The following is a 57,671-nucleotide window of genomic DNA, read 5'->3' as shown; positions in this document are numbered from 1 at the left end:
CGTCATTTACCGTACCAATTTCACTGATTGCGTCTTTATTTGGGTCATTAACTACTTCAACTAAATTTTCATCTTGCTGAATTCTCCAACCTGTTTCTTGAAAATTAGCAGGTGTAAACACACGCTCTTTTAATAATTCAGGAAAACTTTTGCTATATAGCTGATAAATAAGACGTGTTATCATTCTTACATTAACATCTCTATACGCCCATGCTTGTCCAGGTTCAAATTCACGAAAAATCGTCCCGTCATTCGTTTCTCCTAAACCGTGCGAATGAGTTACTAAATGTCTTATCGTTGTTTTACCAAGTAATTCAGGATCAAAATCTTTAAAATACTTTATCGCTTCATCATCAATAGAGTTTATTTTCCCCTCGTAAAGTGCAAATGCTACCATTAAACCTAAATAACTTTTTCTAGCAGAAGCAACATTGAACTGTGAAGATGCGTTCACTTTTTTATTAGTCGATGTATTTGAGTGATATCCACTATAATGTTCTAGTACAATTTTGTTATCTTTTATAATACAAAGTGCAGTTGCAGAACTATGATTTTTTTCTTTTATCTTCTCCACCCAAGAAATCAACTTATCATATGTATACAAATAAATCCCCCTCAATACGCATAAAAATTATAGCTTGAAAGAAAAGTGCAAAATAATTTTCACACCTTTCTTTCAAGTAAAATAGTTTTCTTTCTATACTTAAATGATCCACCAGTTCCAGCAGTTAAAACAACCGAAACATCCAGCGCAACCTACACAACGTCCACCGCAACCTCCGCATCTTCCGCCACATCCACCACAGCGTCCACCACAACCTCCGCATCCGCCGCAACGACGTGCTTCGTCTTGAATGTAATAGTATGGATATTGATTTTGTTGTAGTTGATCCCAATATACAACATTACCAGATTGATAATCATTAAGGTTTAATGATTGTAAGTCTTGTTGAAACTGATTCATTACGAAACCCTCCATTTATAAAAATAAATTCCGTCCAAATGTTAAAGTTTATATATTTTTGCAAACAAAGTAGAAATAAGACTATAGACTAAATGCGTACATCAACAAAATATGAAATTACACTAGGTGATGTACCTTGTTTTTTCGCCTATTTTCTTAATCTGCTTTCGGTGGACGTATTTACTATTAATAGGGGTGCTTAAAAATTACTAATCCAACAGTTTAGTAGTTCATCGCTTAATTTTCTTTCTAGTAACTCTTTAACAGAAGGCGCTGGCATGATTTTATACGTATGTAAAGCTACTTGAGTATAATCTATCCAATGAAACGCTAAATGAGATTCTTTAGATTTTGGTATGAAATCAATTTGTAGCTCTTGCGAATCTACTTCAAAAATGTGATTGATTTCATGATGAAGAACTTCACGGTCTTGCCATTGGTTTTCTATCACGCCTAAAAATTGTTTTATGTTACAATTTACTCCTAGTTCTTCTCTTAGTTCTCTTATTAATGCATTCTCAGCCGATTCGCCAACTTCAACATGACCACCTGGTAAAAAATAATGATGGCCGATATATTCAGCCAATAATAATTTATTATCCTTTAACATTACAGCTCGTACAATGTGATGAAATTTATTTTCCAATTGTTATTCCTCCCAGTCATTAATTTTATATTTGATTAAAATAGTCATTTAATATAGGGATAATATAAATCATAGGTGTTTCATACGGGTGAATTTCGTTAATCACTTCAAGGGCATCCTTTACATGGTCTCGTTTACACTTTATTTCAATTTTACATTCTTGACCTTCGCATATTTGGCCTATTTCTCCATTAAAAGGTGATGCATCGTCTAATGGTCTCCAGTATCCTTTCACGGAACTATAGGAAAGACAATGGTCATATTTTCCCGTTTTACAAGCACCAATTCTATTTAGTTCATCCCGTAATATCTCAATGTATTCTTCAGGAATAAACACTTCGATTTTCACTTCTGAAAATTGCATATTTCCTTTCACACCTTTACTTCATAATATTTAAACGAATAAACGATAGACTTGCTCACCATCATAATCATGTCCCAATGCTTGAAAACCGTAATGTTCATATAGTTTCTTTGCAGAGAGATTCTCTTTATGTACGGTTAACCTTATTTCTTTACACGCCTTACATGTATTTTTTATTAAGTAAATACTTTCTTGTAACGCCGCTTTTCCATAACCATTCCCTTGCTGCTTTTGATCAATAATAAATCCATTGATCCAATACATATCAGTTGTTTCTCTTATAACAGCATGCATAATAAAACCAACCATTAAATTGCCATCGTATATTGCAAATGGTATGTACTCGACATTGTCACCATCTGGTTTTATATACACTTTAGCTAGTGAAACTGCTACAGCGGGAACAAATTTCGTTTGATTTTCTTTAACTTGTAGCTTTAAAGCATCTTCCCAATTCTCTCTTGTAACAACCTTTAACTGGACATTCAATATTGTAAGCTCCTTTATAAAGAGAATGTATTTATATATTCAACGTAGTGAAATAAATCCCTGTTTCGATAGCGATTTATAGCATAGTTTTAATAAAGTCTTGAATAAATTTTTCTTCATCTATTTCTAAAGCTATACAGGCTCCTTCTGATGTAGAACTAGGTCGAAAATCAGCAAATGTTTGTCCTTTCGTACCTCCGTATGTATCTACATTCACTGTACGATTTGCAAATTCAAAAAAACCTGGATTTACTAATCCACTTATAGCAACCACATCATGAAGCAATGGCCCTTCGATAGATGGATTAAGTTTTTGATATGCAGAAAAATAGTAATCATACATTGGTTTCATTATCGTATGAAATGGATTCTTTGAATTAGCTTGAATATAGTCAAACACATTTGGTGTTAACACAGCTTTGTTTGTTACATTTAAAGGAAATATAAATAAATTATTTGCTTGCTGAAAAACAATTTTACTTGCAATAGGATCTCCATAAACATTTGCCTCTGCTAATGGCGTAACGTTTCCTACTTCTAAAAAGACACCACCCATGAAATATATTCCTTTTACATTTAGCATTAAATCATTCCATAAATTAAAAGCAATCGCTAACGAGGTAGATCTTCCTACATCGACAATTGTTAAATCCTTTCCGTGCTTTACAAGAATCGAAGCAATACTACCAAAATTATATATTGGGATAGACAATACACTTTCTGGCACATGAATAGGCCCTAATCCTTCTGGTCCATGAATTTCAGGATAATATGTTGTAATTTCTTCTGTAAGTGGTTTTGTTGCACCGCTAATAACAGGAATGTCTTCTCTATTTGCTAACTGTAAAATATACGCTGCATTATGCGCAGCATGTATATGTTCAACATTTCCATATCCAGTTACAATACCGACAATTTCAATTTCAGGATGCAGTAAACCATACATAATGGCAAACGAGTCATCAATACCTGGGTCTCCGAAAAATAGTACTTTTTCCAAAGGATGTCTCCTTTCATATAGAAAATAGCAGATGATAATTATGTATATGTAAAAAAGTAATTAAACTATACAAATTTATAAGGATATTACTAGTAAGAATTGTATAAATAAAAAGGATTAACATTATGCTAATCCTTCCTCTAATAAGAAATTTAATTAATAGTTCAATTACATCTCTCGCAAATTCTAACCAAACTACCTTGCTGTATTGCTGTACTCTGCACTTTGCATTTCTTTTTTTAATGATACATGTGCAATTAAAACCCCGAGTATAGTAATTCCTCCTCCGATTATCGAAACAAAAGTCGGCACTTCACCTAACCATATCCAAGCAATAAAACATGCAGTTACTGGAGTTAAATATAGAGAACTTGTTGCTTCAGCAGCACCAGAATGAGTTATGATATAAGCCAATGTGATATAAGGGAGTATTGTTGGAAATAAACCTAAATATATAACACTCATATTCACTTCAAGAGGAGCTGCTAGTATTTCTGTATACATTCCCGGTAAGAAAATAAGCATACATACAGTACTAGATAAAATTGTATATATGGTAAATGGTAAGAAGCCGTATTTTTTTAAGTAAGAAGTTTGAAAAACGAAAAATAGGCTTTCTGAAATCGCTGCTAATAATATAAATAATCCTCCACTATTCAATTGAATAGCATCTCCTTGACTAAATGATATAAAAGCAATTCCTATAAAACTAATTACACCACCAATCCAACCATTTACTTTCATTTTTTCGTTCAAAAAAACAGAAGCAAAAATAGCCGTTACTATAGGTGTGACTGAAACAATTAAACTTGCAGATCCAGCATTTACTGTTTTTTCACCGTAGTTTAATGCAATGTGATAAATAGTAAACCCTAAAGCACCAAATATAAAAATTGCTGGGAGATCCTTTAAATCTGGTAGCCGCAACTTATATATAAAGGAAAACAAAAGAAGTATAAATGAAGCAATTAATAAACGTAGTAGAGTAAGGTGCTCTGGTGTATAAGATTCGAGTCCCATACGAATTGCCGGAAAAGCGGTTCCCCATATTAAAATCGTAAAAGCGTGAGCACATATGATGCGTAAATCCCATTTTTTATTCTGCATGTTATCTTTCCCTCCCTAATAAACCAACCACTTTCAAATTACCAATTATTTCTTTTCATCATATTTAATAGTTGTTACAATGTCTTCAACCAGTTATTTATCGTAAAAACCAACCACTTGGCATTTTTAAAGTGAACGAGGGAGTTTTTTTATGACAACTAATAAAAAACTGCCTAAATATCGGCAGATAGTAGACTATATGAAAGAAAAAATCGAAAACGGAGAATGGCCTATTGGAAGTAAGGTCCCTAGTCAACGGCAGTTAGCCAAATTATTTCAAGTAAATCGTAGCACTGTAATAACTGCACTAGATGAACTTATGGCAGATGGATTGATTCAAGGGAAAATTGGAGCAGGAACAATTGTAACAAATAATACATGGTCATTATTAGCGACGAATCCCCCGCCTGATTGGAGTGAATATGTAAGGTCTGGTATTCATAAACCTAGTAAGTTAATGGTACGAGACATAAATGAAGCAGAAGCAAATAAAACGCTTATCCATTTAAGTAAAGGTGAACTCGCGCCGCAACTTTTCCCACTAGAAACTATGCAGTTCATTATGAAAAGTGTAAGTGACGAATTAGATTATTTTGGATACGAAGAACAAAAAGGGTTTTTACCGTTACGTGAAGCAATTAGTAACTACGTAAAATCATTTGGAATACATGCATCAGCCGGTTCTATATTAATCGTTTCTGGTGCGTTACAAGCATTGCAATTAATATCAATTGGTCTATTGCATAGAGAATCAACCGTTTTACTTGAGCAGCCTTCTTACTTATATTCACTTCATGTGTTTCAATCAGCAAATATTAATCTAGCTGGTATATGTATGGATCATCACGGTATCTTACCTAACGAGTTATTAAAACGAATCAAATATAGTCAAAAGAAAAATATTTTATATTCTATCCCTTGTTTTCAAAATCCAACAGGGATATTAATGTCTCAAGAGCGAAGAAAAGAAATATTAAAAATATGTGAAAAGGAACAGTTACCTATTATTGAAGATGATATTTATCGCGAATTATGGATTGATGAACCACCTCCAGCTCCTTTAAAGTCGATAGATAAACATGGACATGTATTATATGTTGGTAGTCTGTCTAAAACACTTACTCCTGGTCTTAGAATTGGATGGATTATTGGACCGGAACCTGTAATTGATAGATTGTCAGATATAAAAATGCAAACAGACTATGGATCGAGTTCATTATCTCAAAGAGTTGCTGCTGAATGGATAAAAAAAGGGTTTTATGAAGAACATGTAGCAAACGTAAGAATTAAATTAAAAGAACGAAGACAAATCATGATACGCGCTTTAAATAAGTACTGTGCAGATGTTGCATCGTGGGATATTCCTACTGGCGGATTTTTTATATGGCTTAAGATTGTACCTAGCATTTCGATGAAAAAATTATTTTCAGAGGCACTGTCAAAAGGAATTCTACTAAACCCAGGGCGTATCTATGAAGAAGAATCAGATCAGCACATTCGATTATCATATGGATATGCTTCTCCAGAGCAAATGACTAACGGGATTAAATTGTTAGGTGAATTAATCCGTAAGTTAATGACATAACAAAAACTCCTCTTTTATTTATAGAGGAGTTTTTGTGTATCGTATTTACCACAATCTCATTTCCTGTCCCAATAAAATAAGTTCGTCATAAGGATCTCCGTTAATATTTAATACTTGAGCAAAAGCAGGTTCTGTTTTTAAACCGTTCTCTTTTAAGCGAAGAATTTCTTCCCTTATATGGGGATGCTGCATTAATAGCATGTGCTCTACGATTATATGTCTATATGCATTTTGGTTACGTACTGGCTTAGGCTGAGCAAATAATTCAAATTCAAAACCTTCAAATTCAAAATTTACCTTTATTGATTCTGTATTTTTAATTTTTTTCTTTTTTATTTTGAATCCTTTATAAGAACCGTATAAAGATCTCATTTCCTGTTCAAAAACATCAAAGTTATGTACTTCCATTACTATATCTAAGTCGGATTGAATTGTATCAATTCTTATAGGGATTGTCCCGCAAAGAACGGGACTATACAAAGTTAAATCCTCCATTATGTTTAATTTATTCAAAACATCATACACTTTTTGTTGCTTCTCATTCCCAGATTGTAAATATGTAATAGATGTAAACATGGAAGTCTCTCCTTCATTTCACGTAATACGTGACTCACTAAATTCAAGAAAAATTTGTCCGTTTAAATTTGTTCTAGAAGTACCTTTATTTCAGTATATTAAGGCGAATAAACAATATGTTTCAACTTTTCTCCTATACTGCAATACTATAAAAATAAAAAAGGAGGAATTATTATGAGCATTTTCAACGTTCTTTTAACCATCCACATTTTATTTGGAACAATATGTTTAATCACCGGTATTGTAGCGATGGTTGCTCAAAAGAAGAAAGGAAAACATACGGAATGGGGTGAAATATATCATGCATCCTATGTTGTGATCACCGTTACTGCAATTATATTATCCATTATGAACTGGGATAAAATCGCATATTTATTTTATGTAGCAATTTTCTCTTATTCATTTGCGATTTATGGATACCTAGCACGAAAACAACGTTGGAAAAATTGGCTGCATCACCATATTAGAGGTATGTTAGGTTCTTATATTGGTGCCGTTACCGCGCTATTAGTAAACGTCGGTATTCATATTCCCTTAATTAATTTACTACCACCTATATGGTTTTGGTTTTTACCTACATTAATCGGTATTCCTCTCGTAGCCAGTGTATCAAAAAAATATAAAAAGCGTAGTTAAAATTCATTACAATTTCGTTACTTTCTGATGGTAATTACAAAAAATCATACTGAATGTAATATTTTATTAACAAATTCATATTGCTTTAAGTTCGTCACTTAGAGTTAAATAAAAAGAATCCAATAAAAATATTGGATTCTTTTTCGGAGTTCATTTCAATATCGGCTCTATGCATTCAATGATGTTACCATTTGGACCACAAACCATCTTTGTATAATTGTGGGTACTTGTTTTATTGGTTCAGTGATAATTACACCATTATAGTTTAAGATTGTAATAACGAATGTAATCGATCCGGGTAATTCGTAAACATCCCATCAACTCCCCATAAAAGTAACTTTTTCATGTCTGTTTCATTATCTACAGTAAATGGATGAACTTCTAATCCGTGTTTCTTTATTCTCTTTACATAAGCTGAATCAATATATTTATAGTTCATCCCAAGACCGATGCAGTATGTTTTATACTTTTTTATCTCTAATTCGGTTAATAGAACTGCCTTTTTGTAAGGGAGTAATTGTACAAGAGGTATATGAACATCTAAACTATGAATTTTTTGCAGACTTTCTTCACTAAATGATTGAATAATAACTTTATCACTTATTTCGTAGTGCTTTATAATTTCTAATAGCTTTTCTTCCATACCGGGATATTCATCTGGCGATTTTGTTTCAATGTAATAATTAGCATTACGCCCGAACGTTTCAATAATTTCTTCTAGTGTTGGGACTTTAGCATTTTCGAATTCTTTCTTTGCTAAATTTGGATGCTTTTCATTGAAAAAGGAACCTGCATTTAGTTTCTTTATTTCTTCTAATGTTTGTTCCTTAATTAATCCCGTACCGTTTGTAGTACGGTTTACTGTTTCATCATGCATAGCTACTAAATATCCGTCTTTTGTCATTTGAAGATCAATTTCTATATAATCTGCTTTTAATTGTTGTCCTAATTTATACGCTGCTATTGTATGTTCCGGCGCATACGCAGAAGCGCCTCTATGTGCAATGTTTTTTATATGATTTAATTGATTAATAGCTCTCGTGTACTTAAGTTCATTTGCTTTATGAAAAACAAAAGTACTTATTACTATAAAGTTGCAAATGATTGTAACGATATATATTTTTTTCATAATAATGTATTAACTCCTACATGAAAGCAATTTGGCTTGGATAATTTATTCAAATAAATGTCGATTTTCAAATACTATCATTTGTCCAACAGATTGAAAGCCAGCCTTTTTATAAATATTAATTCCATCAGGTGAAGCTTGTAATACACATTGAGCAACGTTTAATTCCTTTGCTTCTTGCAGCAAGTAATTAAACATAGTGGAGCCAAATCCTTGCCCTCTCATTTCTTCTTTAGTTGCTATATCATAAATACCAATACTATCTTTTGTACATACTAATGAACCAACAGATACGACTTCATCTTTAAAAATCCCTAAATATAGTTTCATATTTTCACTATTCCATAAATCGAAAGAAGCAATTTCATTGTAAAATGTTTGCACATGTATACCTTCCTCTGATGTACCAAATAGATTAGCTAACGTTTCCCCAAACTTTATAATTTGTCCTAACGAAAATGCTCTTTGTATCGTAAAACCTTCTGGCATTTTCATTGTTGGTTGAATTGTCTTTAAGTCTGCTACCATCGCGATATTTTGTTCTGCTTCTTTTAAGCCATTTTTAATTAATTCGCTTTTTATATTCTGTTCATGCCTATCATTCCAAAACCAAACACTCATTGGAAATTTCTTTTGATTATAGTTGTTTACCACCCTATATAATTTCTCAATACCTTCCGTTACATCATTGTTTAATAAAGTAATGATATTAAATGTATCCGCAGGTAAACCACAGTCGACAACAATATAGTCCTTCGTTTCTTTTACATTCATTCCATGTACATGACGCGCAATATATGACGTTTTATATGTGAAGTTATCTATTAATAACTGTTTATAATTCATTCTTTTTTCTCCTTTCATAAAAATTCGTATTCAAATCGTCCAGTATTAAATATAACATATATGAAATGTACCTATTTCTATAAAAATAGCTCTATACATCACTCTGTTCACCCAAAAAGAATTAAAAATGATATAACGTTGTCGGAATGAAAAAAGTGGTATATAATAAATATTAACATTACTAGTAATTATTTTAGGTATTCCTAGAATAAAGGAGCGATACATATGAAAATTACTATTTATTTCGGAAGCCATGAAGATCAAGATGTTCGTACTATGGACTGTCATTTAGATGTAGAAGATACAGAAGAGATTGTTTCTGTATCATAATATAAATTGTAGGGATGAACCCTCTTCCCTACAGCGTTTAAGGCACCTTTTACAGGTGTCTTTTTTGTTGTTTTTTTCGTCAAAAACCCTTTACTTTATAGCGTTTTAATAGTAAAATATAAATATACGAACAAACGTTCTTTTTATTTTAATTGTACATGAAGGGATGATTTTTACAATGGCTCAAGCAAAGCGCAGGGGAAGAAAAAAGCAAACACCTATCATTTCAAATACAGGCTTTATCGGCTCTGTCTTTATTGATACATTGGAGTTACAAAAGAAATCCTATTATTTCGCTCGTAAAAAACTTCAAATTGTTCATCACGTACTTGATGGCCTCTCTGGGGCAACAAGTTCTCTATTTAAAGAACATAACATTTCAGCATACATGTCATGTGTGTATTTACATAAACAAAAGAAAATCGGCTTTGTTCTTTCAACGAAACCATTTGAACAAAGTGATGGTGTTGCTTATTTTGTAAATTATTTAATCGAAAAGAATTTTTACGGTAATGATGAAGAAGTAGAATATCAAGAAGTATTTAATACAGGTTTTATCGGTGTAGTATTCGCTGATTTATGTAGTATAGATCGCTTTAATTTCGAGTTTGAAATGGGTATGTTAACGAAATTAATGAAAGATATGATTATTCCGGTTAAAGAACTCTTTTTACGCCACAATGTACCGGCCTACATCTCTACTTCTCATTTAGAAGAACAAAACAAATTAGGTTTCGTTTTATCTGTAAAACCGTATGATGAACGTGCAGAAGCAGATTTATATTTTGAGGCGTATTTAAAAGAACGCGGGTTATTTATCGGTGATGAAGAAGATGATATTGATAAGATTGTTATTAGAAAAACAGCTGAATTACGATAGATAAGCGCAGGATCATCCTCCTGCGCTTTTTATAATTTATGAAGTTGATTTACCAAATAAACGGTATTAGTTTTTTTGTTTTCTGTTTATACACTGTAAATTGTTCCCCATACTTCTTTTGTAAGTAATCATCAGATTTTGGAATATAGTCAAAAACAAATATTAAGAATAGGCCTAGCGGGATAAATAAACTATACATATTACAAGAGATTAATGCTAAACCAAGCACCCAAATGCAATCCCCAAGATAATTAATATGAATCGCATATTTAAATAAACCACCTGTATATAGCTTACCTTGATTTACAGGATTGTCTTTAAAAGGTTTTCTAAGTAACTCTGAAACTGTGTTTAATATACTTCCACCTAAAAACAATATCCAGCCTATAATAAGAAATGTTAAGTTAGGATCCTGATTACTAGTAATCAGTAAGATTGGAAAACCTAAATAATATATTCCAAAAGCAATACTATTCATAATGGCTTCTTGCCATGCAATCCCTCTAGGCAACCATATAAACATCATAGCTGTTAATCGTAAAGCGGTAATAATTAAAGCTATAAAAAGTCCTATTGAAATACCTGCCTTAAAATAAGCAATGAAAAGTAAGTAATATGCAATGATTAAATAGATAATCTCAGCAACTAAAATCAAGTTTTTTTCCTTTATTGTTGGCTGGTTTATACCATACATTGTGATACGCACCTTCCTTTAATCATTTTATAGGAAAATATACTTCTATAATATTATTCTCCTCCTCTAGTGTGCTATAAGGATTCGTTTTATAAACTTCAAACGGAGCGCCATTCAATTTATAGTTCTTTTCTTTAATCCAAACATGTAATTTTGTATGAACAGAAGGTAATTCTTCGTAAGAACCACTAAGCGTAGCCATTGCGCACAGGCCGGGATGAAAAAGTTTTGTTTTATTTGTGGCCTTTGTAAGAGGAATCGCAATTTCTACATCATAATTTTCAGGTGTATATTCTGAACTATGGAATATAGCAAGTGGTTTTGCAATAGGCGATAAATTTTCAAATGAAATTTTACTGAACAACCTATTAAAGTGCATTAGGAAATCAGCGATATTTATTCGCTTTCGCTGAGATACTATATGAAAGGTTAAGTGATTTACAAGATTAATCTCAATATAATTTAAGTAATCCATGATACTTTCCTCTTCATCTAACTGTTGAATATCAAACTTTAATTTTTTTAATAAAGAAGAATAAAATGTAATCTGTTGTGTTAGACTTTCTTGTTTGGCTTTCATTTTAGAGTAAAATAACTCTGTATTCTTCCAATTTGCTAAAATATCCTTAATTTCTTCCAGCGAAAATAAATAGGTTTTTAATCGTGTAATCAATAAAGCTGTTTCTAATTGGGAAATATTATAGTAGCGATAGCCATTCTTAGCGTCTATGAAATCAGGTTTTAAAAGCCCAATTTCATCATAGTAGCGCAGCGTCTTCATTGTAAGATGCGATATTTTTGAGAACTCCCCAATTGAAAGCATACCACTCACCTCCTGTTATTAATTATTTTAAATATACTGCTTCCTGTAAGGGGAAGGTCAATCCATAAAGCTAAATTTTCTTTTTTTATTTAGTCCCCTAAAACGAATATGTACTTTCTTCAACATTGTCCATAGGAAATCAATCCATTTTTTCGTTTTATAGTATTTGCTTTTCTTACCTTGGAAGATATATCAATATATATTCTATAAATAACCTAAGATTCTACGAAGCACTATAATCTTTCGAATGAACTTCTAACGTAAAACGATTTGATGAAATTTTAATTACTATTAAATATAAGATTCCACCTGCAATTGGGATGATGTAGGCTGGGATATAATTTAATAATAGACCTGATATTGCGAGTGCTATTGGCTGCATCATTTTCCCTAAGCTTAATCCAATACTAAGCACTCTTCCCCTATATTCATCAGGAATCTCTTTTTGCATGAAATAAATTAAAGGAATATCAATTAGCGCTATAATAATCCCTAAAAAGATCATAACAACACAATACGTAATAACGAATACAAAATCATTCACTTTAAAGCTTTTGAATAAAACTGGAATCCCTGAAAAAATCATAATAACTGACAACATAGAACTTAGCTTTTTCAAAAGATAAGAGTAAGAAAAACGATCAGTTATTTTTTTTACTACAATTGCACCAATTATCATCCCTACTGGAAAGGTCCCTTGAATGATACCAAATTGCTTAGAGCTAAGATTGAGTACTGTGTTAATAATGTATGGTAACGGAACGGTTACAGCAAAGCCTAAGAAGAAATTAAACGAAATTAATATATGAAACGTATTCTTTAAGCTTTCCTTTTCAAGTAAGTAAGAAAAGCCCTCTTTTATATCTTTAATAAAATTAACTCTTCTTTTTGAATTTTCCTCATTTATATTACACTCGAACAGTTTAAAGTGAATAAATAGTAATGCTATCCCTGAAAGAATAAATGAAATACCGTTTATAATGATAAAAGTTTTAATATCAAATACTGAAAAAACGATACCACCTAACATGGGTCCAAGAATTAGAGATACAGAATCAATAATTTTACTTATAGAATTAATACTCATAAGCCTCTCTTTAGAGACGATATTCGGTTTCGCAGCTTCTAATCCTATTCCAAAAAAGGTTGAAAAGACCGTCATTAGAAAGGTCGTAGTATAAATGATGAATAAGTTTAATCCATAATGGCTGCTTACTATATAAACAGCTATTAATAAGCAGCCACTTAGTAGATCCATACAAACAACTAGTTTCTTTTTATTAACTTTATCAGCAATTACACCAGCAAATGGATTCATAACAATCATTGGAATTGTTCCTAATATGAGCGTAATCGCGAAATTTAACGCTGATCCAGTTATTTGTAAAACATATAAACTTAATGCGAAACTATACATAGAGGTACCGAATATTGATACTGTTTTTGCGATTGAATATAAACAAATATTTCTTAGTTCAGGGTTTCTTTTTTTATTTTCTATATGTAATCGTAAACTTCTCATAACAATTCCCCCCACTATTCTTTGTAATACATTAAGTGTAAGTTCTTGGGTTAACCCAACATCAATACGTTGTGTTTAAAAATTAATACAAAGAAATAAAAAAAGATGGGGTCAACCCCATGCACATCAAAATCAGCTCATGTACCGTCAATGATTTGAAGATAAATAGCTTAGAATTGCTTAAGCAAATTGCTGTAATTGATTAGATACAAAAATATACATATAAAAAACGCCATCCTTTTCCATAATTAATTCTACAGAAAGGATGACGTTTTTTTACTTTATATAGCCGTTTAATAATTACGTCTGTTATTTATATAATCTACATAAGTGAAAGTAAATCAATTTGGTTTGTTTAATATAAGCACTCATTTATTGAAAATATATTTTCAATAAAACATCTTACCATCAGAATTCAAATTTAACAGGTCTTAAAAAAAGTTCTTCTAATGTATCTTTTGCATCTTTACTTTCAAACAAAATTTCATATAAAGCATTACTAATTGGTAGTTCAACATCATATTGTTTAGATAGTTCTTTCAATGCTTTTACGGTTGAAACTCCTTCTGCCAATTTATCAAACTTTTGACCTAAGACAAACGCTTCCCCGAATTTTCGATTGTGACTATGTAATGAAAACAATGTCGCTTCATAATCTCCTAAATGACTCAATCCATATATCGTTAAATCATTTCCTCCCATAGCTGTAACTAAGCGTGAAAGTTCCCTGGTCCCTCTAGCCATTAGTGAACCTTTCAAACTGCTGTAATTCAATCCATCCAGCATTCCTGCGGCGATTCCCATAACATTTTTTGTCGCAGCTCCTATTTCATTGCCAATCAAATCTTGTCCGTAGTAAAACCTTATTAAATCACTATTAAACTCCTGTACAATTTTCTTAGTGATACTAATATTTTCAGATCCAATCACCATACAATTCGGAATGTCATTTACAAAATCCTGTACATGGCCAGGTCCTATCCAAACTGCTATATCGGTATTTTTCCCAACAATTTCACTAAATACTTGAGAGAGCCTTTTTCCACTTGTTGCTTCAAGCCCTTTCATACATAAAATAAAGGTTTTCCCTTGTATTTCATCAATTAATTTTAGTCGATTAGCAAATGAACGTAATTCCTGTGCACTAATTGATATAATAATGATCTCCGCAAATGCAATGGTTTTATGTAGTGAATTACTTAGTTCGATATCTTCTGAGAGCTTAAGATAATCATTCTTTCTTGTTTCATCTAATTCAATGTAATTACTTGAATTTTCTCTCCCCCACAACATTACATTATGACCAACTTTGTTAGTATACCAAGCTATAAATGTACCCCAACGTCCACAACCAAGAACTGAAATATTCAATAATCTCACCTTTGTTTTTATAAATTTTTTATTATGATATGAATGGTTTTACTTCTATTGTTCAATATTGGATAAATATTAACAAATATCCTTCATCTCTAATTAACATTTGATGACATTATCAGTAGTTAGCAATAGTTGAATCATTTAGATCGCACTTCCATCGAAAGGTAAAGTTATTAGAGTTTCAGAAAGCCCATTTTATCTCTTTCATATGGTTACACGTGTACAAATGCGAATTTTTTATTGAAATGTAAAAAGTAATATGGTTTCTTCTATTACATTGATTAATTACATATGAAAATCATGTATAACTCCAATTTCGCCTTTACTTATGCAATAGCAGGTCCTGTATTATAAATTTTCAACAGTAAAGTGGAAAGAAAAAAATTGTATATTATTTCACTTTACATTTTTCTAATTGGTAATATACTTACGTATTTTAGTCCGAACTTTACTTTTATGATGATAGCAAGAATTTTAACTGCTATGAGTACAGCTTTAGTTGTAGTACTTTCCCTTACAATTGCAGCAAAGCTTGTTAATCCCTCTTATCGAACAAAAGCATTAGGGTTAATTTATATGGGTATTAGCTCTTCACTTGTTTTAGGAGTACCACTAGGCATATTAATTTCAAACACATTTGGCTGGAGAGTTATTTTTCTTTGTATAGCTATATTATCATTGGGATCTATTATCTTAATTTCAGTATTTTTAGATAAAATACCTGGAGAGGAAAACCGAATTCCTTTATCTATCCAATTAAAGGCCGTTTGTAGTCCAAAACTAGGAGCTACTCATCTAGCTACCATGTTTATGTTAGCAGGACATTATACTTTATATGTTTATTTTACTCCTTTCTTAGAAGAAAAATTTCACCTAACCCCTTATTGGATTAGCGTATTTTATTTAGTATTTGGCATAGCTGCAGTAAGTGGCGGAGCATTCGGCGGTGTATTATCAGATAAAGTGAAACTTTAATCATTGGGGGTTTTCTTCATCCCCAATGATTATTAGCCCTCACCAATCGGACTTTTATGGGCAGTTGATCCCCCACCTAACTTCTTTACTTTCGCTGCATTTTGAAGTGGGGGTCTTACTGCCCATTAAAGCGGGATAAAATAGGCGCTCCAAAAAGTATTGTGATAGTTATTACTTTATTTGCTCTAATCTTATTTATATTACCGTTCACGACCGTTTCTATTGGTCTATTTATTCCTGTTATGATAGTTTGGGCTGCATTAAGTTGGGGACTTGCACCACCTCAACAAAGTTATTTAATCCAAACTGCCCCAGATACGTCAGATATACAACAAAGTTTTAATAATTCAGCTCTACAAATAGGAATCTCACTCTGTTCCGCAGTTGGAGGTATAGCTTTAAAACAAGTACATAATGTCGCTAATATGGCTTGGGTTGGTGGATCTCTATTTCTATTGTCTTTAGGTTTGGCTATCTTTTCTCTTACTAGACATACACCGATAAGAGAGTGTCCTGTGAGTGCTAAACATGTAGATTAATATTCGCTTTGTCTTTTAATCGCAAAGATTATAAATATAAATCATCAAAAAAAGTCCAGTTATAAAACGGGACTTTTTTTGACGAAGTTGCCCTTATCTTTTTCCGAAAAATGAATATGTATAAATTTCTTCTCCTTGAACAAAGAAATCCTCGTACTTACCTCCTCGTTTCAAATAGTTTGAAGTACTTTCATCAATCGAATGAAACTGTAGATTTTGGATTTCTTTCGTTACTTTTGAAAGTGTAAAATTTGCTCGAAATTTATTTGTAATTTGGCTATTTGAGCTGAAGTTTTTAAACAAAATAAATAAGCTTATTAAATAGCAATCCATTTTAAAAAGCGAATTTAATTCGTGAAGCAAAAAATTCTCATGCTCAAAACTATAATTGCTCGTACCAGAATGATCAATTACAATATCAACAGACCGATTCTGAATAGGGATGTTCAAAAAATCAGCACAGATAAAGAGTATGTTTCTTTTCGGATTTCTTCTTGCTAATACATCTTTTAAAAATATAAGTTTATTTAAATCTCGATCCACTGCAATGTATAGGCAATCTTCGGGTAGATCTTCATAAATATTTCTCAAAAAGAATCCAAGTCCTGATCCTATATCCAGTATTAATTTGTTATTTAAATCTAAATGTATTAGTTTCTTTTTCGCCCATTCCCCTTCTTTAAGCATATTTTCCAAATATGCATTATCAGTTTCATAAATATAATCCGAAATAGTATCTTCAAGTGACGTTCGCTCATTTGTTTTAAATGATTTACCAGCAGTTATAATTCCTGAAGTAATAATATATTCTTCACCACAATTACAAATTAACTTCCCCTCAGTAATTTGATTGTTAGTAACAATTCCATCTTGAAGAATTAGCTTTTTGCTACACCTAGAACATGTAAGCAAATGAAGTACGCTTAAATCTATCCCTATAATTGAATTAGAGGTTTCAGTTGTTAATAATAAATCATGTAAAACTTCCTTTAATTTATCCCGTTTCTTCTCCAAAAGTTCTATTTCCTGTTCCAACTTGTCATATTTCAGTTTAAATAAAGATTGGTAAAAAATATCTTTTTCGTAATTCATAGATTTCGCTAAATTTTTATAAAAAAATAGTTCTTTAATTTCATTCAAGCTAAACCCTAGCTCTTTGTAATGTAATATAAGTTTTAAATCTGTTTGACAATACTCATCAAAAAAATAATGCCCTCCCTTTTTTTCAGGAATAATGAGACCTAGGTCCATATAATGTCTAATTGTATCAATACTTATGTTATTTAATTCTCCAAATTTACCTATTTTCATAGTATCACTACCATTTATATATATTTTTATATAGATTTCTATTTTTATATTTAAAAACCCTTTAAACTTTCGAAACAACATTATTTACGTTATGTATGGGATATTTGAATGCCACATATTTTATAGGTGTATAATCCTTTTATTTAATTAAATTTCCATCGCATAGAATATACAGGAATTTATAACTTAATATAGAAAATTAAAAGGAGAAGTTTATATTCTAAATAAGGGGATATACATACGGAATGAGGGATTAGAAAATGAAAATTGCAATAGTCTGTTTCGACAACTTTACTGATATTGATGTTTTTCTACCATGGGATTTATTAAACCGTGTACGTTTAGTTGGCGGTATTTCTGATTGGAACGTTCAACTATTAGGAACGGAAAAAACTCATATATCCATGTCTGGCTTACGTATTCCTATGACAGGAAACATATCTGATATTCCTACTGCTGACGCAGTAATATTTGCAAGTGGCAAGGGTGTACAAGATTTATATAAAAACCATGAATATATTAATAGCATTCACGTAGACCCTCAAAGACAATTAATAGGATCTATGTGTTCTGGTTCATTACTACTAGGAGCTAAAAAATTGCTAACAGGTAAAAAAGCCACTACATATCCATCCGTAGTAAAACAACTTAAAGAATTTGATGTAGATGTTATTGAACAAAGTTTCGTAAACGAAGGAAATATCTCGACTGCTGCAGGCTGTTTTGCTGCTCAAGATCTCTCAGCTTGGATTATAAGAACCCTAATCAATGACGAAATGGTCAATACTGTGCTAGAAACTGTTCAGCCAGTAGGCAAAGGTTTATATTTTTAATTTCGTTGCTCCTTAAAACAATAATATGAGACTTTTTACTTGATGGCGACGTAATATGCCTCCATTTTCAATTTAATTAAATAAAAAACCCGCGAATCATTCACGGGTTTTCCTCTTAATAACTAATTGCTATTGTACCTTCACCTGCATGAACCGCAAATGAAATTGGTAATGGATATAGTTTGAAATCCATTTCAGGGAATGCTTGTCTAATATCTGAAATCCATTCTTCAGCTCCATCTTTATCGTTAGCATGGAACATGTGTAGTACTTTTGGTAATTCTTTTTCAAGCTCATTTTTAATATATTCTCGACATTTTTGGATTTTGCGAACTTTCTTTTCAAGTAAAAGCTCTCCACCTTTTACTTCTAATATTAAGTTGACACTTAATAAACTTCCAAGTAAAAATTGAACTCCTTTTACACGTCCACTTGCGTAAAGGCCTTTTAAACTTTTCGGGAATACGTGGAAAGGTCTTCTTTTTTCATCTACTAATGTTTTGTGTATATCTTTTAACGTCATACCATCATTGTATAACGATTTCGCTTTTCTAATTAGTTCATCCATTGGATAACTTGTTGTTTCACTATCCAATACCGTTAATGGGAAACCTGCCATTTCTGCAGCTAACTTCATGTTTTGATAAGTTCCACTTACTTTTCCGCTAATAGCAACTGCAAATCCCTCTTCATATTCTTCTTTGCATTTTGAAAATAACTCTACCATTTCCCCTATGTTAGGCTGTGATGTAGTGACAGTTTTACCTTCGTTTAACGCATTATAGACGCGCTCACGCACACCTTCTTCACAATCTTTGTACGACACACCATCAATAATAACTTCAATTGGGATAACAAAGTTATCTCCTTCTGTTGTAAAACTCGCAGTTGTACTATCAGTAATCCAAGCAACACGCTTCATGTTGTTCCTCCCTTAATTCAATTCCTCTTTTCTGACTTTTCTATATATTTATGTTACGAAAAGAGAATATCCCTGTAATAGTAACAGGACTTTATTGTTTTGGCTATAGTAGATGCATATTAAATGTGAATATTTTTTGTCATTTTCACGAAAAAAAGAAGAAAACCGAAGTATTTGCCCCATTTTCTTCTTATCGTACATTATTTAAAAGTTTCATTATCTAAAATTACAACATAATCATTCGTCAATCGGCCAGCTTCTTTCGTATAACTAACAAGTCTTTGTATGTTATCACAACTAAGTTTTGCTCCCCATACGAGTAATGGTACACCGATAAAATCGATGTGGAACCTTCTAGAAAATAGTCCACCGAAAGTCATAGGTAAAGGTACTGTTGGTGATGTATTAGAAAAAATAATTTTTTCATGGCTATGATAATGTTTTTGCAGAATCTCTCCTAAATGCTTCATCGCAGGTACGACGACTTTGGATGCCCCACACCCAATTGTATATACAGGATTCTCATATTCGTCTACTCCATGAAAAATGATTTTCCCCATATCCTCTGTTTTCAATTTATTAAAGTAATCTACATTTAATATTTCTTCTTTCGTTAACTTACGATCCGTTGGTAATTTATTTAAATGATACGCTGCAGCGAGTGCAGTTGAATGCGTTCCGCCGAAATCTGTGTAAATGAATATCATATTATCATCCCTTGTTGTAAAAATTCAATGTTATTTAGTATTACCGTTCACAGCATTGTTAAACAAGGGATACATGTATTTACACTTTTTGTATTAACTCGTTATATTTTTTCCAAATATAATATCGTCTACTTATTACTGTACCTAATGTGACGCATAAAAAGGCATTCGTTACAACCATTAATGTGTAATGCGTACTGCCAGAAAACATACTTTGCTTAATTACAATTTTCGCACCTAAAATAATAAGAAGAATTATTGTGCTTAACCAATTTCCTTTTCGTAATACATGACCCGTTTCACTATCTATTCGAAATGTTAAAGCTTTTCCTCTAATAACTCCAAGAACCAATCCAATTCCGAGCATGGCAACAAATAGTAGAAATTGTAATATAGTCAATTGTCCCATATGAATAATGGACTGGATTGTTACAAAGCATAACAAAGCCGGAACGAGCCAAATGCGATTAACTTTCACTTTACGTTCCTTACTTTGCATTAATACGATAATAAGAATAACAAGTAAAATATCCATTTAGTATCCCCCTTTATACTTGTTTACTTATAAAATTATATTCACCTCTTTTTACTCCATACTTAAAATGCGATAGTCACTTTAAATTGTAAAATATGGAATGGGATTCCTCATCAGTCTGAAGTATTATTTTTCAAAAATAAAAAGACGTACTTTTTACTCGTACGTCTATAGTATCTTCATTTTATAAAATAAAGGTTTTCTAGTTAGTTAAAATACTTTTCAAAACAAAAACAATCGTGAACTCGTTTAAATTGTTTTCTGATCTCTTCTTTATTTTCACCCGTATAATGAGCAAATGTTTGAACTGGATATAATTTATCTATATTACTTCTCATTACACCTTTTATCTCGTCTGTATGATCGGAGTATATGTGTAAATATGAATCTACGTTTACAAATCCGTTCTTTTCATACCACCCATGTACCCATAGGTTGTCTCTAGTCCATGCTTCTAATCGATTGAGGTTAAGTTCTTTCGCTAACTTCTCTGCCTCATTTAATAGTTGATTAGCAATCTTCATTCTACGGAAATCCGGATGAACTGCAATATGCCAAATCATGCCGCCAAGACCAGTCCCTCTTGAACAAACTGTACGTTCTTCTAATTCATATTCAATATCTATTAAACCCACAATTTGATTTTCATATAGAGCTACTAATTCAATAGCAGGATTTTCATATTTTTCTTTTTCTCTAAATACATTATCGTAATATGCTGTATCTAAAAAAGACAACACACGACAACGTACCCAGCCTGTTTCATCAGATTTTTTATACGCTCTAATCTTAATATCCATGTAATCTAAAAACTCCCTCTATATTTTTATTAATTTTTTAATTCCTATATCGTTAATTTGGATATATACCACTTGAACACTCTAATCCATAGTGTAATTCTTTTACACTTTTCGAAATTACATGCTCTGTATTGATCATAATGCAACTAAGAATCTTCCACCTAATTATTATTCAATATATAGATGGAAGAATCCTCTAGTTACATAAACTAATTAAAGAGTGACACTTAAAATTATTTAGAATCTATTGTTTCAGTATGATATACCTTGGATCTTGAAGGTAATAAAGTAAACACACATAATAGGATAGTAATAAGTAGCATTACTAATGACCCTACGATAACGACAAGTTGTATAGAAATAACTTGTGTTGCAACTCCGAACAAAATCGTAATCAAAATGGTGATACCTGCAATCACAAGCCCATATATACTGCCAATCCGTCCCATCATATGGACAGGGACATTATTTTGATAAAAGGTGTTAAATCCTGTATTTGCATACGCCATAGAGAAAGATAAAATAAAGAATCCGATAGTAGCTTGTAAGAACTCATTTGAAAAAGCATAAATTAAATAACCGATTGCGATGAATAATGATCCTATTCCAATTAAAAATGAAGGTGTTAATTTTTTTGATAAAATTGTATTTGATATGGCTCCTAAAATAAACCCAGCTCCAGCAATACTAACTAAAAAGCCATATTCACTATCTGTTAACAATAAAACCTCTTTCGCAAATGATAATTCAAGTGAATCATTTGCGGCAACTAAAATCATCATTCCTTGAAATAAGAAATACACAAAAACGATATACAAAGATTTTTTACTAAAATTTAAAACGATGTTCCAATCTTTTTTTAGTACAGCTAGAGATAACGTCTCATTTGATGTATGAATATCAGATTTTTTATCAAGATTAGGTAACAGCAATGTAATTACTCCTGATAAGAGAAATGCTATAGCATTTATATAGATAGCAAACTCTGGTGTACTTGCTATTAACAATACTCCCGCTATCGCTGGACCAATTAAAAATGCACCAGATCCTATTAAACTACGTAATGAGTTAAAACGTTGTCTTTGCTCTACTGGTACTAATTTCGTCATATACGTCATAGCAGTTGGCTCATAAATCGCACTCGCCATACTTATAAAGAATACAACTACATAAACAATCCAAAGTGATGGAAGTAAAGGTAAAATAGCGATAAATACCGCACGATATATATCAAGGTGAATCATTAACTTCCGTTTATTTAAACGATCAATCATACTTCCTGACCAAGCGTTTGTAAATAAGGCGGCTAATGGTTTAATTACATACAAAGTAGCAACAGCTAAGGCTGAGCCCCCCATATTATAGACGAGTACATTCAGTGCTATTAAGTAAATCCATGCCCCTAAATTCGCAATTCCAACGCCTGACAGTAGTAATAAAGGATACTTCCAATCTTTAAATAAGTTTTTCATTTTAGGCCCCCGCTTTCCAAATTGTTTTAAAACAACAAAAAAATCCCACCCCCAAGACTTTAGTCTTAGGGACGAGATTTATCATCGCGGTGCCACCCTAGTTTGTTAATATGTCGCCACATTAACCTTATCAGGTACTGCATTATAATTCATGCTTATACCATAGCTCTATAACGGGAGCTCCCGTCACACCATCCCCTCATAATAAGTTCCGATGCGCTGCTCAGAGGCTTGGTTCAATAAAGAATTTTTACTCCTTTTCAGCTAAATGGAGCTCTCTGTGAAAAATTCATTTTATTTACTCTTCTCTTCACTGCATTTGATTTTTCCATATTATCACAATTAATTTTAACTGTAAATAAAAAATAATCAGATATTTAACGACCTGTTTCTGATGATTTTCTTATTTATTATTTTTTCTAAAAATTACGGTGCGTGAAATTACTTATAACTCTAAAAAGAACCTATTGGATCTAGGCTCTTCAAAGTGTTGAAATTAATTTGTATTCGCCTCTGCTAACGGTTGTAACGGTGGTTCTAAGTCTAGTTGTAATGCATCTCCTTCTTGTATAGCTTGTCCTTTTTCAATGCTTTGATTTGTTACATAGCCTGTACCTGTAGTTTTTAAATCTAATTTTAATAATTTAGAGAAATACATAACATCACGCATTGACCAACCTTGTAAATTTGGCATTTTTGCGTTGCTTCCTAATAAAAATATACGATCACCTTCACTCATTACTTCACCAGACTGCGGATATTGTTTTATTATTTTTCCTTCACCTAAAATTATCGGTTGGAACTTCTCTTTTTTTACATTATTCTCTACTGTATCCATTGATTGATTGACATGATTTTGTACTTTTAATTGGGATTTTTTCGTTGCATCAGCCATTTGTTTTTCTGTGTATGGTTTCACCTTTAAATATTCAAGGCTATTTTTCACAACTGGTTTAAATATTTCAGCAAGCGGCTGAGCTCCATACTCGTCTCCCTTTAACTTTGGCTGCTTAATAGCTAAGTATACAATTAACTCTGGGTCATCAATCGGAGCCATTCCTAAGAATGAAAAAATATAATTTTCTTTTCCTTCCATATATCGTCCATTTTCAGGATTAGGAATTTGTGCTGTTCCTGTCTTACCTCCTATTGGATAACCATCCACTTTATACATTGTACCGGTACCTTTTGAAGATGTAATAACACGCTCCATTAAGTCTCTTACCTTGTCCGCTGTCTCTTTTTTTATCGGATTCCCAGTTTCTTTCGGTTGATTTTCCATAATAACTTGTTTGTTTGTTGGATTTACAACTTTGTCAACGATATATGGTTGCATCATTTTCCCGTCATTAGCTATAGCGGTAGCTGCTTGGATTAATTGAATCGGAGTTACTGTAGAACCTTGTCCGAAAGAAGTTGTAACTTGTTGGATTTGTGTATTTAATAATAAAGTATTTTTACTTTCACCAGGTAAATCTATTCCGGTTTTTTGGTTGAATCCAAATTTATTCATATATTGCTTAAATTTATCTGGTTTTAATAACTGATCTTCTAAAATAGAAAAAGCTACGTTTGATGATCTTTCAAAGCCTTCATCAAATGTAATAGATCCCCATCCAAATCCACCATTATGATCTTTAATATCAGATGAACCAACGGAATATTTTCCTGATTGGAAATATTCTTTCCCGTTATATACCCCTTCATTAATTGCTGCAGCTAGCGTAAATATTTTCATTGTTGAACCTGGTTCGTATGCATTTGCGATTGGATCATTTAAAAAATATTCGATATCGCCTTTATTAGGATTAAAACTAGGTTTACTAGACATTGCTAAAACTTTTCCTGTTTTTGGATCCGCTATGATTCCTACTAGCATAGAAGGATCATAGTGCTCTTGTGCCTTATTCATCGCTTCTTCTAAAAAACTATTAATTTGTTTATCGAGTGTAAGGTATACGTTATTCCCATTTTTAGCGGGTTCTATTTTCCCTATATCATTTGTAAGCGGGATTCCTCTTGGTGCTCCCACATATTCTATTTTCCCATTTGTCGAGCGCAAATATTTATCCAGACTCTTTTCAAGTCCAAATTTCCCTTCTGTATTTCCTTTATTGTCTGGTCTAGCAAAACCAAGTATATAGGATGCGAAATCTTCATTTGGATATACTCTTGCTTTCTCTGTCAAAAAGGATACACCTGGGATTTTTAATTGTCTAATTTGTTCCTTCACTTCTCTAGATAAATTCCGGCCAACTTTTCCGATTTCAACTTGTGTACGACCCTCATGAAAATTTTTTAATACGTCCTCTTTATCAATTTCAAGTGCATTAGCTAATTGTCTTGCAGTTTCCTCTTTATTTTTCACCTTATCTGTACCTTTCAAATTTACAACAACACGATACGTTGTGGAATCTTGGACTAGCACCTTTCCAGCTTGATCATATATTGTGCCACGATTCGCTTCCAAAACACCATTTTTATTATGTTGCTCGTTTGCTAAATCTTTTACATTCACATTATGCAAGACTCCTACTGCCTGTATATAGAAAAAACGCGAAAGCATAATAAGAAACAAAACAATAAAAGCAACCATAAAATACCGCGCGCCTTTATTCGTTTGAAGTTTATGCATATTTATCCCCTTTCTTTCACAATTAATTACTGCTATGGTGTGCTATAAATTATGTCGTTTTTGCTTTCAATACTATATGTTTCGAACTTTTCCTTTTAATTTCTTTAAATCGTTCTGAAAGTAGTTATTGTTTCTTATTTTATTTTTTTAATTACAGTACGGTGCGTGAAATTTATGAGTATTCTGTCACTAGATGGTTAACTTTATAATAAGCTACAAATTTAATATGTACTAACTCAGTTGTACTTTCGCAACTCTTTTAATACATATGTCCTTTTCTTGTGAACAATAAAAAAGTTCCCCTCTGGATTTCCAAAGGAGAACTTTTAAACGAACTTACAAATAGTTATTTATAAGAATTAAGCTATATGATTATATTTCGCTAAAAAAGGAATTCGTTTCGCTACTAATGCGTACATTTTAAATACAAATTTCGCTATCGGTTCAAACATACGTGTACTTTGCACTACTAAACCGCTCGTAATAAATGTTAAGAAAGCAGCACCAAGTATATCTAGAGGATAATGAACTCCTACGTACATACGTGAAACACCAACTAATACTGCCCATATAAGAGCGACATATTTAAGTTTTTCTCCTCTAAGCAAAAATACAAATGCAATAGAAAATACAAGTACAGAATGATCACTTACAAATGATGAGTCTGCTGCATGTGGCACTAATTGATGTACATCATGTGATACAAACGGACGTGGATGGTAATATACCGCATGTATCACAACATTTACTAGTAATGCGATAATGACTGAAAGTGTCGTATATAACACTGTGTATTGTTTTTTAATGGCATTGACTTTCTTTCCATTATTAAACCATAAGATAAACATAAACAAAATTGCTACATATACAGCACTATTTGTAATTGCAATCATTAGCGTATCTAATAGTTTGGACGATCCAGCAAAATTATTAAACCATTGAAATACTGTGTAATTCATAATACTCTCTCCTTACATAAAAGCGTTCTTGATTTACACAGTATACAACATCAATATGAAAATGGGCTTAAACTTTTCTCATCAAATTCTCATTTTACTAGTACTCATTTGACAATAGTAAGACTAATTATATCCGCTAATTATGTATAAAGCTGAAAAACCTTTCAAACAATACGAATCATACGCTTTTTATGTGTAGAATACATAACATAGTTATTTAAATATACTAGTTGCGAAATCATATTTTTATTACATACGAAGTGCGATATTACCAAATTGTTCTCCTTGTTCCATACGATTTAACGCCTGAATGGCTTCTTCTAACGAATATACTTTATCAATAATTGGTTTAATTTTATGTTTCTCTATAAACATAACCATTTCATGAAATTCCTCACGGCTACCCATAGATGTTCCCATTATATCGATTTGATTATAAAATAATGCTCGTAATGGTAATTCAATTTTATCTCCTGAGCTTGCACCGAAATTAACAATTCTCCCATTTGGTTTTAATACATCAAAGTATTTTAAAAATGTTGCAGGACCTATACTATCAATTATTAAATCTACTTTCTTTCCGCTTAAACTCTCTTCCCAATTTCCAGAACTATTAAAAGAAAAGTCTGCGCCGTATGTTTCGGCAAACTTTCTTTTACTCTCTACCCTTGAAGTAACACTTACTTTTGCACCAATTGCTTTTGCAAATAACATAGCAAATGTCGCAACACCGCCACCTATCCCCGGAATTAAAACATGTTCTCCACACTTTAATTTACCCTTTGTAAAAAGCGCTCTATATGCAGTTAGTGCCGATAAAGATAGAACCCCAGACTCTTCCCAAGAAAGATATGACGGTTTTGCCACTACATTTTCAGCTGGCACAATAACATATTCTGCAAACGTTCCATCTTTCGGTCCACCTAACACCTCTGGTAACTCAGGTATTTCAGCAATATTATCCCATCCAATACTAGGATTAATAATAACCCCGGTTTGCAATAAAGCACCTGAAACCCCTTCTCCAATTTCCGTAACAATACCTGCACCATCTGATCCTAGAACTAATGGTAATTGCATTTCTTTTCTATTATTCATTATAAATAAATCACGATGATTTAAGCCGGCTGATTTTAATTTCACTTTCACTTCTCCAGCATTGGGTGTTATCTCTGGTAATACTTTATACTCTACCCCTTCAAAACCAGATTTATATTGTTGTACGATAGCTTTCATTATTATTCCCCCTTCATAATTCTAATGTACTAGAAAGTTCGAAATAAACAAAATAATTTGACCATAAAAAAGAAGGAATGCACAAAACATCCCTTCTTTCCGAATTATTTAAGTAAAACGGTAGGCAGTATAATCGTAACGATTGTTCCTTCGTCTTCTTTACTCTCTATTTGTATCGTTCCGTTGTATTTCTCTATAAGTCGTTTTGCAATAGACAAACCTAGACCATTTCCACCCTGTTTTCGACTTCTTGCTTTGTCCACACGATAAAAGCGGTTAAGAACAAAAGGTAAATCAGCTTCGGATATTCCCGCTCCACGATCTATAATACGGATTTTAACTTTCCCTGATTGTACACTAGATTCAATACAAATATATTTATTAACTTCTTTTGTATATTTCACTGCGTTATCCATTACGATAATAATAATTTGTTCTAAGTAAGATGAAGGTATTGAGACATATGCCGCATTTTCACCCAGTTTCATATCAAATTGGAATTCAGTTTGAAGTACGCCAAAGTTTTGTGTAACTTGTTTTAATATGCTATTTACATGGACTGGATCAGCTGCAATTGGATGCATCTGTTCTGATTCAGCTCTTGATAGTTCTAGCAATTCTAAAACTAACTTATTTAAACGATCAACTTCCTTTAAACTTGATTGAAGCGATTTATCTAAAACTGCTGGATCATTTTTCCCCCACCGATTTAACATGGACAAGTGTCCTTGAATAATTGTTAGTGGTGTTCTCAATTCATGGGATGCGTCTTCTACAAACTGTTTCTGTTGTGTAAAAGAAGTTTCTACCTCATCCATCATTTCGTTAAAAAGAAACGATAATTTTGCAAGTTCATCATTATTTTCACGTACTGGAACTCGTTCATTTAGTCCATTTTTCTTAATACGTTTCATCGTATCCGTTATATTTTGAACACTTGATAATAGTTTTTTCGTAATTAGTAAACCACCTAAAAAACTAAAGATTAGTCCACATATTCCGGCAATAACCATTACCACTAAAATAATCTTTAATAAATGATCGAAAGCCTCTAAGTTTTTCGTAAGTTCAATAGTACCAGTGAACTCTTTTGTTTGAATTGGTATACGCTGAACTAATATACGATCTTCTACATGTCTTTTTATAAATAATTCCTCTTGTGTAACTTGTTTTGGTTTTATCCACGCTTCATTAAACTCTCGCGAAACAGTAACAATTGTTTTCCCGTCCATACCGATAATACGAATCATTTGATGTTTATCAATCATATTGTTTAAGAAATCTTTACTGTTTTCAAACGTTTTACTCGAAAGGGTATCATTTTTATCTTGGAAATAGGCCGCTATTTCTGTCACTTGTCTATTTATTTGTTTCTGTTCATAGTCTATAGTCCACTTATTTATTACAATAAACTGCAGAGCACTATATAAAATGAATAAAATAAATACTAGAGTAGTCGACCAAAGTGTTAGTTTCCACTTTATAGGTAGATTTCGAATTCGATGCACAATATTTTTAATCATTTCATTATATATCCAGCACCGCGGACCGTTTGGATATATTCCTCCTTATCCACACTATGTAACTTGTTACGTAAATAACGAACGTATACATCAACGATATTTGTCTCAACCATCGCGTCATATCCCCATACTTGATCCAATAAAACATCACGGGTAAGTACTCTATTAATATTTTTCATAAACATCAGTAATAGTTCAAATTCTTTATTTGTTAGTTCGATTTCTTCATTTCCTTTCGTAATCGTTCGCGATTCAATCTGGAGCTGTAAATCTTTGAATGTAAGAGATGAAACATGTTTATTTTCTATATGTTCTTCTCGTCTAAATATAACTCTCATTCGCGCTAACAGCTCTTCAATTGCAAATGGTTTCGGAAGATAATCATCGGCTCCGCTATCTAATCCTGTCACGCGGTCCATAATACTATCGCGTGCAGTCAACATAATAATAGGTGTATTTTTAGTTGCCCTTAATCTACGACACACTTCTAGTCCATTTAACCTAGGCAGCATTAAATCAAGTAAAATAAGATCATAATTTTTTTCAAGTGCGGCTTCTAATCCCTTCCTTCCATCAAACTGAATGTCTACCTTATATCCTTCATACTTTAATTCTAATTCTAAAAAATCAGCTAAACTTTCCTCATCCTCAATAATTAATATGTGTTGCAACAGTAATTCCTCCTATACAGTTAAGTGAATGAGTAATCCTATCCCAAATATAATTGCAATGATTTGATGTGCTTTTCTATACAATATCAAGTTTGTTTTTTTATTGTGTTTCTGTAAGAAAAATCCAACGATTCCTAGTATGATTAAAATGAAAAGAGAGAATATACCACTATAAAATATAAGCAAATGCGGACTTCCTTTTAATAAAAAATAAATGCCGTGAGTAATTGATACAGCTAATACAGTATATCCAATTAATACGTGAAACTTTTTAATAAAAAGATATACATCCTTTATCAATTTAAACCCAATTATATTTTTCTTTTTAAAAAATAACCATATATAACGTAAAATCCATAACGATGCAGCTAAAATTGCGCCGTATTCACCGAAAGAACCTAATTTCTTATTTAACCATTTCATATTTAATGTGTTGCCGTATATTACATTAATAAATAACAATGCTATACTACAAAAAATAATAATAATGCCAATAATTTTAACATACAAATGAAAATATTTATTTCTTAGTAGCTTCTCCAATTCATTTAAGCTCCTTCCTTATAACCTTCTATAACAAGCAGAATATCAAATAAAAAAGAAAGGAACATGAGAAAAAGATTAAAATAAAATGAGAAATTAAAGATCACTTGAATTTTCTAGTGATTTTTTTTAGCTAATTTTATTATATTTTGAATAAACGGCGCTTTTGCATTTGTATATGAAGCACGATCAAACGGATATGTAGCTGCAAGTTTCTCTTTTAATTCTCTATATTCAATTTGTGCCCATTTATGTTCTATAAGAAAATCACGAAATAAAATGTTATTCTTCCACTCCTCACTATTATAAATATAAACATGTAAATGATGAGTACCAGCTCTCCATTTTCCCTTTCTAAAAAAACGCCAATTAGGTGTTTCTTTTGGGACATATTCATATCCAATTTGTAATAGCGCTTCAATCCACTTTTCGGTAATTTGCAAATCCGTTACGCCAATCATCATATCTATAATAGGTTTCGCTCCTAATCCCTCTACAGATGTACTTCCAATATGTTCAATAGCAATACAATCTCCTCCGAATAAAGAAATATATTTCTCTTTTTCTATTACATACTCTTCCTGCCAGTCATTTTGATATGGTTTAATTACGATTTGTTGTTCCACTTTTTCAACCTTCTTATAATTATTTATTATTATATTTATAAAATTTCATGTGATTAACATAGGATTTTCACAAAATATGTCGAATACTGAAATATACAACTTAATTATAATAAATGCGAGGTATATTATGAAAGCTAATCCAGTTGAAATTCAGTTGAATCTAATAACATTCCAATTAAAAGAACATCATAATTTTGATTGGCTTACGAAATTAGGAACCGTATTTGCGGTTTTTGACCAACAAGATTCAGGGAATCTATCTTTCGGGGTAGAAAAAGATGGGCATAAGAAATTTATTAAATATGCAGGAGCAAATACAATTGCATATAACGGCAAGATCAGTGATGCTATTGATAAATTAAAAAATTCAGTTTCCCTATATGAGGCATTACAGCATGAATCACTTATAAAACTAATTGAGCATTTTCCTGTTCAATCTGGATATGTATTAATTTTCGATTGGTTTGATGGTGAATGTCTTCATTCGCATTGGAGTTTTCCGTCCCCTGAGAAATATAAAAATCCAAACTCTCCATTCTATAAATTTAAGCATTTATCAGTTATGGAACGAATTCAATCCTTAAATTCTATTTTTTCTTTCCATACATATGTCGAAGAGAAAAACTATGTAGCAATAGATTTTTATGACGGTAGTATTTTATATAATTTCCATACAAATGAAACGCTGATTTGTGATATAGATTTATACAATAAGAAACCCTACGTAAATACAATGGGACGACTATGGGGATCCTCGCGTTTTATGTCCCCTGAGGAATTTCAGCTAAACGCTATCATTGATGAGAGAACAAATGTATTTAATATGGGGGCAATGGCTTTTGCTCTTTTAGGTGGTGAAAAAGATCGTTCTTTTATAAAATGGGAAGCAAGTAAGGAGTTATATGAGATAGCTTTCCGTGCTGTAAGTGAAAACCGTACGGAACGATATGCATCAGTTGAAGAATTTTATGAAGAATGGTTAAACGTAGCAAATGCTAAAAAGATATAAACTTATATTATTAAAAGCAAAAAGTTTCTACTATAATCATGTATAATACATATGAAATAGAAATTCAAAATAATGAGGCATATATTATGAACTTTGTTTATATTAATCAAAATGTATTAAATAATCTTCTTTATATTTTAAGTAGTATATTTATTTTCTATTTTATATATGATAGCGGGCGCTATTTGAAGAAATATAAAAAACTACTTATTATCCTTTGTACGAGTATCCCTCTTATTTTATGTATGCGTTATCCGATCTATATGGATGAAAATTGTATTCATGATTTAAGACAAATACCAGTTATAGTTGGTACACTTTATGGTGGATTCCCTGTCGGTATCATTTTGTTTGCTATTTTATTAATTACAAGAATTTCATTTTATGGATTTAGTATGTTAACCATACTCGTGTATGGCACAATGTTTATCATTACAGCATTCGCATCCGCAAAATTTAATACATATAATAGAAAACTTAAAGTAGCTTATGCAATGTTTTTAACATTTTTTCTAGCAATATTTACAACTGTAATTGTATTAACTTTATCGGATTTTGAAGTGAATAATTTATACATTATTTATTTCATAATATTACCGACTATTTTGATGTTATTTGCAATTTATTTTAATGAAGTTTTAAAAGACGCAATATGTATGCGAGTGAAGCTAATAAAAATGGAAAAAATGGAGATTGTTAGCCAACTGGCTGCTAGTATATCGCACGAAGTAAGAAATCCCTTAACTGTCGTAAAAGGATTTACACAGCTTTTAAAAACACCGAATTTAACTCCTGAATCGAGAGACGAGTATATTAAACATATACTTGAAGAGTTAAATCGTGCCCAAGAAATTATCGATGATTACTTAACGTTTGCCAAGCCTGCTCCAGAAAAATTAGATCATATTTCAGTAGAACAAGAGTTAAATCGAGTTATTAATATGATTTTGCCATTATGTAATATGAATACAATACATATTACAAAAGATTTCTCTAAGGCAACGATTGTTGGTAATAAGCAGCACTTTCAACAATGTTTTTTAAACTTAATAAAAAATGGTATTGAAGCAATGCCTAATGGTGGTACTTTAAATATCTCTTCATCTATTAGTAATAATAAAGTTATCATACGAATTGAGGACAGCGGCATTGGTATGTCACAAGAGCAAATAAATCGATTTGGCGAACCATATTTTAGTACAAAAACGAAAGGTACAGGTTTAGGTACCATGGTTGCTGTTAAAATCATTGAAACGATGCAAGGTAGTTTGAAAATCCGAAGCGTTATTAATAAGGGTACATCTTTGACAATTACATTCCCAAAATGGAATACGAACTCATCTGAAAACAAATAAAAAAGGAGCATAATGGCTCCTTTTTTATTTGTTTCGATACATAAGTATCTTCTATGTTTTTTTAGTTTACATTTATGGAGACTAATAGAAATTAGTACCCTCCGCCCCAGCAGCTGCATCCTACGATAATTAATAAAATAAATAACACAACTAATAAAGCGAAACCTCCACCAAAACCACAAGAACCACCGTAACTCATAATTTCTCCTCCTTTTGGTTTGAAAACTAATAGGTAGTTGATCATTTTAACTGGTTCGTATTATACATTATGTAAATATCCCTTTTTTGAGCATGTCTACAAAAAAATAAATAAAAGCACTCATTTGAGAGTGCTTTAAAATGGATACCAAAAGTTTTGAAATACATGTAACTTTAAATATACTGCTACAATTAAAATAAAAACACCTACAAATAAAGCAATGAAATCCCCACTTTTTGCTTTATTTGTATAAAACCACGTACGTTTATCCGTTTTTCCAAATCCTCTTAAATCCATTGCATTTGAAACTGTATCGATTCTCTCTAGTGAATGAATAATTAAAGGCCAAAAAATTAAGACACGATTTTTCATACGAGTCCATAAACTTGCTTCTCCTTTTTCAAAGGCTACTCCTCTCGCCTCTTGTGCATGTTTAATAACTTTATATTCGGACTGAATATCAGGTATATAACGTAACGCAATTTTTATTGCATAGGTTATCTTATAATGAATTCGAAATTTACTTAAGCTACTCACAAATTCACTTGGATCAGTCGTATAAATAAAAATAAGTGTAAATGGTAATAACGTAAAATATTTTAATGAAAGTGTAGCCGCATAAAATAATGTTTCATAAGTAATTGTCGCATATCCGATTTGTAAAAACGAAGTATATGATTCAGTTAATTCAGACCCATGGGTTGGTGTAATAAATAAAATCATGACAGAATTTAATAAACTAAATGTAAATATAACACTAAAAACAATTAAAATTTTACGACATGGAATTTTTGCAATTTGAAGTCCGATACAACCAATCATAAATACAATAAACAATATACGAAAATCAAAAAACAAAAAAGTAAGCGTCATACAAAAAATAAATAACAACAATTTCACTGCTCCATCCATACGATGAAAGTATGTACTATACAAGTTCCTCCCTCCTAGTAACCTCAAAATAAAGTTCTATAAACCTTTCAGGATAGGCAATCCCGCTAAAATTAACTAGTTTGAATAAAGAACTTTCCCTTAGGTTCGCTCTTTGTAGCGTTTTTGAATGACCTAATACGATAGACGCAGTATTATTTGCAATAATTTCCCCTTCATGTAAAATGATTGCTCTGTCTGCATATTCTAATGCGAGATTCATATCGTGTGTGATAAAAATAAAAGATATTCCCTTTACAGCTAGTTTTTTAATAAACGACATAAATTGTTTGTAATGATAATAATCTTGTCCCGCTGTCGGTTCATCTAAAATGATTAATTTCGGATTTGTTGTTAGTACAGATGCAATTGTTACTCTCTTTTTTTGTCCATAACTTAATGCCTGAATTGGCCAATTACGAAATGGATACAAACCACAAATTTTTAACGTTTCTTCCGCTCTAAGCTTAATTTCTTCCTTTGAAACCTTTTTTAATTTTAATGTGAATGAAACCTCTTCTATCACAGTCGGTTGCGTAATCATGTGATTTGGATTTTGCATCACATAAGATATGACTTCACCACGTTTACGAATAGACCAAGAATTAATATTTACTCCATCAAATAAAATCCTATCATTTTTTGTTTTGTTTATGCCTATAAGACTATGAGCTAATGTTGATTTTCCAGCGCCATTATGACCTAAAAGTGCTACAATTTCTCCTTCTTTTATTGAGAAATTTATATTTTCTAATACTTTTTGTTTATTAGGATAGGAGAACGATAAATTTTCTACTTTTAATAACTCTTTATTGGTAGGAGTGCTTTTACAAAAAGCTTGCTTCTCCATCCACTCATTTATTGCGCTACTTACACTTTCTCTTTGAAGATTCTCGAGTGGATATATTACGGCATTATTACTATCAAAAGGTAATCTCTTTAATCCTTCTATGTACATAGGTTCTCTTAAGCCGATAGATGGTAATATATTTGACGTTAATATCTCTTCTGGAGTGCCTATCGCAATAATTTCCCCGTCATCCATTAAAATGATTTTATCTAAATCCAGATTTAACATTTCCTCTATACGGTGTTCAATAATTACAATAGTTTTATTATATTGTTTATGTATATCTTTAATAAGTTCTATTGTATGTAAGCTACTTACAGGATCTAAATTCGCTAAAGGTTCATCAAATAATAATATATCGGCATTCGTTGTTAACAACCCCGCTAGAGAAACAGTTTGTTTTTGTCCCCCTGATAATTCATGTGGACTTTGTTTATGAAAAGAATGCATCTTTACCTTTTTTAATGAATCTGAAACAATTTTTTTCATAGTGTTTTGATTTACACATTCATTTTCTAAATAAAAAGCTACATCTTCTTCTACTGTAAGACCAATAAATTGAGCATCTTGATCCTGCAAAATTGTTCCTACCTGTTTACTCTGTTCAAAAATACTCCCTTTCCTCGGGTCTTTTCCAGCAATTAAAATATTCCCAGTACAAATCCCTTCATAAGAAAACGGGATTAGCCCATTAATACAATGAGCTAACGTTGACTTCCCTGAACCACTACGTCCAGCAATTAATACTTTTTCCCCAGGATATATATGAAACGTAATGTCTTTTACAGTAGGCTGCGCCGCATGCTCATATTGAAAGCTGAATTGTTCAAAAGAAATAATTGGTTGCATGTTAACATCCCTACTTTTCAATTTTTAAATGTGTATGTTTCTTATTAGACTTAGCTAGACCTATTGTAATTGGTAACCCAAGTACTAAAAATACAATAACATCCGCAATTGTTGCTCCTAATACTTGTATAACAATTTTGTCAAACGGTTCTCCCATCACAATAATATCGAATGCACCAGCAAATATAATAGCAATGACAATACCAAGTAACCCCACAATAGCTAAATAAGAAATATTCCCCTTATTATACGTCCCGTTTTTCACACTAAAGCCAACTCTTTTTTGAATGAGTCCCATTGCAAAGCCGATAATGCCTGAACTAATAACCCATCCCCACCAAATACCCCAACCAGCGATTGTATCCGTTACGGTATGACCGATAAGTCCTATTAACAGCCCTGCCACTGGGCCAAATAACGCTCCAAAAACAGTTAAAATAGCTAATGCAGGTTTAATAAATGTATTTGGTGCAATAGAAAATCCCCAAAGTCCTAATATCCCGTATAATGCTGCTCCAATTCCGATTGCCACTACTAACTTCGTTGATAATTTGTTCATTACAATTCCCCTCTCATATTAGTCAACTTTTATTACTCTATATTTATTTTGAAAATGAATTATGCATCGACACTTCCTTTCTATACAACAAAAAATGACCCCTTATATAAGAGGTCATTTTCTTTCACGTTCAAGAATCCTCTTATCTTCCAAAAAACACATCGTGTCCTCTGCGGAATTAGCACCTTCCTATAAATGTGCATAGGGGTTGCTGAGGTTTCATAGGGCCGTTCCCTCCACCTCTCTGGATAAGTATTAATTTGTAATTCGTATTATGGCACTAAGAAGAATAAATTTCAATACTTTTCTAATTATTTTTATTTTTTGTTAAATGATGCATTTAAATCATTGTATTCTTATCGGAATTATGAAATAATGAACTCAAAATTGTTTCGGGAGGAATGTATGATGAAAGTAATTGGTTTAATTGGTGGACTAAGTTGGGAATCTACATCGTTATACTATAAACATATTAATACACTTACACTCTCTCAATACGATCAAAATGCAAAGCTTGTTTTATATAGCATGGATTTTGGCGAGGTAACTTCTTTATTACAAAATCATCAATATGAAGAAGTGAAAAATGAATTAGTTACCGTTGCAAAAAAGGTTGAAAATTCCGGGGCTGAATGTTTATTAATGTGTTCCAATACAGTCCATTTATTTGCTGAAGAAGTAGAACAGGCAATATCAATACCACTCCTTCACATCGGTGATGTAAGTGCTAAAGAAATGGTAGCGCATAATATAAAACGTATTGGACTATTAGGAACGAGACAAACGATGGAACAAGACTTCTATAAATCTCGTCTAGCGAATTATAACATTGAGACAATTATCCCAATTAAAGAAGATAGAGATTTTATACATCATGTTATTTTAAATGAATTAAGTAAAGGAATTATTTCAGAATCATCAAAAGAAAAGCTATTACAAATTGCAAAATCATTAATTCAAAATGGTGCAGAGGGTATATTACTTGGATGTACTGAAATTCCTTTGCTTATTTCTCAAAACGACCTTACTGTACCTGTTTTTGATACTGCTTTAATACATGCAAATACTGCTGTGCAGTTTGCGGGATAAGAATATAAAAGCATAAAGGTAGCATCTCTATGCTTTTATATTGTCCAAACTATTTATTTAAAAGAGCTTTAATAACTTCGATTGCTTCTTTTGAACCACCGCATTCTAAAAAACTATCATTCAGTTTTCGTATACCATGTTTATACTTTTCATTTGAAAGAACGTCTATTACCGCTTCATTTAGAGTTTGCACATTAACATGCTCTTTCAATAATCTATGTGCTGCTTCCAGCTCAGTTAATCTTTGTGCTATCATTGGTTGGTCTTTATCATGTGGAATTATGACAAATGGGACATTAAAATAAATAGCATCGTGCACACTATTCATGCCGCCATGTGTAATAAAAACATCTGCTTCACTTAATATTTCTGATTGTGGTACGTATGAAGCAATTACAAAATTGTCTGGCGCTTTCTTAATTTTAGAACGATCATTTCTATCACCAATTGCCATTACAACTATTCCATCAAAATCTGAAAAAGTATCAATGCAAGTATTAAAGAATGGTTCGAGTCCTTCAAGCAGTGTTCCCATTGAGATATAAATAACTTTCTTATTTTTAAGTAATTCAAGTGGAAACTCTACATTTGTTTTACGCTTTGAAATACTCGGTCCAATAAAAATGTTATTTTCTCCGAACGCATCGCTATTAGGTTGAAAATATCGACTTGTGTACACGAGAGAAATATCACCCTTATTATGCATAAATTGAAGATTATTTTTGGGCTTTACTCCAAATTCGTGTTCTATTTGATATAATAACTTTTCAGAAAGTTCATCAGGTTGAAATTGTATTTCTGCATTTGGATGAAAAGGTAAAGTCTCCAAAAATTCTGGAGGAATTAAAAATATAGGAGAAGAAACTACGCCTGGAATTTGTAAATACTCCTTTACTAACTCTCCGGCACCAAATATATCATAAATGACGAAATCAAAATTTATTCTTTCACATAATTGTTTTGTAATTTTTAATATATATAAAGAAGTTTGAACATGTACATAAAAGAAAGAATTCAGCCCAGATGAAGTTTCATTATCAATAGAAATCTCCTTTAATAAATCTGGATGGGTATATACAGTCGCTCCCAAATCTTCAATTCTGCCTTTAAAGTGTTCTGTTGTAATATAATGTACATGATCCCCCCGTTCAGTAAAGGCTTTGACTAAACCCAATGTAGGATTCACATGTCCTTCTGCTGGAAAATTAACCACTAAAATATTTAGCACTTATTTCTCACTCCTTACATTTCAATACTCTTATTAATCATACTGTAAATATTACCGTCAATCTCCACCTAATAGTCCTAATATGCTTGCTACTTAAGGTTGATAAATAATTGTCAGTCAATAACAAAAAAAGCATCTACATAAGTAGATGCCTAACCGTGATAAGGAGTGTTCTGTGAGGATAGAATAAGCTTTTCAGCTTGTCCTATGCTATCAATATATGATTTATTTTATAAAAGGTGAATAATTGATAGAATTATTTCACCCATTTTATTCAATTAAATAGATAATATACTATTTCTACTTTACCTATTATACCTCGTTTCTAATTTATTCCTATGAAAAAACGCCTCTAGTTCACATGATTGCTAGAGACGCTTCGTACATTTTAATTCTCTTTAGGATCATCTATTTTTGGCGATTCTCCACTTAAACGCTTGTTTTTCAATTCGAAATAAGCATCTAAAACTTCTTTTCCAATATCAGAGTTAATGCCAGATTTATCATTAATAACCCATGGTACAACTACAGAGAACGCTACTTCCGGATTATCATATGGCGCATATCCTGCTAACGTTAAATTATAACATTCCCTTCTCTCGCCTTTTTCATTTCTTCCGATATCACTTTCACCACCGTAAACTGTCTGTGCTGTCCCTGTTTTACCTGCTGGTTTATACGATGCTTTTTGGAACGCCCTTACTCCAGTTCCATCACCTTCTTGGAATACCCTTCTAAATCCTTCTTTTACTTGATTTATATATTCCTCTTTCATATCTATTTTATTTAAAACGATTGGCTCTACTGAATGTACCACTTTACCAATTTCATCTTTTTGCGACGTTTGCTCTCTAACCTCTTGAACAATTTGCGGCTTCATTCGATATCCACCGTTTGCGATTGTTGAAATATACTGTACAAGTTGAAGCGGTGTATACGTGTCATATTGACCAATTGAGTAGTCTAATAAGAAACCTGGTTGGTTATCTTTTTTACCAATTTGTCCAGCTGTTTCATTTGGTAAATCGATACCCGTTGGAACACCTAATCCAAATTGCCTAAAATAATACCTCATTTTATCAAAGTACTCCTGTTTAATATTTAATGAGCTATTTTTCACATAATCCACACCTGCAATTTTTAATGCTGTATGAAACATATAAACGTTTGAAGAAACTTGTAACGCTCTTAAATCATCAATATTTCCGAACTCTTTCCAAGATTTTTTTTCCTTAGTTCCTTTAAACTTCATTGGTGCATCATAAAAATAAGTACCTGGTGTTATAGCTTTTGTTTCAAATCCAGTTAAAACTGTCGCACCTTTCACTGTAGATCCAAGCTCGTATGAACTAGTCATTGTGCCTAATGCATAGTCTTCAACTTCTGTTTTCCCATCTTTTTCTACAAGTCTTTTCCCAGCCATTGATAATACTTGTCCGTTTTTCGGATTCATCATTACAACGAAAGCACGGTCCAACATCGATTCTGAACCTTTATATGCTTTTAATATTTTTTCAATACTTTCTTCTACTTTTTTCTGCAGCTCCATATCTATTGTTAAAGTTAAGTTCTTACCGCTTTTCCCCTCAGAAACTGTTTCCGTTCTAATTGTATTACCTTGTTTATCAGCAACGCTTCTTACTTCTCTTTTTGCCCCATGAAGTACATCTTCGTATTGCTGCTCGATATAACTTTTTCCAACCCTATCATTTCGGCTATAATCACGTACCAAGTAGTAATCTAATCGTTCACTCGGTAATCCTTCATCGGAATTAGAAACATTTCCAAGAACGGATCGGAATAATCCATCATTTACATACACTCTCTCCCAATCAACCGATACGTCTACTCCTGGAAGATTCGCTAAACCTTCACTAATTATAGTAAATTCTTTTTCACTAACATCTTTTTTAATAATTTGAGGAGCCATTTGATAGCCTGCAGTCATCTTACTTTTAATAGCTAACACTTTTATATCTTTATCTGTTAATTCCTGAAGATTTTTATTTGTAACTCGTTTTCTTTTTAACTCTTCTATTTTTTTATCTAGCTTCTTACCGCTAATATCCTTCTCTCTAAATGTATCTATTTCTTTTTTAGATACTAGATTTTCAGCCAGTTTCGGATTTAATTGCATCCAAAAATCTTTCTTATCTGTCTCAGTTAACTTAGTAATATCTTCTTGCGGCATTTCAATTATATCTGCAAGTTGTCTTGCAGTTTTTAATATATCTTCTGATTTTACACCTTTCATCTTTGTGTACGTGACCGTTCGTAAAGATTTATTATCAACAACCGGATTTCCTTCACGATCAAATATTTTCCCGCGCGGGACGGAAAGACTCACAGTTGCATTTTCTCTCTTTTCTACTTCATTTTTATACGTCTCTCCATCGAGAATTTGCACTTTCCCTAACTGTATAATCATTACAGAAAATAATAAAAATACACAAAGAAATAAAATGTTTAACCGCGTCGGTATTGCTCTACCACTTTTTTTCTCTTGCTTATTCACTTTGTCATAATCTCCTCCTTACAGTATTCCTCATAATAATAGAATCTATATATTAAAAGTAATGCACATTTTCTATACAGTACTTTATACAAATTTTAATATACCGATAAAAACTTAATAGAAATTAAAACAAAGGTAAAGAAAAGGTAAAGTTTACTAAATTAAATATAAAAATACCCAATGAAAAAGTTTAGCTTTTTTTCATTGGGTATTTAATCATTTATTTAAGAATGAATGCTAGAACGTATCGATATACATCTATCATCACAATTTGATAGAGGTTCTTTACTCTGAACTTTCGGCAAGTAAATCGTTACTGTTGTCCCGACACCAACCTCACTCATAATACTTATATTTCCTTGATGGCTTTCAATAATTTTATAACTTAACATTAATCCAATACCGGTACCTTTTTCTTTCGTACTATAAAAAGGCTCACCTAATCTCTTAATTCTTTCTTCAGGTATTCCTATTCCTTCATCAATTACATGAATAATGACACCATCATCGTTTATTTCTTTTATGTGGATTGTAATTTTCCCACCATTTGGCATAGCTTCGATAGAATTTTGCAAAATATTAATAAACACTTGTTTCAATTGATTTTCTGAGCATTCAATACTTATATCGTTGGATTCTGCATATAATTCGACTTGAATATTTGTCATAATTGCTTTTGTATTCATTAACGATACGACATTTTTATAAACTTGATAAATATTTTTTTGTTCTGTATTCATTTCATCTGTTTTAGCAATTGACAAAAATTCTTGGAGGATCGCCTCTATTCTTTCAATTTCCGAAAGCATTAGATCAAAATATTTTTCTTGATCCTCTTTATTAATTTGGAATAACTGTATAAACCCTTTTATGACTGTTAATGGATTCCGCACTTCATGAGCTACACCCGCTGCTAATTGACCGATTGCTGCAAGTGTATCTGATTTATTTAGTAATTCTTCTGTCTTTTTTCGCTCTGTAATATCACGTACAATGATCATTATTTTATCATGTAATAATGGTAAGCATCTAGCTTCAAAGAAATCGACACTCCCATTAATTGTAAGTGGATATTCAACAATTACATTCGTTCCTTTTTCCTTCACTTGATGAATTGCTTCCTGAAACTGTTGTGCTACTGGAGAAGGTAATACTTCGAAAAACTTTTTTCCCATAAAAGCTTCTGCCGGTACGTAAAATTTCGAAGGGGATCCTGCTTTATAATCTATAATTGTGCCATCATCTTCTGTTAAAAAACATAAATCTGGTAAAGCCTTAAAAATTAATTCCAATTCAGACGTTTGTTGTTTTAACTGCTCTTCTATCGCTTTTAAATGTGTAATATCTACACCGACAGCCCAGTAGCTATACCCTGTCACAGGAAACTGTTCCGATATATTGGACCACATGATTGTTTTAATTTCACCATTTTTACATGTTAAGTGCATTTCCCAATCCCTGAAATTTTTTCCACAAGTTAAAAATTTCGTTTGTATTTGGTGACGATAATTATGATCTGGGTACAATAATTGAAGGGCATTTGGATTTCCTATTATTTCTTCAGCGGTATAACCTGTTACAATTTCACACTCCCGATTCCACAAAACAAACTCTCCATTATAATCAAGCGCATCAACCATAACAGGCATGTTTTGTAAAATCGTATGTAGTTCCTCCTCTTTTCGAGTAAACAACATTGTATTTTTGCTTTGAAATACTTTTGTTGCTCCATCAATAATTAGATTTGAAAGCATTTCAAAGTATTTTTGACAATTGTAAATTTCGCTTTTGTTGGACCATACTACAAAAGATCCTAAATGTTGATTGTATAAAAAAATGGGGATTTCAATTTTGGGAAGTTTACATATTTTCGTCTCATTTATTCCAAAAGAAAATATACATTCTTTTTCAGCATCAAGAAGTTGATGTGATATGTTGGTTAATTTATAAAACTGTTCTGCCATGGTTTCTATTGTACTCACATCAATAAGTTCCATTAGCCGCGCATTCATTCCTTTTTCACCTCAATATGTAAAATTAATACAAATTCAAAATTTATACTTCTCCATTATACGAAGAATGTGCCTTTAGGTATATAGCTGTAGAATAATTATTCGAACAAATTTTATTTTTCAATTAAAAACAGAAAAGAATTCGCATGAAAAATGAACTTTTAATCCATTTGTATTTACTCATCTCATACATGGTTTTCATATGAGAGTAATACATATCACCTTTAGTTGTATAAAAATACAAAAAAAAATAAAGTTCATAAAATTTTCACAATTAACATGAAAAATATAAACATTTATTCCAATATATTCTATATAATAAAAAGTAATAAGGCTTCTATGAATCTCATAGAATACCTTACCCCTAATAAAAAGAAAAAAAGAATCTATTTGGATTCTTTTTTTCTTTTTATATTACATTACATATTTATTTAAGGCATGTGCAACACCGTGTTCTTCATTTGATAAGGTTTCGTATTGACACATCGCTTTTATTTCTTCTACTGCATTCCCCATTGCAATTGATATATTCGCTTTTTCCATCATGGAAACATCGTTTAGCCCATCACCAATCGCTACAGTATTTTCGACTGGAATATTCAGGTGTTCTGCTAAAGTATATAAGCCATTTCCTTTTTGGGCATCACGATGATTAATCTCTAAATTATGCCAATATGAAGATGTAATTGCTAAATCAGTATTATGCAGAAACGCTGCTTTTAACTTTTGTAATTTTTCTATGTCATAAGAAAATGGTAAAAGTTTATGCACATGTATATCAGTTTCTACAATTGGTTTACAACTTTCTGCACTATGAAATGCTGTATGTTCAAGATATAATGCTGCAATCGTTTCTAACTCTTTCACATCAAAACTTTCTTTTGAATTCTTCACATATTCGATCTCATTACGCACACTCTCTACGCCATAATCTGGTACATATACACCTTTATTAGTATAAAGCTGATAATATAAGCCATTCTCTTCAAGATAGTCTACAATCTCAAGTGCCTGCATATTTTCAATTGGATATCTCTTCATCATTTTTTTATCTTTATATATAAGCGCACCATTTTCCGCAATAATTGGACAGTCTAAATTAACCTCTAACAACAATCTTTCAATATCAACAATAGAACGCCCTGTACAAATTGTTACAACATGGCCAGCTTCCTGACATTTTCGAATTGCATCTGCATTCTCTTTACTAATCATTTTATTCCCTGAAAGAAGAGTTCCATCTAAATCAATTGCGATTAATTTCATTATTTCTTCACCACTTTCTTTAAATACACGAGTTCAATTAAACAAAAGGTATCGTTTTCATAATGATCTCGTGAAGTACTCCTTATTTATAATTTATGAAAAGCGTTTCAGGTCAAGAAATAATTATAAATAAAATCCAAAGCTTTTGCTTTGGATTTTAAACTATGAATTATAACTAATATATTTTGTCTCACACATGTACACATTTTTTTCTTCAGTTGGGACATATACTTTAAACTTTTCTAAACGTTTTCCGTAAATATGAATCGTGACAACGCTTTCGTTTTCAGCTATTTCAAGAATATGACAATCTGCTGGTGGAATAACTGTATCTGTTTCTCCTTCTCCCAAATAAAGATTTTCTGTATGCGTTAAATAAACAAGTGAATTTTCAAGCTGCTTAGTTTGTATAAAATTCTGCACCATTATCCTTCCTGTAAAAACACCTTCTACTCCCCATGTACCATCATGATCATGTAAAGGTGTAGATTGTCCATCTTTCCATACAAGAGCTAATACTTCAAATCGCTTTAAAGGATCTTCATATAATAAATGTCGTGCATATTGAGCCGAATTCGCCTTCTGTTTTTCTAGTGGAAGCCATGTTTTCTTTTCTAAAAGTTCTGCTAGTAATTTTTCAATCGCACAAACAATTTGCTCTTTTAACAAATTACTATCAATTAAATCCGTTACAGCTTTAATAAATGTTTGAAACGTTTTACTTCCTTTACACGTTAACATAAGCATCCTCCTCTACTCTTTTCACACACTTCCATATTAAATAGGCCACTAAAAATTCACAATTGAGAAATAAAAAAACAAGGTACAATAATTTTGCACCTTGCTGATCAGGTTATTGAGTTGTCAAGCGAATAGGTAAGAATTTCAAAGTTTGTTCATTAAACTCTTCAACGATATTAACCTCACTATATTTCCCGATATGTTGTACAAGTTCATTTGCGATAGACTGATATGTAAATATAATAAAAAACGAATGATTAATAGAAATATTCTACGCCACTCGTTTTTTATCGGACTTCTTTTTACTGTACTTTTATTTTCTTTATGAGTTATTAGAAAAATAATTGTCTATATAAGTCTTTATTTTTTCAAAATCCTTTTCCATAAATAAGATTGCTGGTACTTCAATTATTGGAAGATTATTTTCATTATCAAAAGGTGGACACGGTTTGGGAACTACCAAATAGTCAACTGAGTTTTTATCCCTAATATAATTAACTGAAACATCATAATAATCAGAAAAATATCCCTTCAAATCATCCTGATTCCTTAAAAATGGTAGAGAAAATATTGAACCATAATTTATACCAGCGTCGACAATTAATACAAAGCATATTTTTTTCATGATACACCCTCCTCGTATAATAAGTTTTAAGTTAATAACTGTTCCTTGAAAATTAAATAGTTTTTATCTTCAAGAGCTACATCAAAAAAATGATGTATGGGTAAAATTTAGTCTTGGATAAGGTAACACTGATAAAAACAGGTTTCCTTTTTCTTTATATTCAATTAAATTATATCATTATTTTACATGAATTTCCAGACTTTGTCTTTTTTATTTTATTGGTAAACTTATGCTTAGCATGAATTGGAGGGATATATATGATAGATTATAGAATAATTTCAAGAGAAAACTATTCAAATAAAATTGGAAAGCTTGTAACAATGCTTGAACATACAAGAGATGTTACATTGAGCGAAATCTCCAATTTAAACCAAAGTGATTTAGATTTCTTACCAAACGGTAGTTCAAACACTATTGGTACTCTCTTATCACATATTGCAGCGATGGAGTTTGTTCATCAAGTTATCTCGTTGAAAAAGAGATTTAACTGAAAGTGAATATCTAAAGTGGCGAATTATTACAGAAGTCATTGAATTTAGTAAATCACGTATTGAACATGAATTGCTCTGGATTACATCACTTATGAAGAAAATATGAAAAAATAAAAAAAAGTTAAAAACAATGAATGAAAATGAGATTTATTATCAATACTATAATTAATAAAAGGGCAACCACGATTTGGCTACCCTTCAAAATTTTATATTTCTGGATCGAAAGTTTTGCAATCTGTTTCTTCCGTAGTAGATGCATGTTTCCCTTTATTACTTACTACATAAATTGCATCTGCACTACATTTATTGCCGTTAGCCCAAAATTTACAGTTGTTTACTTCACATAAAACGTCTTGTGCCATAGTATCACACCTCCTTGTTCTAATATCATTAACAAAATTCGGAGGTATGATACTCTTTGTTATGCATTTTTTATTACCTTTTTAGCTTTCTTAATGGTTCAATGTCTCCTTGAACAATAGCATCTATATTTTCTGTTATTTTTTCAATGTCAAAATGCCACCATTGAATTTGCAATAATTCTTCTATTATTGTATTTGTAAATCGTTCCTTTATTTTATTGGCAGGGTTTCCGCCAACAATTGTATATGGTGCGACGTCTCTAGTCACAACAGATTTAGCTGCAATTATCGCACCATCCCCTATTTTTATTCCGGGCATAATCGTTGTATCCATACCTATCCAAACGTCATTTCCTATAACTGTATCACCTTTGTATGGTAAATCAGACAAATTAGGTGTATAATTCTCCCACCCATTTCCAAATATATTAAATGGATATACCGAAAATCCATCCATCCGATGATTCGCTCCGTTCATAATAAAGGTAACTCCATTTGCAATACAACAAAACTTTCCAATGGTAAGGCAATCTCCAAGAAATTCATAATGATGTAATACTCGATCTTCAAATGTTTCTCCATCTTTCGCATCATAATAAGAATAGTCTCCAATGAGTATATTAGCTTTTGTTATTGTATTTTTTATAAATTGGACATTTTGATTTCCTTCAATAGGGTACTTAACATTTGGATTAGGATTCATTTTGTACAACACTACCTTTATCACTTATTTCATTTTCTATTGCTATTACTGGCTTTAAATTGTATATCGGTAAAATAAACAGTAAACCAATAATAAATAATAGAGCTGTGCCCTCATACATCGTACTTAATGAGAACATCTCCTTCAATGAGCCCGCAATACTCATCGTTACTACCATTGACCCTGTAAATAATGGACTTAAAATACCGTTTACCCTTCCAATAAAATCTGTATCGCTATTTTGAATAATGAGCGTATTAATGCCTATTTGGATACATGGGAGAGCTAAACCACTAAAAAGTTGTGCTGTAAGTGTCACCCATAAGTTTGTCGAATAACCTATAATACCAATGCCAATCGCCTGACCGAGCATCCCTACAATTAACATCTTTTGCGGAGCAACATTTTTCGCAAATACCATTGCTAAAGCTCCACCAACAATCATTCCTGCACCATTTACTGTTAGTAACCATTGTAAACTCTCTTTTGATAGCCCTAACTGCTCAGTTACAATAAATATACCCAGTGGCTGAATTAAACCGATACCTAGTCCTGCTGCCATAAAACAAAGCCCTAGCAAAGTTAATGCTTTTTTCTTTTTTACATATTTAATACCGTCTAGCATTTCCTGTAATAGCGTCATTTCTTTCTTCTCATTATCGTTCTCAAGATCTTTCGGAAGAAATAACAACACCGCTGCAGCCAGTAAAAAAGCGATACCTGTGATGATGATTGAAATATAAATTCCAAAACTATGAAAAATAAACGTCCCTAGTATTGGCCCTAACACCATAAAAATCGCAAATATTGTTTGATATATAGACATCGCCAATTGGATTTGTTCCGTTGATAAATGCTGTTTAAACAACTTCATACCCGATGGTTGAGAAAACTGCGAAAGGATTGCAGAAATAAGCGTGACAAAAAATACGATTTTCCATGTGCCAAACATAAGTGTAATTAATACAACGAATACGGAAATGGAACTTAACGTTTCACACCATATCATTGTCTTCTTTGGCTTCCACCTATCAGCAAACGTACCACCAATGAATGAGAAAATAAAAATGGGAGCAAATTCAGCAACTGAAATCATTGAAATAGCAAAAGCATCACCTTTCGTCATTTCCATTACATACAGTAATACGGCAAAGTTTCGAACCCATATTCCAATTTGTAAAAATAATGCTGAAGCTAAAATTCCCTGTACAAATCTATTTTTCAATACTTGTGATACCCCATTATTTTGTTTCGTTACTACATTTGTCGACATAAAAAAGCCTCCTATTTCGTGTTCTGAACAGGAGGCAGCACAAATCATATAAAAAGACTATATATTCGCAGAGCGAAATACATCCCTTTTCTATACATGTACAGACTAACCCTATTCAGAAGAATATTTCGTTTTTTAACGAAGATCTCTTACAAATAGAATTAGTTGATCATTGGGATGTTTTCACCCTTCCGTTTCGAATTTAAATAACACATACATACTCTATGTAAATCATTTTCTATGTATGCATGTCTAAAAATAAATATTCTAGAATGTTAATGGTAATTCCTCTAAAGAACGCATTAAATAATTCCCCTGCCATTTAATATCTTCACGATTCCCTTTTATTTGTAATTCAGGCATCCGATTAAACAAAGTAGTAATAGCAATCTTTGCCTCCAACCTAGCAAGTGGAGCGCCTAAGCAGAAATGGCTACCATGCCCAAAGGCAATGTGACGATTATTCTCCCGAGTAATATCGAATACTTCTGGGTTTTCAAATACTGTTTCATCACGGTTTGCCGAAGCTAATGCAATGACAACCATATCCCCTTTTTGGATTGTTTGTTCGTGAATTTGAAAAGGTTCAGATGCCCATCTTGCAGTTGTAACCTCAACTGGAGAATAATAACGCAATCCTTCTTCAATTGCAGAATCAATTAATTTTGGATTATCTTTCAATAACTGTAATTGATTTGGATTTTCAAGAAGTGCTAATACCGTATTCGTAATTAAATTCACTGTTGTCTCATGTCCTGCTACGATTAATAGCATTATCATTGAATATAGCTCTGGAGCACTAAGTTTATGCCCTTCATTTTCTGCAAGTATTAGCGCACTAACCAAATCTTCTTTTGGATCTTTTCGTTTTACATCAACTATATATTGAAGATATGTAATAAACTCAGATAGTTGTTTTTCGGTTTCTTTTATTTCTTCAGGTGTTTCTGGCGATGCAATAACAGCATGAGACCAAATTCTAAATTTAGCTTGATCTTCTTTTGGAATACCAAGCATTTCACTTATTACAATAATCGGTAAAGGGAACGAATAATCATCCACAAGATTTAAAGTGCCTTTTCGCTCTATCTCACTTATTAAATCATCCGCTATTCTCTGAATTCTCTCGTCTAATTGTGCAATCATCTTCGGTGTAAAAGCTTTTTGAACTAAAGATCGTAAACGACTATGATTAGGTGGATCTGAATTTAACATGTGAGTTGTTAAATGATCACTATTGTCAACGGAAAGATACATGTTCGTTGTATCTTGAGGAAACACATTTGTCATATCTTTTTTCAAACGATTATCTTTTAAAAGTGGCAGAGCATCTTCATATCTTGTAATGAGCCATTCTTTACCGAGTTCAACTTCATTTACAAATAATATAGGTTGCATTTTTCGCGATTCTTTATAAATTTCATAAGCATCTTCTTTAAACTGCGCTGAAGCTAAATTAATACCATCCTCTATTCTTTGCCCAACTTTGTTTTTCATTGACATTGTATCCCCTCACTCTCATTTTTTTGAAAACGAACCAACAGTTGCATTATACTCTAATAAAAACGTGAAAATTGTAAATTTTTAATCAAAATCTTACTTCGTATATTGAAAAATAAAAAAGTGAGAGAGTAAAATCTTTCTACTCTCTCACTTTTCTTTATGCGAAGCACATGAAATTACTAATTTGTTGATAGCGGTAGCTTACTTTACGACGACGACCACCTTGCCAAGTATAACCTGATACTCCGTTTCTTCTCACTTCAGTCGGAAAGAACCATAAGTCTCTTCCGAAAGGTCCTGGACGATGTAAACGTAAAAATCCCCATCTTCCTAGACAATTACACATCCATGATTTCATATTGCCTGGTTGTGCTGGAGAAGCAAATGTGGATGGTAACGATGGCGCTTGAGATGGTGGTGGTGACGTTGGAGCATCTTCCGCATCATCTGGTCTATAATCTTCTTGTTCCATATCTCTCGATTCATTTACAGGTTCATACTCGTAGTTTTGTGGATTATAATACATCCCTTGATCATATGGATAATTTTGCTGGTTATACATATTAACAACTCACCTACTTTTCATTCAGTACCTTTAACATTCATATGTGATATGCGCACTATAGGAAGCTTATGTATAGCCTAAATTTAATAAAAAATAAAGCTCGTATTTTTTAATACGAGCTTTTTCATAAAAAGAATAGATATATTATTTTCTCAACTTCACACTATAAAAACGCATTTCATTCAACGAACCTTTAAATTCAAAAACTTCTTTTTTTATTAATTCCTTTAAGCGATATTCTAAAAATGTATCGCCAACTGATTGCTCTATAAGACCAAGTGCCTCACCAACTACTCTTGGAGCTTTTAGGAACTCACGATCAGCACCTACACTTTTCGCACATTCAATCATAAATTGATCAAAATAATCTTCTTGTACAGAATGCACTTCATTTTCTTTCCAAACTCTTAAAAACTCCGTACTATTCGATAATTTATTCCATTCATATCCATACTCCATTCGCTTTTCTTCCGTTACATACGGAAATTCTGCAAAACTATTTTGCAATTGAGCTAAACTTTCGGGAGATAATTCCCCAGTTCCACGAATGGCATACTCTTTTTTTAATATTTCTTTACTTGCTTCAGACGTATTAATAACGCGAATGTTTTTCTTATCTTGTAATTGCACCATTACAAAACATAGGCCTACATGTTCATGTGCGTTATTAGCTTTCCAAATTGTAATAGGCGTTTCACTAGGAATAACGTGTAGTTCTTCCATAGTTTCTAAAAACCTCGGTAAATACTCATCCTCAAAATAATTTTCATAAGCGGTTAAATTGTTTACTAACCATTTCTGTCTTGCAAGTTGTCCCTCATACATATGTAACTTGTTTATCGGTCCAATTGAAAAGAATTCAGAAAAAGCAACAACCCTCTCATCCAATCGTTCTTCTTGACCGAGCATATGTTTTAAACATCCAGCTGTTGAATCATCAAAAGCAATATGTATGTGTGTGCTTTCTTTAACTTTTCTTTTATAAGATGTATTACTCGTTAATTGTTTAGGAATATCCATCAAATTTTTAATGATATCTTCACTATAGTTTTCTTCTAATACATTTAACTGAATCAGAATACTTTGAAGTAAATGCTTTGCTTCCTCTTCATACATATCCTCTACAATATTTTTGATTTTATCTATCACACAAATCCCTCTATTCATTTCTAAAATAACGTAGATTATAGTGTATCATTTTAGTATCGTTCTTTAAAAGTTTTTTAAAGTAAAAGCATTTATTATTCAGATTGCTACAGGTATCTATTTTTCCGCCAAAATCTCTCCCTACAATTCTTAATTGTTAAATACCCCTTTGTAAATCTTATTATTAAAATGTATAATTATATAGAAAATAAAAAATACAGGAGCTATATGTATGGATAAAGTATTTACTACTTATAAACATTATCTAAAAAATTGGAGATTTAAATTTATTTGTATATTACCTACTATCGCCTTATTATATGTTTTCGATGTCATCTTCGAATTACTATTTCATCAAAATTTCTATTTATCTAACTTAATTTTTGCTATTATATTATATTCAATATTTATTAACATCAAAGATATGTTTAAAATTGAAAGTTAAAGAGCGCGATAAAAAAAGAGCACCCTGCAATTGGATGCTCTTATGTGATAGAGGTTTTTTCTGAGTATTAAGTAGGACACGAAGGTCTTGTCCTACTTAATACTATATGCTTGTACTTATTTTATTGTGCACCTATTACACATCAAATGTATACGTATTGCTAAAAATCCTGCTCATATATTCATTGTACAAGTATCATATTTATAAATAAAAAAACATCCCTATGGATGTTTTTTATGTACCAATTTTTAAGCTTCCATAAACTTAGCCGGTACACCAATTTTTTCAACTACAGAAGATATATTAGTAGGATTAATCATTACATTTTCAATACTAACTAATTTATTTTCTAATAGTCCATTCTCTGTAGTAATAAGTTCTTCAAATCGATCTAGAGTCATCGAAAATTTGTGTTCACTTCCGCCATTCATACAGACTTTTACATACTTCATAGTGTCACCGCCTTTCATAATAATCTATATTTCGCTAAGAAGACGCTTACATCCTTTTTATTTCCTACTAGATTTATCACTTTTACTCCTTGCTAATTCACGTTTATTTATTTTAAAGAAAACAATTACTATTTTATGTTCACGTTATTATTGCTAGTAAGAATGATAAAGATAAAAATGCACAAAGTGGTATATATAAAACAGTATCCATTCTAGCAAATTGCTTATCTTTTTTTCGCTTAAAGATACCAAAATAATGAAACTCACCAATTACTCTTATGAAAAAAACAATCATACAAATCCAGGCTCCAAATTGAACAAATATATTAGGAACTGCGAAATGAACAACGTTTGTTTGTTGTAATAAAATTATAGCTGCCATACTTAATAATAATGCAATGAACAATGTCATTCCTGTACCTGGTATAAATGCCTTTTCTCCAGATTTTGTTGGAATGACACTATTTGTTGCCCACTTACCTCCGAAAGCCCAGTAAACATGTAAAAAGCTAACTAAAAATAATATACAGACAGAAATATATGTAATAATAAGCATTTTGTCCTCCCATTATTTTCTTTAAGTCCTCAACTTTAGAGTATGCTATGAATTCCGCATTGGCAATATATATTTAATTACATAAAAAACCCTTTAATGATTTATCATTAAAGGGTTTACTGAAATTTCTTATATATTGTACCTATTTCTACGACGTTCCATCCTTGTTTGCCCTTGAGCTGTACCTTCTTTATATTGTTGTATTTGCTCTATCATTTCATATGTTGCAGCTGAAGCTGGTTCTTCGTAATTATGCTCACGTATGTTTTCTGGCGTTTTTCGTTTTGATGCTTTTCCACCAAACTTAAATAATTTTATCTTAAATTTCGGTAATCTTGGAAGCGGAATCTTAAATGATAATTTTTTACGTTTCTTTTTTTGTTGGAATAGATTTATATTTTCTTTATTATCATCCTGCTCTTTACGATGTAATAACATCGCAAGTAATCCACCTAATATAAGTCCGCCAACTAAAAGCATGAGGTATTTGAAATTGCTTGTCATTAAACTCGACATACGTTCAAGTATGACTAACGACTGTACTTCTTTTATATCCAAAAGTAAAGCGGCCCATAATGACAATAAACCAAAAGTAAGTCCATATGTACGAAAACGGAATAAACATGGAATTAAAGCAATACAAGCGGCAATTTTTGCATTCGCTATGATTGAACTTGTCGAAATATCTTGATGCCAAATGACTAACAGTAGTGTTATAAATGGAGCATACGCTATCCAGCTACATATGCGTGAATATATTTTTTTCGCAAAATAACTACCGAAACTAGTAAAAAATAATAGGCCTCCAATATATAAAGATTGTTCAAGTGGGATTTGCTTCATAATTCCTGCAACTGGAAAGAGGCCGCTTAATAGCATTAATAACACATCTAATTTCTTCACAATTCCTCATTCCTTTCAAATTTCTTTTGAATCAATTCATATTGCTTTTCCATATGATGTAGATTTTGTATTTCTAAAAAATATCTTAATCCTGTATGTAAATAAAGTAAATACATAAAAGACAAGATACATGACAAAGGATATCCTTATTTACATGAAAAAATGACAAATCCTGATCAATATAACGAGCAGGATTTGTCTACTGTTTTTTAACGAATTTACCGAAAGAATTCTCCTTCCAGAGGTGCGTGAAGGACGATAGCCCCACTGTAGGTGTGAGATGAAAGGTTACTTTCGTCGTGGAACTGAGAAGTTCCGACTTCAAGCTTTTCTAATTGGCCAGTAGTTCACAACAGAATAATTGAATCTTTCTTTTCTACTTTTATTATATCTACATCCAATTCATCATCAAACTCTCTAAACTCTCTTGCATCTATATCAGTCATATAGCTCTTTATTACTTTCGCCATATGCATAAAATACGGCATATGTATATTTTTTTCCTGAAGCATACTTGAATTACAGCACATATAGTGTATCATTTTAGCGATGTAATTCCTTTCTACAGGTTTTACACCTAGCGTTAATATTTCAAGTATGTATCGCTGCAATGTTTCACTACCATTTAGCGAGTATTCACCAGTACTATAATACATCCCTTTTTGATCTACATATAAACTTGTGCCCTCAGGAACATCATCACGTTCTATCACACCGTATTTTGGTGTATCAAAAGATGTATTTATTCTTATAACATTTAAATTAGGAACCTTTAACGCATCAGGAACAATCTCCGGTAAAATATCTATATCAATTTTTTTATTTTGTAACTCTTTCATCCAATATTTTCTTAAATGCGCATCTACAATGAAATACACTTGCTCATTTTTCTCTTTTGCATGTTGTAAAATTCCCTTTAATGTTTCAAAAACAAATTGTTTAAATTGAATTCCCATATCATTTCTTTTTGAAGGCTGCGGTAAAAAGGTATTATGTTTATTTACATTTAATAACAAGCAATCAATCGTTTGCCACTCTGTATTCCCATATAATTTATATGAAATTTCTTTATCTTTTATTTGTGAAATAATAGGTAAGAAATCAAATTTCGAAATTCGTTCAATTGATAAATTAACATATGTACAAGGTAAATTTATTTTATTCCAACTACGTTTCAAAAATCCTTTTTGTTCTAATAAACTAAAAATACAATTTATTATTGTTTTATGGGTTACACTTTGGCCTATAAATAAATTGATAAATGCTGAAATACGGTTTGTTCGTGCAAACCCTTCTCTAACAATTTGCTTTGGATCGATTTTTTCACGTCCATCACAATTTTTCATTGCGATTAACGCTAATGTCGCATCATTTCGCTCACCTGCAGTAGCATAAACCGCTTTCATAACATCCTCTACTAAATTTGTTTTGTATTTCTGGCAATATTGCATTTTATATGGATTTTGCAATACTTTTTCAATATTATATCTTACTATCTTTAACAATACTGGAGAATCTGCATTTAAAACATATAATGACTCACCGATTTGAGCTAACACAATTTCACTTTCAAACAACGCTTGTTCAACTTCCAACGAGATTTTTTCAGACCATATTTCTAACGTTATAGTCTCTAATCCTTTTGGTGCAATTAAAGGGAATAATTCATTTTCATTATTTGTTGCTACCTTTTTACATTCTGGTAGTAATGTGAAATTAGCGAATTTTTGCTGAAACCATTTAAATAGATGCTCTCTTTCTTTTACTTTTATACCAGGTTTTATTTTAGTACCTTGAACTTTATATATTCTCTCATTGTATGGAAGCAACACCCTAATATTTGTTCCTATCATATAATCTTTCGGATATTGAAGAATATGCTCTAATTCAACTTCTCCACCTATACGAAAATCATCTTTTAAATTTCTAAATATCTTAATCCATTTTATGCCGTTTGTAGCCTGTTGAACTTTTAGTTTTACAAACCGTAATTTCTTATCATTCGATGCAAATTCTGGAGTAGAAACCAATATCATGCCCCGTTTTCGTCTTAATAGCAAAGGAATATCTGGATGGTTATATTCTTGATAAAACCTCCGAATTCCTATTGAAACATTTAATAACGGAATATTTTCGCCCCCGCGCGTGATACATTCGAAACGATATACATAGGCGAAAAAATCTTGAGTTTTTTCATCTTTAATAGGCTCTGACATTGCCTCACAAATATTTTGTGATCTAAGAGGAGAAAAATATATATCTTCTTCATTGATATTCTCTATTCGTACAGATTGTTCACAAAAAATATGAGAAATTAAAGCAGGCACCCACTTAGAATATATTTCATTATCATGTAGTACTGCTAAGTTAGAAATTAAATCATAATGCCATTCATATTTTGGCAATTCTATTAATTTATTAGGTTTCCAATCATGAATTACCTCATACCAACTTTGAAAAATATAATCGAGTTGTTCTTTTCTAATAGGTTCTTTCGATACAATCCATGGTGTATTTTCACTTAATACATACGGATTATGCTGAATAAATAATATATCAGAAAACATATCATATAATCTTTCATTCAATCGTTTCAACTTACTTGTTAATAAAAATGTCTTATAATGTATCTCTACAATATCAAGCCAATCAATAGGGAAATATATAAATGATACACTTTCGTTTAAAAGAGGTTCTACTATATTTTCAAATGTTAATAACGTTAATTTTTCCATAAAATGATTACTTCCTTTCTTCATTTTTCTTGATCACAAAAAACTAGAAAAATTA

56 protein-coding genes, 3 pseudogenes, 1 riboswitch and 1 other annotated feature (1 of these 61 running past the window's edge) are annotated in these 57,671 nt (G+C 31.7%); of the genes and pseudogenes, 12 read left to right on the top strand and 47 right to left on the bottom strand.

Annotation, left to right across the window (positions count from 1 at the left end):
* The 7 genes from ACHZK0_RS12740 to ACHZK0_RS12710 all read right to left on the bottom strand — a co-directional run.
* Positions 1-604: the 5' portion of a serine hydrolase domain-containing protein gene (locus tag ACHZK0_RS12740; RefSeq protein ID WP_395761642.1), read on the bottom strand. 413 nt of this gene lie to the left of the window's left edge; the window shows 604 of its 1,017 coding nt (coding positions 1-604); the start codon lies at positions 602-604; its stop codon lies beyond the left edge, outside the window.
* A 99-nt stretch (positions 605-703) separates the two neighbouring features.
* On the bottom strand, positions 704-964 hold the full coding sequence (locus ACHZK0_RS12735) for a heterocycloanthracin/sonorensin family bacteriocin (RefSeq protein WP_262742678.1): 261 nt from the start codon (positions 962-964) through the stop codon (positions 704-706).
* 199 nt (positions 965-1,163) lie between these two features.
* Positions 1,164-1,610, bottom strand: a complete 447-nt coding sequence (locus ACHZK0_RS12730) for an NUDIX domain-containing protein (RefSeq protein WP_262742679.1) — start codon at positions 1,608-1,610, stop codon at positions 1,164-1,166.
* 25 nt (positions 1,611-1,635) lie between these two features.
* Entirely contained in the window at positions 1,636-1,974 is a 339-nt protein-coding gene (gene cutA / locus ACHZK0_RS12725; protein WP_262742681.1) for a divalent cation tolerance protein CutA, read from the bottom strand.
* 30 nt (positions 1,975-2,004) lie between these two features.
* Entirely contained in the window at positions 2,005-2,463 is a 459-nt protein-coding gene (locus ACHZK0_RS12720; RefSeq protein WP_262742682.1) for a GNAT family N-acetyltransferase, read from the bottom strand.
* Between the two features lie 76 nt (positions 2,464-2,539).
* The gene (locus ACHZK0_RS12715; RefSeq protein ID WP_262742683.1) at positions 2,540-3,463 is read right to left on the bottom strand and encodes a nucleoside hydrolase; all 924 of its coding nucleotides are present in this window, start codon (positions 3,461-3,463) and stop codon (positions 2,540-2,542) included.
* A gap of 195 nt (positions 3,464-3,658) precedes the next feature.
* The gene (locus ACHZK0_RS12710) at positions 3,659-4,570 is read right to left on the bottom strand and encodes a DMT family transporter (RefSeq protein ID WP_262742685.1); all 912 of its coding nucleotides are present in this window, start codon (positions 4,568-4,570) and stop codon (positions 3,659-3,661) included.
* Between the two features lie 151 nt (positions 4,571-4,721).
* Between ACHZK0_RS12710 and ACHZK0_RS12705 the strand changes: the two genes are divergently transcribed.
* Positions 4,722-6,155 (top strand): PLP-dependent aminotransferase family protein, encoded by a 1,434-nt coding sequence (locus ACHZK0_RS12705; RefSeq protein ID WP_395761641.1) that lies wholly within the window; start codon positions 4,722-4,724, stop codon positions 6,153-6,155.
* 45 nt (positions 6,156-6,200) lie between these two features.
* On the opposite strand, the gene ACHZK0_RS12700 is transcribed toward ACHZK0_RS12705, so the two are convergent.
* Positions 6,201-6,731, bottom strand: a complete 531-nt coding sequence (locus tag ACHZK0_RS12700; protein ID WP_395761640.1) for a DUF4269 domain-containing protein — start codon at positions 6,729-6,731, stop codon at positions 6,201-6,203.
* 174 nt (positions 6,732-6,905) lie between these two features.
* Here ACHZK0_RS12700 and ACHZK0_RS12695 point away from each other — a divergent pair, with 174 nt between their 5' ends.
* Positions 6,906-7,367: a DUF2306 domain-containing protein gene (locus tag ACHZK0_RS12695; RefSeq protein ID WP_395761639.1), complete on the top strand. Its 462-nt coding sequence runs from the start codon at positions 6,906-6,908 to the stop codon at positions 7,365-7,367.
* Between the two features lie 265 nt (positions 7,368-7,632).
* Here ACHZK0_RS12695 and ACHZK0_RS12690 read toward each other — a convergent pair whose 3' ends face one another.
* Both ACHZK0_RS12690 and ACHZK0_RS12685 read right to left on the bottom strand, forming a co-directional pair.
* Entirely contained in the window at positions 7,633-8,496 is an 864-nt protein-coding gene (locus ACHZK0_RS12690) for a glycerophosphodiester phosphodiesterase (RefSeq protein ID WP_395761638.1), read from the bottom strand.
* 45 nt (positions 8,497-8,541) lie between these two features.
* On the bottom strand, positions 8,542-9,342 hold the full coding sequence (locus ACHZK0_RS12685) for a GNAT family N-acetyltransferase (protein WP_395761637.1): 801 nt from the start codon (positions 9,340-9,342) through the stop codon (positions 8,542-8,544).
* Positions 9,343-9,838: 496 nt separating this feature from the next.
* Between ACHZK0_RS12685 and ACHZK0_RS12680 the strand changes: the two genes are divergently transcribed.
* Positions 9,839-10,552, top strand: coding sequence for a hypothetical protein (locus ACHZK0_RS12680; RefSeq protein WP_242239491.1), 714 nt, complete (start codon positions 9,839-9,841; stop codon positions 10,550-10,552).
* A gap of 49 nt (positions 10,553-10,601) precedes the next feature.
* Here ACHZK0_RS12680 and ACHZK0_RS12675 read toward each other — a convergent pair whose 3' ends face one another.
* The 4 genes from ACHZK0_RS12675 to ACHZK0_RS12660 form a co-directional block, all read right to left on the bottom strand.
* Complete coding sequence (locus ACHZK0_RS12675) at positions 10,602-11,246, bottom strand: methyltransferase family protein (RefSeq protein WP_270608270.1); 645 nt, start codon at positions 11,244-11,246, stop codon at positions 10,602-10,604.
* 22 nt (positions 11,247-11,268) lie between these two features.
* Positions 11,269-12,069 (bottom strand): MerR family transcriptional regulator, encoded by an 801-nt coding sequence (locus tag ACHZK0_RS12670; RefSeq protein ID WP_270343973.1) that lies wholly within the window; start codon positions 12,067-12,069, stop codon positions 11,269-11,271.
* Between the two features lie 223 nt (positions 12,070-12,292).
* Positions 12,293-13,591: an MFS transporter gene (locus ACHZK0_RS12665; RefSeq protein WP_395761636.1), complete on the bottom strand. Its 1,299-nt coding sequence runs from the start codon at positions 13,589-13,591 to the stop codon at positions 12,293-12,295.
* Between the two features lie 408 nt (positions 13,592-13,999).
* Complete coding sequence (locus ACHZK0_RS12660; RefSeq protein WP_395761635.1) at positions 14,000-14,971, bottom strand: NAD(P)H-dependent glycerol-3-phosphate dehydrogenase; 972 nt, start codon at positions 14,969-14,971, stop codon at positions 14,000-14,002.
* 312 nt (positions 14,972-15,283) lie between these two features.
* Between ACHZK0_RS12660 and ACHZK0_RS12655 the strand changes: the two are divergent.
* Positions 15,284-15,925 (top strand): annotated as a pseudogene (locus ACHZK0_RS12655) (MFS transporter); the annotation flags it as partial.
* A 152-nt stretch (positions 15,926-16,077) separates the two neighbouring features.
* Positions 16,078-16,482: pseudogene (locus ACHZK0_RS12650) on the top strand (MFS transporter); the annotation flags it as partial.
* A 93-nt stretch (positions 16,483-16,575) separates the two neighbouring features.
* On the opposite strand, the gene ACHZK0_RS12645 reads toward ACHZK0_RS12650, so the two are convergent.
* Positions 16,576-17,793 (bottom strand): MerR family transcriptional regulator, encoded by a 1,218-nt coding sequence (locus ACHZK0_RS12645; RefSeq protein WP_262742704.1) that lies wholly within the window; start codon positions 17,791-17,793, stop codon positions 16,576-16,578.
* 260 nt (positions 17,794-18,053) lie between these two features.
* On the opposite strand from ACHZK0_RS12645, the gene ACHZK0_RS12640 reads away from it, so the two are divergent.
* Complete coding sequence (locus ACHZK0_RS12640; protein WP_262743337.1) at positions 18,054-18,626, top strand: DJ-1/PfpI family protein; 573 nt, start codon at positions 18,054-18,056, stop codon at positions 18,624-18,626.
* Positions 18,627-18,741: 115 nt separating this feature from the next.
* Here ACHZK0_RS12640 and ACHZK0_RS12635 read toward each other — a convergent pair whose 3' ends face one another.
* From ACHZK0_RS12635 to ACHZK0_RS12580, 12 genes are all read right to left on the bottom strand, one after another.
* Positions 18,742-19,548, bottom strand: coding sequence for a DegV family protein (locus tag ACHZK0_RS12635; RefSeq protein ID WP_131932216.1), 807 nt, complete (start codon positions 19,546-19,548; stop codon positions 18,742-18,744).
* A gap of 200 nt (positions 19,549-19,748) precedes the next feature.
* On the bottom strand, positions 19,749-20,255 hold the full coding sequence (locus ACHZK0_RS12630; protein ID WP_131932217.1) for a DUF3189 family protein: 507 nt from the start codon (positions 20,253-20,255) through the stop codon (positions 19,749-19,751).
* A gap of 79 nt (positions 20,256-20,334) precedes the next feature.
* Positions 20,335-20,790 carry a DUF1453 domain-containing protein gene (locus ACHZK0_RS12625; RefSeq protein WP_262743338.1) on the bottom strand — a complete coding sequence of 152 codons (456 nt, stop codon included), beginning with the start codon at positions 20,788-20,790 and terminating at the stop codon, positions 20,335-20,337.
* A 206-nt stretch (positions 20,791-20,996) separates the two neighbouring features.
* A complete protein-coding gene (locus ACHZK0_RS12620; protein ID WP_262743339.1) occupies positions 20,997-21,590 on the bottom strand; it encodes a GNAT family N-acetyltransferase in 594 nt (197 codons plus the stop codon).
* A 233-nt stretch (positions 21,591-21,823) separates the two neighbouring features.
* Complete coding sequence (locus tag ACHZK0_RS12615; RefSeq protein ID WP_270344238.1) at positions 21,824-23,062, bottom strand: MFS transporter; 1,239 nt, start codon at positions 23,060-23,062, stop codon at positions 21,824-21,826.
* 64 nt (positions 23,063-23,126) lie between these two features.
* Positions 23,127-23,385: a binding site (T-box leader), on the bottom strand.
* Between the two features lie 173 nt (positions 23,386-23,558).
* Positions 23,559-25,697 carry a penicillin-binding protein gene (locus ACHZK0_RS12610; RefSeq protein ID WP_262743341.1) on the bottom strand — a complete coding sequence of 713 codons (2,139 nt, stop codon included), beginning with the start codon at positions 25,695-25,697 and terminating at the stop codon, positions 23,559-23,561.
* Between the two features lie 359 nt (positions 25,698-26,056).
* A complete protein-coding gene (locus ACHZK0_RS12605) occupies positions 26,057-26,656 on the bottom strand; it encodes an undecaprenyl-diphosphatase (protein ID WP_016134605.1) in 600 nt (199 codons plus the stop codon).
* A 249-nt stretch (positions 26,657-26,905) separates the two neighbouring features.
* Positions 26,906-27,892 carry a zinc-binding dehydrogenase gene (locus ACHZK0_RS12600; protein WP_262743343.1) on the bottom strand — a complete coding sequence of 329 codons (987 nt, stop codon included), beginning with the start codon at positions 27,890-27,892 and terminating at the stop codon, positions 26,906-26,908.
* Between the two features lie 104 nt (positions 27,893-27,996).
* Positions 27,997-29,415: a sensor histidine kinase gene (locus ACHZK0_RS12595; protein WP_395761634.1), complete on the bottom strand. Its 1,419-nt coding sequence runs from the start codon at positions 29,413-29,415 to the stop codon at positions 27,997-27,999.
* Positions 29,412-30,086: a response regulator transcription factor gene (locus ACHZK0_RS12590; protein ID WP_395761633.1), complete on the bottom strand. Its 675-nt coding sequence runs from the start codon at positions 30,084-30,086 to the stop codon at positions 29,412-29,414. The genes ACHZK0_RS12595 and ACHZK0_RS12590 overlap by 4 nt, the downstream gene beginning before the upstream one ends.
* A 12-nt stretch (positions 30,087-30,098) precedes the next feature.
* Complete coding sequence (locus ACHZK0_RS12585; RefSeq protein ID WP_395761632.1) at positions 30,099-30,629, bottom strand: hypothetical protein; 531 nt, start codon at positions 30,627-30,629, stop codon at positions 30,099-30,101.
* Positions 30,630-30,745: 116 nt separating this feature from the next.
* Positions 30,746-31,255, bottom strand: a complete 510-nt coding sequence (locus ACHZK0_RS12580; RefSeq protein ID WP_395761631.1) for a GrpB family protein — start codon at positions 31,253-31,255, stop codon at positions 30,746-30,748.
* Between the two features lie 127 nt (positions 31,256-31,382).
* Between ACHZK0_RS12580 and ACHZK0_RS12575 the strand changes: the two genes are divergently transcribed.
* Together ACHZK0_RS12575 and ACHZK0_RS12570 are read left to right on the top strand one after the other, a co-directional pair.
* Entirely contained in the window at positions 31,383-32,264 is an 882-nt protein-coding gene (locus ACHZK0_RS12575) for a serine/threonine protein kinase (RefSeq protein ID WP_270344358.1), read from the top strand.
* 86 nt (positions 32,265-32,350) lie between these two features.
* Positions 32,351-33,619 carry a LytS/YhcK type 5TM receptor domain-containing protein gene (locus ACHZK0_RS12570; protein WP_395761630.1) on the top strand — a complete coding sequence of 423 codons (1,269 nt, stop codon included), beginning with the start codon at positions 32,351-32,353 and terminating at the stop codon, positions 33,617-33,619.
* Between the two features lie 91 nt (positions 33,620-33,710).
* Here ACHZK0_RS12570 and ACHZK0_RS12565 read toward each other — a convergent pair whose 3' ends face one another.
* The 4 genes from ACHZK0_RS12565 to ACHZK0_RS12550 form a co-directional block, all read right to left on the bottom strand.
* The gene (locus ACHZK0_RS12565) at positions 33,711-33,818 is read right to left on the bottom strand and encodes a YjcZ family sporulation protein (RefSeq protein ID WP_000120182.1); all 108 of its coding nucleotides are present in this window, start codon (positions 33,816-33,818) and stop codon (positions 33,711-33,713) included.
* 135 nt (positions 33,819-33,953) lie between these two features.
* Entirely contained in the window at positions 33,954-34,754 is an 801-nt protein-coding gene (locus ACHZK0_RS12560) for an energy-coupling factor transporter transmembrane component T family protein (RefSeq protein WP_262743323.1), read from the bottom strand.
* On the bottom strand, positions 34,747-36,447 hold the full coding sequence (locus tag ACHZK0_RS12555; RefSeq protein ID WP_270344086.1) for an ABC transporter ATP-binding protein: 1,701 nt from the start codon (positions 36,445-36,447) through the stop codon (positions 34,747-34,749). Before ACHZK0_RS12555 ends, ACHZK0_RS12560 begins: the two co-directional genes overlap by 8 nt.
* Positions 36,448-36,457: 10 nt before the next feature.
* Entirely contained in the window at positions 36,458-37,006 is a 549-nt protein-coding gene (locus tag ACHZK0_RS12550; protein WP_262743321.1) for an ECF-type riboflavin transporter substrate-binding protein, read from the bottom strand.
* Between the two features lie 139 nt (positions 37,007-37,145).
* A riboswitch (SAM riboswitch) is annotated at positions 37,146-37,261 on the bottom strand.
* A 150-nt stretch (positions 37,262-37,411) separates the two neighbouring features.
* Here ACHZK0_RS12550 and ACHZK0_RS12545 point away from each other — a divergent pair.
* Positions 37,412-38,095 (top strand): aspartate/glutamate racemase family protein, encoded by a 684-nt coding sequence (locus tag ACHZK0_RS12545; protein ID WP_262743320.1) that lies wholly within the window; start codon positions 37,412-37,414, stop codon positions 38,093-38,095.
* 49 nt (positions 38,096-38,144) lie between these two features.
* On the opposite strand, the gene ACHZK0_RS12540 is transcribed toward ACHZK0_RS12545, so the two are convergent.
* The 6 genes from ACHZK0_RS12540 to ACHZK0_RS12515 form a co-directional block, all read right to left on the bottom strand.
* Complete coding sequence (locus ACHZK0_RS12540; protein ID WP_262743319.1) at positions 38,145-39,323, bottom strand: macrolide family glycosyltransferase; 1,179 nt, start codon at positions 39,321-39,323, stop codon at positions 38,145-38,147.
* Positions 39,324-39,711: 388 nt separating this feature from the next.
* Complete coding sequence (locus ACHZK0_RS12535; RefSeq protein WP_270607850.1) at positions 39,712-41,838, bottom strand: peptidoglycan D,D-transpeptidase FtsI family protein; 2,127 nt, start codon at positions 41,836-41,838, stop codon at positions 39,712-39,714.
* A gap of 224 nt (positions 41,839-42,062) precedes the next feature.
* Entirely contained in the window at positions 42,063-43,850 is a 1,788-nt protein-coding gene (locus ACHZK0_RS12530; protein ID WP_395761629.1) for an ATP-binding protein, read from the bottom strand.
* A 414-nt stretch (positions 43,851-44,264) separates the two neighbouring features.
* Positions 44,265-45,116 (bottom strand): Cof-type HAD-IIB family hydrolase, encoded by an 852-nt coding sequence (locus ACHZK0_RS12525; RefSeq protein ID WP_061678519.1) that lies wholly within the window; start codon positions 45,114-45,116, stop codon positions 44,265-44,267.
* 162 nt (positions 45,117-45,278) lie between these two features.
* Positions 45,279-45,857 (bottom strand): cysteine dioxygenase, encoded by a 579-nt coding sequence (locus tag ACHZK0_RS12520; RefSeq protein ID WP_395761628.1) that lies wholly within the window; start codon positions 45,855-45,857, stop codon positions 45,279-45,281.
* A gap of 322 nt (positions 45,858-46,179) precedes the next feature.
* Complete coding sequence (locus tag ACHZK0_RS12515) at positions 46,180-46,482, bottom strand: hypothetical protein (protein WP_262743493.1); 303 nt, start codon at positions 46,480-46,482, stop codon at positions 46,180-46,182.
* Positions 46,483-46,739: 257 nt separating this feature from the next.
* Here ACHZK0_RS12515 and ACHZK0_RS12510 point away from each other — a divergent pair, with 257 nt between their 5' ends.
* Together ACHZK0_RS12510 and ACHZK0_RS12505 are read left to right on the top strand one after the other, a co-directional pair.
* Positions 46,740-46,973, top strand: a complete 234-nt coding sequence (locus ACHZK0_RS12510; protein WP_395761627.1) for a hypothetical protein — start codon at positions 46,740-46,742, stop codon at positions 46,971-46,973.
* Positions 46,974-46,998: 25 nt separating this feature from the next.
* Positions 46,999-47,079 (top strand): annotated as a pseudogene (locus ACHZK0_RS12505) (PadR family transcriptional regulator); the annotation flags it as partial.
* A gap of 100 nt (positions 47,080-47,179) precedes the next feature.
* Here ACHZK0_RS12505 and ACHZK0_RS12500 read toward each other — a convergent pair.
* The 6 genes from ACHZK0_RS12500 to ACHZK0_RS12475 form a co-directional block, all read right to left on the bottom strand.
* Positions 47,180-47,335, bottom strand: coding sequence for a DUF1540 domain-containing protein (locus ACHZK0_RS12500; RefSeq protein ID WP_000046092.1), 156 nt, complete (start codon positions 47,333-47,335; stop codon positions 47,180-47,182).
* A 73-nt stretch (positions 47,336-47,408) separates the two neighbouring features.
* The gene (locus ACHZK0_RS12495; protein ID WP_262743491.1) at positions 47,409-48,038 is read right to left on the bottom strand and encodes a Vat family streptogramin A O-acetyltransferase; all 630 of its coding nucleotides are present in this window, start codon (positions 48,036-48,038) and stop codon (positions 47,409-47,411) included.
* Positions 48,028-49,311 carry an MFS transporter gene (locus ACHZK0_RS12490; RefSeq protein WP_262743490.1) on the bottom strand — a complete coding sequence of 428 codons (1,284 nt, stop codon included), beginning with the start codon at positions 49,309-49,311 and terminating at the stop codon, positions 48,028-48,030. Before ACHZK0_RS12490 ends, ACHZK0_RS12495 begins: the two co-directional genes overlap by 11 nt.
* Positions 49,312-49,578: 267 nt before the next feature.
* Positions 49,579-50,814, bottom strand: a complete 1,236-nt coding sequence (locus ACHZK0_RS12485; RefSeq protein ID WP_262743489.1) for a cytochrome P450 family protein — start codon at positions 50,812-50,814, stop codon at positions 49,579-49,581.
* Positions 50,815-50,971: 157 nt separating this feature from the next.
* Positions 50,972-51,376 (bottom strand): hypothetical protein, encoded by a 405-nt coding sequence (locus ACHZK0_RS12480; protein WP_262743488.1) that lies wholly within the window; start codon positions 51,374-51,376, stop codon positions 50,972-50,974.
* A 147-nt stretch (positions 51,377-51,523) separates the two neighbouring features.
* Complete coding sequence (locus tag ACHZK0_RS12475) at positions 51,524-52,546, bottom strand: DUF1835 domain-containing protein (protein WP_270344088.1); 1,023 nt, start codon at positions 52,544-52,546, stop codon at positions 51,524-51,526.
* 211 nt (positions 52,547-52,757) lie between these two features.
* Here ACHZK0_RS12475 and ACHZK0_RS12470 point away from each other — a divergent pair, with 211 nt between their 5' ends.
* Positions 52,758-52,970: a hypothetical protein gene (locus tag ACHZK0_RS12470; protein ID WP_395761626.1), complete on the top strand. Its 213-nt coding sequence runs from the start codon at positions 52,758-52,760 to the stop codon at positions 52,968-52,970.
* 248 nt (positions 52,971-53,218) lie between these two features.
* Here the strand turns inward: ACHZK0_RS12470 and ACHZK0_RS12465 are convergent, their stop codons facing one another.
* The 4 genes from ACHZK0_RS12465 to ACHZK0_RS12450 all read right to left on the bottom strand — a co-directional run bounded on the left by ACHZK0_RS12465 (position 53,219) and on the right by ACHZK0_RS12450 (position 57,616).
* Entirely contained in the window at positions 53,219-53,422 is a 204-nt protein-coding gene (locus tag ACHZK0_RS12465) for a hypothetical protein (RefSeq protein WP_000878362.1), read from the bottom strand.
* Between the two features lie 139 nt (positions 53,423-53,561).
* The gene (locus tag ACHZK0_RS12460) at positions 53,562-53,978 is read right to left on the bottom strand and encodes a DUF3995 domain-containing protein (RefSeq protein ID WP_395761625.1); all 417 of its coding nucleotides are present in this window, start codon (positions 53,976-53,978) and stop codon (positions 53,562-53,564) included.
* Between the two features lie 129 nt (positions 53,979-54,107).
* Positions 54,108-54,881 carry a DUF3959 family protein gene (locus ACHZK0_RS12455; protein ID WP_270344068.1) on the bottom strand — a complete coding sequence of 258 codons (774 nt, stop codon included), beginning with the start codon at positions 54,879-54,881 and terminating at the stop codon, positions 54,108-54,110.
* Positions 54,882-55,228: 347 nt separating this feature from the next.
* Positions 55,229-57,616 carry an RNaseH domain-containing protein gene (locus ACHZK0_RS12450; protein WP_395761624.1) on the bottom strand — a complete coding sequence of 796 codons (2,388 nt, stop codon included), beginning with the start codon at positions 57,614-57,616 and terminating at the stop codon, positions 55,229-55,231.
* Positions 57,617-57,671 lie beyond the last annotated feature (55 nt).

This window comes from Bacillus sp. 3G2, assembly GCF_044324725.1.
Classification (GTDB): domain Bacteria; phylum Bacillota; class Bacilli; order Bacillales; family Bacillaceae_G; genus Bacillus_A; species Bacillus_A mobilis.
Note: the sequence above shows the minus strand (reverse complement) of the source record. Positions and strands in the feature narration are given on the sequence as shown.

Excerpts from the sequence above, each read along its gene's own strand:
- ACHZK0_RS12570 (WP_395761630.1), top strand. The coding sequence starts at position 32,351 with ATGAACTTTGTTTATATTAATCAAAATGTATTAAATAATCTTCTTTAT.
- ACHZK0_RS12485 (WP_262743489.1), bottom strand. The coding sequence starts at position 50,814 with ATGTCAATGAAAAACAAAGTTGGGCAAAGAATAGAGGATGGTATTAAT.
- ACHZK0_RS12510 (WP_395761627.1), top strand. The coding sequence starts at position 46,740 with ATGATAGATTATAGAATAATTTCAAGAGAAAACTATTCAAATAAAATT.
- ACHZK0_RS12665 (WP_395761636.1), bottom strand. The coding sequence starts at position 13,591 with ATGAGAAGTTTACGATTACATATAGAAAATAAAAAAAGAAACCCTGAA.
- ACHZK0_RS12495 (WP_262743491.1), bottom strand. The coding sequence starts at position 48,038 with ATGAATCCTAATCCAAATGTTAAGTACCCTATTGAAGGAAATCAAAAT.
- ACHZK0_RS12545 (WP_262743320.1), top strand. The coding sequence starts at position 37,412 with ATGATGAAAGTAATTGGTTTAATTGGTGGACTAAGTTGGGAATCTACA.
- ACHZK0_RS12475 (WP_270344088.1), bottom strand. The coding sequence starts at position 52,546 with ATGAATAGAGGGATTTGTGTGATAGATAAAATCAAAAATATTGTAGAG.
- ACHZK0_RS12710 (WP_262742685.1), bottom strand. The coding sequence starts at position 4,570 with ATGCAGAATAAAAAATGGGATTTACGCATCATATGTGCTCACGCTTTT.
- ACHZK0_RS12685 (WP_395761637.1), bottom strand. The coding sequence starts at position 9,342 with ATGAATTATAAACAGTTATTAATAGATAACTTCACATATAAAACGTCA.
- ACHZK0_RS12490 (WP_262743490.1), bottom strand. The coding sequence starts at position 49,311 with ATGTCGACAAATGTAGTAACGAAACAAAATAATGGGGTATCACAAGTA.
- ACHZK0_RS12620 (WP_262743339.1), bottom strand. The coding sequence starts at position 21,590 with ATGGATATTAAGATTAGAGCGTATAAAAAATCTGATGAAACAGGCTGG.
- ACHZK0_RS12690 (WP_395761638.1), bottom strand. The coding sequence starts at position 8,496 with ATGAAAAAAATATATATCGTTACAATCATTTGCAACTTTATAGTAATA.
- ACHZK0_RS12460 (WP_395761625.1), bottom strand. The coding sequence starts at position 53,978 with ATGCTTATTATTACATATATTTCTGTCTGTATATTATTTTTAGTTAGC.
- ACHZK0_RS12630 (WP_131932217.1), bottom strand. The coding sequence starts at position 20,255 with ATGATATTCATTTACACAGATTTCGGCGGAACGCATTCAACTGCACTC.
- cutA (WP_262742681.1), bottom strand. The coding sequence starts at position 1,974 with ATGCAATTTTCAGAAGTGAAAATCGAAGTGTTTATTCCTGAAGAATAC.
- ACHZK0_RS12700 (WP_395761640.1), bottom strand. The coding sequence starts at position 6,731 with ATGTTTACATCTATTACATATTTACAATCTGGGAATGAGAAGCAACAA.
- ACHZK0_RS12605 (WP_016134605.1), bottom strand. The coding sequence starts at position 26,656 with ATGAATTACACAGTATTTCAATGGTTTAATAATTTTGCTGGATCGTCC.
- ACHZK0_RS12615 (WP_270344238.1), bottom strand. The coding sequence starts at position 23,062 with ATGAAAAACTTATTTAAAGATTGGAAGTATCCTTTATTACTACTGTCA.
- ACHZK0_RS12555 (WP_270344086.1), bottom strand. The coding sequence starts at position 36,447 with ATGCAACCAATTATTTCTTTTGAACAATTCAGCTTTCAATATGAGCAT.
- ACHZK0_RS12600 (WP_262743343.1), bottom strand. The coding sequence starts at position 27,892 with ATGAAAGCTATCGTACAACAATATAAATCTGGTTTTGAAGGGGTAGAG.
- ACHZK0_RS12520 (WP_395761628.1), bottom strand. The coding sequence starts at position 45,857 with ATGTTAACGTGTAAAGGAAGTAAAACGTTTCAAACATTTATTAAAGCT.
- ACHZK0_RS12530 (WP_395761629.1), bottom strand. The coding sequence starts at position 43,850 with ATGAATGCGCGGCTAATGGAACTTATTGATGTGAGTACAATAGAAACC.
- ACHZK0_RS12500 (WP_000046092.1), bottom strand. The coding sequence starts at position 47,335 with ATGGCACAAGACGTTTTATGTGAAGTAAACAACTGTAAATTTTGGGCT.
- ACHZK0_RS12625 (WP_262743338.1), bottom strand. The coding sequence starts at position 20,790 with ATGGATATTTTACTTGTTATTCTTATTATCGTATTAATGCAAAGTAAG.
- ACHZK0_RS12465 (WP_000878362.1), bottom strand. The coding sequence starts at position 53,422 with ATGAAGTATGTAAAAGTCTGTATGAATGGCGGAAGTGAACACAAATTT.
- ACHZK0_RS12640 (WP_262743337.1), top strand. The coding sequence starts at position 18,054 with ATGAAAATTGCAATAGTCTGTTTCGACAACTTTACTGATATTGATGTT.
- ACHZK0_RS12670 (WP_270343973.1), bottom strand. The coding sequence starts at position 12,069 with ATGCTTTCAATTGGGGAGTTCTCAAAAATATCGCATCTTACAATGAAG.
- ACHZK0_RS12575 (WP_270344358.1), top strand. The coding sequence starts at position 31,383 with ATGAAAGCTAATCCAGTTGAAATTCAGTTGAATCTAATAACATTCCAA.
- ACHZK0_RS12565 (WP_000120182.1), bottom strand. The coding sequence starts at position 33,818 with ATGAGTTACGGTGGTTCTTGTGGTTTTGGTGGAGGTTTCGCTTTATTA.
- ACHZK0_RS12515 (WP_262743493.1), bottom strand. The coding sequence starts at position 46,482 with ATGAAAAAAATATGCTTTGTATTAATTGTCGACGCTGGTATAAATTAT.
- ACHZK0_RS12705 (WP_395761641.1), top strand. The coding sequence starts at position 4,722 with ATGACAACTAATAAAAAACTGCCTAAATATCGGCAGATAGTAGACTAT.
- ACHZK0_RS12645 (WP_262742704.1), bottom strand. The coding sequence starts at position 17,793 with ATGAAAATAGGTAAATTTGGAGAATTAAATAACATAAGTATTGATACA.
- ACHZK0_RS12525 (WP_061678519.1), bottom strand. The coding sequence starts at position 45,116 with ATGAAATTAATCGCAATTGATTTAGATGGAACTCTTCTTTCAGGGAAT.
- ACHZK0_RS12450 (WP_395761624.1), bottom strand. The coding sequence starts at position 57,616 with ATGGAAAAATTAACGTTATTAACATTTGAAAATATAGTAGAACCTCTT.
- ACHZK0_RS12595 (WP_395761634.1), bottom strand. The coding sequence starts at position 29,415 with ATGATTAAAAATATTGTGCATCGAATTCGAAATCTACCTATAAAGTGG.
- ACHZK0_RS12735 (WP_262742678.1), bottom strand. The coding sequence starts at position 964 with ATGAATCAGTTTCAACAAGACTTACAATCATTAAACCTTAATGATTAT.
- ACHZK0_RS12470 (WP_395761626.1), top strand. The coding sequence starts at position 52,758 with ATGGATAAAGTATTTACTACTTATAAACATTATCTAAAAAATTGGAGA.
- ACHZK0_RS12695 (WP_395761639.1), top strand. The coding sequence starts at position 6,906 with ATGAGCATTTTCAACGTTCTTTTAACCATCCACATTTTATTTGGAACA.
- ACHZK0_RS12635 (WP_131932216.1), bottom strand. The coding sequence starts at position 19,548 with ATGAAGCGTGTTGCTTGGATTACTGATAGTACAACTGCGAGTTTTACA.
- ACHZK0_RS12675 (WP_270608270.1), bottom strand. The coding sequence starts at position 11,246 with ATGTATGGTATAAACCAGCCAACAATAAAGGAAAAAAACTTGATTTTA.
- ACHZK0_RS12680 (WP_242239491.1), top strand. The coding sequence starts at position 9,839 with ATGATTTTTACAATGGCTCAAGCAAAGCGCAGGGGAAGAAAAAAGCAA.
- ACHZK0_RS12610 (WP_262743341.1), bottom strand. The coding sequence starts at position 25,697 with ATGCATAAACTTCAAACGAATAAAGGCGCGCGGTATTTTATGGTTGCT.
- ACHZK0_RS12550 (WP_262743321.1), bottom strand. The coding sequence starts at position 37,006 with ATGAACAAATTATCAACGAAGTTAGTAGTGGCAATCGGAATTGGAGCA.
- ACHZK0_RS12480 (WP_262743488.1), bottom strand. The coding sequence starts at position 51,376 with ATGTATAACCAGCAAAATTATCCATATGATCAAGGGATGTATTATAAT.